At 70.6% G+C, this 55807-nt stretch carries 50 protein-coding genes and 4 pseudogenes (1 of these 54 running past the window's edge); 19 read left to right on the top strand and 35 right to left on the bottom strand.

The window, feature by feature from the left end:
• The 9 genes from ACZ5VD_RS35475 to ACZ5VD_RS35435 form a co-directional block, all read right to left on the bottom strand.
• Positions 1-2280, bottom strand: partial view of a beta-galactosidase gene (locus ACZ5VD_RS35475; protein WP_468684638.1) — the 5' portion only. The gene continues 300 nt to the left of window position 1, outside the view; only the first 2280 of its 2580 coding nucleotides appear in the window; its start codon is at positions 2278-2280; its stop codon lies off the left edge, out of view.
• Positions 2277-3212 carry a carbohydrate ABC transporter permease gene (locus ACZ5VD_RS35470; RefSeq protein WP_468684636.1) on the bottom strand — a complete coding sequence of 312 codons (936 nt, stop codon included), beginning with the start codon at positions 3210-3212 and terminating at the stop codon, positions 2277-2279. Before ACZ5VD_RS35470 ends, ACZ5VD_RS35475 begins: the two co-directional genes overlap by 4 nt.
• Positions 3212-4117, bottom strand: coding sequence for a carbohydrate ABC transporter permease (locus ACZ5VD_RS35465; RefSeq protein ID WP_468554643.1), 906 nt, complete (start codon positions 4115-4117; stop codon positions 3212-3214). Before ACZ5VD_RS35465 ends, ACZ5VD_RS35470 begins: the two co-directional genes overlap by 1 nt.
• Positions 4118-4123: 6 nt before the next feature.
• Positions 4124-5410 (bottom strand): ABC transporter substrate-binding protein, encoded by a 1287-nt coding sequence (locus ACZ5VD_RS35460; RefSeq protein ID WP_468684635.1) that lies wholly within the window; start codon positions 5408-5410, stop codon positions 4124-4126.
• A gap of 393 nt (positions 5411-5803) precedes the next feature.
• Positions 5804-6451, bottom strand: a complete 648-nt coding sequence (locus tag ACZ5VD_RS35455; protein ID WP_468684658.1) for a hypothetical protein — start codon at positions 6449-6451, stop codon at positions 5804-5806.
• Between the two features lie 297 nt (positions 6452-6748).
• Positions 6749-7324, bottom strand: coding sequence for a transcriptional regulator (locus ACZ5VD_RS35450; protein ID WP_468684633.1), 576 nt, complete (start codon positions 7322-7324; stop codon positions 6749-6751).
• A gap of 116 nt (positions 7325-7440) precedes the next feature.
• Positions 7441-9078 (bottom strand): helix-turn-helix domain-containing protein, encoded by a 1638-nt coding sequence (locus ACZ5VD_RS35445; protein WP_468684632.1) that lies wholly within the window; start codon positions 9076-9078, stop codon positions 7441-7443.
• On the bottom strand, positions 9075-9389 hold the full coding sequence (locus ACZ5VD_RS35440; protein ID WP_468684629.1) for a helix-turn-helix domain-containing protein: 315 nt from the start codon (positions 9387-9389) through the stop codon (positions 9075-9077). The genes ACZ5VD_RS35445 and ACZ5VD_RS35440 overlap by 4 nt, the downstream gene beginning before the upstream one ends.
• 200 nt (positions 9390-9589) lie before the next feature.
• A complete protein-coding gene (locus tag ACZ5VD_RS35435; RefSeq protein WP_468684627.1) occupies positions 9590-10825 on the bottom strand; it encodes an epoxide hydrolase family protein in 1236 nt (411 codons plus the stop codon).
• A 1188-nt stretch (positions 10826-12013) separates the two neighbouring features.
• Here ACZ5VD_RS35435 and ACZ5VD_RS35430 point away from each other — a divergent pair.
• The 5 genes from ACZ5VD_RS35430 (at position 12014) to ACZ5VD_RS35410 (ending at position 18481) form a co-directional block, all read left to right on the top strand.
• Positions 12014-15145: an AfsR/SARP family transcriptional regulator gene (locus tag ACZ5VD_RS35430; RefSeq protein WP_468554650.1), complete on the top strand. Its 3132-nt coding sequence runs from the start codon at positions 12014-12016 to the stop codon at positions 15143-15145.
• Positions 15146-15313: 168 nt separating this feature from the next.
• Positions 15314-15979 carry a M15 family metallopeptidase gene (locus tag ACZ5VD_RS35425; protein WP_468684625.1) on the top strand — a complete coding sequence of 222 codons (666 nt, stop codon included), beginning with the start codon at positions 15314-15316 and terminating at the stop codon, positions 15977-15979.
• Between the two features lie 169 nt (positions 15980-16148).
• Positions 16149-16631, top strand: a complete 483-nt coding sequence (locus ACZ5VD_RS35420; protein WP_468684656.1) for an RNA polymerase sigma factor — start codon at positions 16149-16151, stop codon at positions 16629-16631.
• A 99-nt stretch (positions 16632-16730) separates the two neighbouring features.
• Positions 16731-17900: a C40 family peptidase gene (locus tag ACZ5VD_RS35415; protein ID WP_468684621.1), complete on the top strand. Its 1170-nt coding sequence runs from the start codon at positions 16731-16733 to the stop codon at positions 17898-17900.
• Positions 17901-18031: 131 nt separating this feature from the next.
• On the top strand, positions 18032-18481 hold the full coding sequence (locus ACZ5VD_RS35410; RefSeq protein WP_468554653.1) for a hypothetical protein: 450 nt from the start codon (positions 18032-18034) through the stop codon (positions 18479-18481).
• A gap of 88 nt (positions 18482-18569) precedes the next feature.
• On the opposite strand, the gene ACZ5VD_RS35405 is transcribed toward ACZ5VD_RS35410, so the two are convergent.
• The 5 genes from ACZ5VD_RS35405 to ACZ5VD_RS35385 all read right to left on the bottom strand — a co-directional run bounded on the left by ACZ5VD_RS35405 (position 18570) and on the right by ACZ5VD_RS35385 (position 26147).
• On the bottom strand, positions 18570-20597 hold the full coding sequence (locus ACZ5VD_RS35405; RefSeq protein WP_468554654.1) for an RICIN domain-containing protein: 2028 nt from the start codon (positions 20595-20597) through the stop codon (positions 18570-18572).
• Positions 20598-20727: 130 nt separating this feature from the next.
• The gene (locus ACZ5VD_RS35400; protein ID WP_468684620.1) at positions 20728-22773 is read right to left on the bottom strand and encodes a beta-galactosidase; all 2046 of its coding nucleotides are present in this window, start codon (positions 22771-22773) and stop codon (positions 20728-20730) included.
• A gap of 80 nt (positions 22774-22853) precedes the next feature.
• Positions 22854-24191: an ABC transporter substrate-binding protein gene (locus ACZ5VD_RS35395; protein ID WP_468684618.1), complete on the bottom strand. Its 1338-nt coding sequence runs from the start codon at positions 24189-24191 to the stop codon at positions 22854-22856.
• A 101-nt stretch (positions 24192-24292) separates the two neighbouring features.
• Positions 24293-25216 carry a carbohydrate ABC transporter permease gene (locus tag ACZ5VD_RS35390; protein ID WP_468554657.1) on the bottom strand — a complete coding sequence of 308 codons (924 nt, stop codon included), beginning with the start codon at positions 25214-25216 and terminating at the stop codon, positions 24293-24295.
• A gap of 4 nt (positions 25217-25220) precedes the next feature.
• A complete protein-coding gene (locus ACZ5VD_RS35385; RefSeq protein ID WP_468554658.1) occupies positions 25221-26147 on the bottom strand; it encodes a carbohydrate ABC transporter permease in 927 nt (308 codons plus the stop codon).
• Positions 26148-26510: 363 nt separating this feature from the next.
• On the opposite strand from ACZ5VD_RS35385, the gene ACZ5VD_RS35380 reads away from it, so the two are divergent.
• Positions 26511-27512, top strand: a complete 1002-nt coding sequence (locus ACZ5VD_RS35380) for a LacI family DNA-binding transcriptional regulator (protein WP_468554659.1) — start codon at positions 26511-26513, stop codon at positions 27510-27512.
• Between the two features lie 131 nt (positions 27513-27643).
• Positions 27644-27940 carry a hypothetical protein gene (locus ACZ5VD_RS35375; protein WP_468554660.1) on the top strand — a complete coding sequence of 99 codons (297 nt, stop codon included), beginning with the start codon at positions 27644-27646 and terminating at the stop codon, positions 27938-27940.
• A gap of 69 nt (positions 27941-28009) precedes the next feature.
• Here the strand turns inward: ACZ5VD_RS35375 and ACZ5VD_RS35370 are convergent, their stop codons facing one another.
• Complete coding sequence (locus tag ACZ5VD_RS35370) at positions 28010-28231, bottom strand: hypothetical protein (RefSeq protein WP_468554661.1); 222 nt, start codon at positions 28229-28231, stop codon at positions 28010-28012.
• Between the two features lie 139 nt (positions 28232-28370).
• Here ACZ5VD_RS35370 and ACZ5VD_RS35365 point away from each other — a divergent pair, with 139 nt between their 5' ends.
• The 4 genes from ACZ5VD_RS35365 to ACZ5VD_RS35350 are packed head-to-tail and all read left to right on the top strand — an operon-like array spanning position 28371 to position 30631.
• On the top strand, positions 28371-29069 hold the full coding sequence (locus tag ACZ5VD_RS35365) for an alpha/beta fold hydrolase (RefSeq protein WP_468554662.1): 699 nt from the start codon (positions 28371-28373) through the stop codon (positions 29067-29069).
• Positions 29056-29304, top strand: a complete 249-nt coding sequence (locus ACZ5VD_RS35360) for a hypothetical protein (RefSeq protein ID WP_468684617.1) — start codon at positions 29056-29058, stop codon at positions 29302-29304. Before ACZ5VD_RS35365 ends, ACZ5VD_RS35360 begins: the two co-directional genes overlap by 14 nt.
• A 54-nt stretch (positions 29305-29358) precedes the next feature.
• Positions 29359-29904 carry an RNA polymerase sigma factor gene (locus ACZ5VD_RS35355; protein ID WP_468684616.1) on the top strand — a complete coding sequence of 182 codons (546 nt, stop codon included), beginning with the start codon at positions 29359-29361 and terminating at the stop codon, positions 29902-29904.
• Positions 29891-30631: a hypothetical protein gene (locus ACZ5VD_RS35350; RefSeq protein ID WP_468554664.1), complete on the top strand. Its 741-nt coding sequence runs from the start codon at positions 29891-29893 to the stop codon at positions 30629-30631. Before ACZ5VD_RS35355 ends, ACZ5VD_RS35350 begins: the two co-directional genes overlap by 14 nt.
• 84 nt (positions 30632-30715) lie before the next feature.
• Here the strand turns inward: ACZ5VD_RS35350 and ACZ5VD_RS35345 are convergent, their stop codons facing one another.
• The gene (locus tag ACZ5VD_RS35345) at positions 30716-31099 is read right to left on the bottom strand and encodes a DoxX family protein (protein WP_468554665.1); all 384 of its coding nucleotides are present in this window, start codon (positions 31097-31099) and stop codon (positions 30716-30718) included.
• A 261-nt stretch (positions 31100-31360) separates the two neighbouring features.
• Here ACZ5VD_RS35345 and ACZ5VD_RS35340 point away from each other — a divergent pair, with 261 nt between their 5' ends.
• Positions 31361-32272, top strand: coding sequence for an RNA polymerase sigma-70 factor (locus ACZ5VD_RS35340; RefSeq protein WP_468684614.1), 912 nt, complete (start codon positions 31361-31363; stop codon positions 32270-32272).
• 120 nt (positions 32273-32392) lie between these two features.
• Here the strand turns inward: ACZ5VD_RS35340 and ACZ5VD_RS35335 are convergent, their stop codons facing one another.
• Complete coding sequence (locus tag ACZ5VD_RS35335) at positions 32393-33589, bottom strand: glycoside hydrolase family 64 protein (protein ID WP_468684613.1); 1197 nt, start codon at positions 33587-33589, stop codon at positions 32393-32395.
• A 286-nt stretch (positions 33590-33875) separates the two neighbouring features.
• On the opposite strand from ACZ5VD_RS35335, the gene ACZ5VD_RS35330 reads away from it, so the two are divergent.
• Positions 33876-34241 carry a nuclear transport factor 2 family protein gene (locus ACZ5VD_RS35330; protein WP_468554668.1) on the top strand — a complete coding sequence of 122 codons (366 nt, stop codon included), beginning with the start codon at positions 33876-33878 and terminating at the stop codon, positions 34239-34241.
• Between the two features lie 45 nt (positions 34242-34286).
• On the opposite strand, the gene ACZ5VD_RS35325 is transcribed toward ACZ5VD_RS35330, so the two are convergent.
• Together ACZ5VD_RS35325 and ACZ5VD_RS35320 are read right to left on the bottom strand one after the other, a co-directional pair.
• Positions 34287-34922: a TetR/AcrR family transcriptional regulator gene (locus ACZ5VD_RS35325; protein WP_468554669.1), complete on the bottom strand. Its 636-nt coding sequence runs from the start codon at positions 34920-34922 to the stop codon at positions 34287-34289.
• A gap of 5 nt (positions 34923-34927) precedes the next feature.
• Entirely contained in the window at positions 34928-36427 is a 1500-nt protein-coding gene (locus tag ACZ5VD_RS35320) for an MFS transporter (RefSeq protein WP_468684612.1), read from the bottom strand.
• A gap of 243 nt (positions 36428-36670) precedes the next feature.
• Between ACZ5VD_RS35320 and ACZ5VD_RS35315 the strand changes: the two genes are divergently transcribed.
• Positions 36671-37498, top strand: coding sequence for a DUF1963 domain-containing protein (locus ACZ5VD_RS35315; RefSeq protein WP_468684610.1), 828 nt, complete (start codon positions 36671-36673; stop codon positions 37496-37498).
• Positions 37499-37525: 27 nt separating this feature from the next.
• Here ACZ5VD_RS35315 and ACZ5VD_RS35310 read toward each other — a convergent pair whose 3' ends face one another.
• The gene (locus tag ACZ5VD_RS35310; protein WP_468684608.1) at positions 37526-38011 is read right to left on the bottom strand and encodes a nucleotide disphospho-sugar-binding domain-containing protein; all 486 of its coding nucleotides are present in this window, start codon (positions 38009-38011) and stop codon (positions 37526-37528) included.
• 232 nt (positions 38012-38243) lie between these two features.
• Between ACZ5VD_RS35310 and ACZ5VD_RS35305 the strand changes: the two genes are divergently transcribed.
• A complete protein-coding gene (locus tag ACZ5VD_RS35305; protein WP_468684607.1) occupies positions 38244-39269 on the top strand; it encodes a hypothetical protein in 1026 nt (341 codons plus the stop codon).
• 55 nt (positions 39270-39324) lie between these two features.
• Here ACZ5VD_RS35305 and ACZ5VD_RS35300 read toward each other — a convergent pair whose 3' ends face one another.
• The 3 genes and pseudogenes from ACZ5VD_RS35300 to ACZ5VD_RS35290 all read right to left on the bottom strand — a co-directional run bounded on the left by ACZ5VD_RS35300 (position 39325) and on the right by ACZ5VD_RS35290 (position 41458).
• Positions 39325-39774, bottom strand: a complete 450-nt coding sequence (locus ACZ5VD_RS35300) for a DoxX family protein (RefSeq protein ID WP_468684606.1) — start codon at positions 39772-39774, stop codon at positions 39325-39327.
• A 210-nt stretch (positions 39775-39984) separates the two neighbouring features.
• Positions 39985-40266: pseudogene (locus ACZ5VD_RS35295) on the bottom strand (glucoamylase family protein); the annotation flags it as partial.
• Positions 40235-41458 (bottom strand): RNA-guided endonuclease InsQ/TnpB family protein, encoded by a 1224-nt coding sequence (locus ACZ5VD_RS35290; protein WP_468684604.1) that lies wholly within the window; start codon positions 41456-41458, stop codon positions 40235-40237. The gene ACZ5VD_RS35290 and the pseudogene ACZ5VD_RS35295, both read right to left, overlap by 32 nt.
• A 25-nt stretch (positions 41459-41483) precedes the next feature.
• Here ACZ5VD_RS35290 and ACZ5VD_RS35285 point away from each other — a divergent pair.
• Positions 41484-41770 (top strand): annotated as a pseudogene (locus tag ACZ5VD_RS35285) (transposase).
• A gap of 165 nt (positions 41771-41935) precedes the next feature.
• Here ACZ5VD_RS35285 and ACZ5VD_RS35280 read toward each other — a convergent pair.
• The 3 genes and pseudogenes from ACZ5VD_RS35280 to ACZ5VD_RS35270 all read right to left on the bottom strand — a co-directional run.
• Positions 41936-42645: pseudogene (locus ACZ5VD_RS35280) on the bottom strand (glucoamylase family protein); the annotation flags it as partial.
• A gap of 1 nt (position 42646) precedes the next feature.
• Positions 42647-42796: pseudogene (locus ACZ5VD_RS35275) on the bottom strand (LacI family DNA-binding transcriptional regulator); the annotation flags it as partial.
• 197 nt (positions 42797-42993) lie between these two features.
• Positions 42994-43359 (bottom strand): hypothetical protein, encoded by a 366-nt coding sequence (locus ACZ5VD_RS35270; protein WP_468555026.1) that lies wholly within the window; start codon positions 43357-43359, stop codon positions 42994-42996.
• A gap of 165 nt (positions 43360-43524) precedes the next feature.
• On the opposite strand from ACZ5VD_RS35270, the gene ACZ5VD_RS35265 reads away from it, so the two are divergent.
• The 3 genes from ACZ5VD_RS35265 to ACZ5VD_RS35255 all read left to right on the top strand — a co-directional run bounded on the left by ACZ5VD_RS35265 (position 43525) and on the right by ACZ5VD_RS35255 (position 45215).
• On the top strand, positions 43525-43875 hold the full coding sequence (locus ACZ5VD_RS35265; RefSeq protein WP_468555027.1) for a hypothetical protein: 351 nt from the start codon (positions 43525-43527) through the stop codon (positions 43873-43875).
• The gene (locus tag ACZ5VD_RS35260; protein WP_468555028.1) at positions 43872-44720 is read left to right on the top strand and encodes a hypothetical protein; all 849 of its coding nucleotides are present in this window, start codon (positions 43872-43874) and stop codon (positions 44718-44720) included. Before ACZ5VD_RS35265 ends, ACZ5VD_RS35260 begins: the two co-directional genes overlap by 4 nt.
• Before the next feature lie 120 nt (positions 44721-44840).
• Positions 44841-45215, top strand: a complete 375-nt coding sequence (locus ACZ5VD_RS35255; RefSeq protein ID WP_468555029.1) for a roadblock/LC7 domain-containing protein — start codon at positions 44841-44843, stop codon at positions 45213-45215.
• A 51-nt stretch (positions 45216-45266) separates the two neighbouring features.
• Here ACZ5VD_RS35255 and ACZ5VD_RS35250 read toward each other — a convergent pair whose 3' ends face one another.
• From ACZ5VD_RS35250 to ACZ5VD_RS35210, 9 genes are all read right to left on the bottom strand, one after another.
• Positions 45267-46205 carry an endo alpha-1,4 polygalactosaminidase gene (locus ACZ5VD_RS35250; RefSeq protein WP_468555030.1) on the bottom strand — a complete coding sequence of 313 codons (939 nt, stop codon included), beginning with the start codon at positions 46203-46205 and terminating at the stop codon, positions 45267-45269.
• Positions 46202-46864, bottom strand: a complete 663-nt coding sequence (locus tag ACZ5VD_RS35245) for a spherulation-specific family 4 protein (protein WP_468555031.1) — start codon at positions 46862-46864, stop codon at positions 46202-46204. The genes ACZ5VD_RS35250 and ACZ5VD_RS35245 overlap by 4 nt, the downstream gene beginning before the upstream one ends.
• Positions 46861-47763, bottom strand: a complete 903-nt coding sequence (locus tag ACZ5VD_RS35240) for an NAD-dependent epimerase/dehydratase family protein (protein WP_468555032.1) — start codon at positions 47761-47763, stop codon at positions 46861-46863. Before ACZ5VD_RS35240 ends, ACZ5VD_RS35245 begins: the two co-directional genes overlap by 4 nt.
• A gap of 7 nt (positions 47764-47770) precedes the next feature.
• Positions 47771-48484 (bottom strand): nucleotidyltransferase family protein, encoded by a 714-nt coding sequence (locus ACZ5VD_RS35235; protein WP_468555033.1) that lies wholly within the window; start codon positions 48482-48484, stop codon positions 47771-47773.
• Positions 48485-48527: 43 nt separating this feature from the next.
• On the bottom strand, positions 48528-49529 hold the full coding sequence (locus ACZ5VD_RS35230) for a GDP-mannose 4,6-dehydratase (RefSeq protein WP_468555034.1): 1002 nt from the start codon (positions 49527-49529) through the stop codon (positions 48528-48530).
• A gap of 53 nt (positions 49530-49582) precedes the next feature.
• The gene (locus ACZ5VD_RS35225) at positions 49583-51019 is read right to left on the bottom strand and encodes a hypothetical protein (protein ID WP_468684602.1); all 1437 of its coding nucleotides are present in this window, start codon (positions 51017-51019) and stop codon (positions 49583-49585) included.
• A complete protein-coding gene (gene pelF / locus ACZ5VD_RS35220; protein ID WP_468555036.1) occupies positions 51016-52530 on the bottom strand; it encodes a GT4 family glycosyltransferase PelF in 1515 nt (504 codons plus the stop codon). The genes ACZ5VD_RS35225 and pelF overlap by 4 nt, the downstream gene beginning before the upstream one ends.
• 152 nt (positions 52531-52682) lie before the next feature.
• Positions 52683-54809 (bottom strand): hypothetical protein, encoded by a 2127-nt coding sequence (locus ACZ5VD_RS35215; protein WP_468555037.1) that lies wholly within the window; start codon positions 54807-54809, stop codon positions 52683-52685.
• A 404-nt stretch (positions 54810-55213) separates the two neighbouring features.
• Positions 55214-55741 carry a hypothetical protein gene (locus ACZ5VD_RS35210; RefSeq protein ID WP_468555038.1) on the bottom strand — a complete coding sequence of 176 codons (528 nt, stop codon included), beginning with the start codon at positions 55739-55741 and terminating at the stop codon, positions 55214-55216.
• Positions 55742-55807 lie beyond the last annotated feature (66 nt).

Here is a 55807-nt window from a genome sequence, read left to right as displayed (position 1 = left end):
GCCGTGGACGGGGCCTGAGCCTGCGGCGAACCCGGTCAGCAGGTCGTCGTCCTGTACGGCGCAGGACCAGTCCGTCACCGGGTCGAGGCCGAGCAGTTCGGCGCGGAGGCCGGTGCCGCTGGGGTGGTGCGGCATCGTGACCGAGATCTGATGGGTTCCGGCCGGCAGCAGGACCCAGGGGTCCTCGGCGTGGACGGTGCGCGGTTCGCCGTTGTCGACGCTCACGCGCAGCGGCTCGACCACACCCGGCAGATGCAGCGCCGACGCGGTGGTCGACCCGATCTCACGCGTGTAGGTGACGGGGAGGCCGACGCGGGTGCTGCTCCAGCCGCCGAGCCCGCGGAGCGGCGTCGGCAGGCCGGCCCACTGACCGTGCACCGTCCACAGGGCGGACACGTCTGTCACGTCCCGAACCGTCCACAGCGAGCCGAGTCCGCGCAGCGCGCCGAGCCGGAGGGCCGGCAGGCGCGCGTCGTCGAAGTTCGCGTGCCCCCAGATCTCCACGACGGCCTCGACGGCGACGCGGCCGGTCGCTTCCTGGACGTCGATCCGCTGGGCCGCGCCGAATCCGGCGATCGTGGGATGGACCCGGTTCCCGATCGACAGGTCGACGATGTCGGCCGCGCCCACGAGCAGCAACTCGTCGACACCTGTCAGATCCGCCGTGGTCCGGTAGGTTCCGCGCCCCCGGTACACACCGAGCGACTCCAGAGTCGGCGGCAGTTCGTGGGTGCCCGCCGGCTCCTCGGGCGCGGCGGCCGACCGCCGCCCTACGGTTCCTACGGCGGTGGGCGACGGCGCGTCCTGCCGGGGCGGCGCGTCGCTCAGGTGCACCGTGCCGTCGCGGTCCGTCGCCCGCAGGCGAGCGGCGTCCGCCGGCACCAGGGCGACGAGCGTCGCTCCCCCGGTCGTCGTCCACTCGGGCACCCCCGGCTTCGGGGCCGGGATCTCGACCCGGGTTCCGTCCAGGACGACGGTGACCGGCACGTCGGAGGAGAACGTCAGCACGCCGTCCGACGCCGCGACGAGATCCGCGGACGCCAGGGTGAGCGTCGCCTCGACACCCCAGGACCGCAGCGGTACGTCGACCAGCATCAGGGGGCAGGAGTCCGTGGCGACGGCGACCGGGACGCCGTTCACCACCGCCGTGCCCGGTGCCGTGCCGAGGTGGGGTACGGCGATGAGCCGGCCGCCTTCGTCGAGGTCCAGGGCCGAGGGTGACGAGCTGGTCGGGAAGTCGGCGGTCACCGGTGTGCGGGGCACGGTCGTGGTGGCTTGCGCCAGCCTCGGCCCCAGGGTGTCGATGACGCGTGCGAGGACCTGGGCCTCGGTGAACTCGGGGCGTTCGGCGCCGGTGGAGGAGACGTATCCGCCGAAGTCGTAGCCGTGGCTCATGAAGTTGCCGGGGCTGCCCCAGTTCCCTGTGGACGGCGTGTACCCGAAGTTCCATCCGGAGGACTGGAGATAGGGCGCGATCAGTGAGGCGCCGCTCGCCAGCATCCGCCGCAGCGTCCGGTGACGGCGGTTGGTCTCGGTGATCAGCAGCGGCAGGTCGCGCCGCGCCAACAGCTCGGCGTAGCGCCGCACTTCGGGCTCGATGTCCGGGGAGTCGTCGTCCGGGTAGAAGTTGCACGCCGGTACGACGCCGGGGACGTCGCCGGTGGCTCCTTCGATGTCGCCCTGTCCGGCGCAGGCGATCAGCGGTACGGAGATGCCGTGGCGCAGCGCCTGGTCGCGCAGGGCGGTCAGGTAGCCGGTGCGGTCCTCGCAGTCGAAGAAGTCCAGCTCGTTCTCCAACTGCACCATGATGACGGGGCCGCCGTCCGGGTACTGCCGCTCGGCGAGGAGGGGCAGCACCTGGTCGAACCAGGCGGTGACCCGGTCGAGGAAGCGCGGCTCGTGCTGACGAACCCTCAACTGCGGGTCCAGGCCCAGCCAGGCGGGCAGCGCGCCGCCGTCCCACTCGGAGCAGATGTACGGGCCCGGCCGCGCGATGACGTACAGACCGGTCTCCTGCGCGAGGTCCAGGAAGGCGGCGACATCGTGTCTGCCCTCGAAGGACCAGCGGCCGGGTGCGCGCTCGTGGAAGTTCCACGGCAGGTAGACGTCCACGCAGGTGTATCCGGAGGCCCGCACCTGTTCGAGCCTGGCGCGCCACTGCTCCCGCGGGAGCCGGAAGTAGAACAGGGACGCGCAGAGCACGACGCGGGGGCCGCCCTCGGTCCGGATGCCCCGGGCGTCGAGCGCGATGCTGTTGTTCAGGACTGTCGGACGACTCACTTGACCCCCGCGCTTCCGCCGCTGATGTCCATTTCGTACAGGTACCGCTGGCCGAGGTAGTAGACGGCGATCATCGGCAGGGTGAGCAGGATCGAGCCGACCATCACCAGGTTCCACGGTGGCGGCTGACCCGCCACCGCCGTCGTGGTGATGTACTGCACGCCCAGCGCGAGCGGCATCTGCGACTCGTCGTTGAGGTAGATCAGCGGCCCCATGAAGTCGCCCCAGCTGAACGTCAGCGTGAAGATGCCGATCGCGATCAGCACGGGCCACAGCATCGGGAGCATGATGCGCCGGTAGATGCCGAAGAACCCCAGACCGTCCACCATGGCCGCCTCGTCGAGCTGGTTGGGCAGCCGGGACACGAACTGTCGTACCAGGAAGACGTTGAAGGCGTTCGAGAAGAAGTTCGGCACGATCAGCGGCAGATAGGTGTTCACCCAGCCCAGGTCCTTGAACAGGATGAACTGCGGAATCATCGTGATCTGCGCCGGGATCATCATCGTCATGATGACGACGAGGAACAGGGCGTTCTTGCCGGGCGCCCGCAGACGGGCGAAGGCGTAGCCGACCAGGCCGCTCGACACCATCTGGCCGATGACCGAACCGACCGAGATGATCAGCGAGTTGATCAGGAACCGGCCCATCGGCAGGTCCGAGCCGAACACCTTGGTGAAGTTCTGCCACTCGAACTCGTGCGGGAAGATGCTGAACGAGTTGGTGGTCACCGTGTGATCGCTCGCCAGCGCGATCGATATGGCGAACACCAGCGGTGTCGAGAGAATCGCCGAGACGATGATCAGGGTCGCGTAGGTGAACGGTGTCGCCCGGAACACTCCCAGGACGCGGGGCGCACGCCCGTCCCGCCGCTGGTCCTTCCGGTCCCTCTGGCCTTCCTGCTGCGGCGCGGCGGTGCATACCACGGTCGCCATCACTTCACCTCGGTCTCGTAGAACACCCAGCGGCGGGTGGTGCGGAAGGCCACCAGGGTGAACACCAGGATCACGGCGAACAGCAGCCAGGAGATCGCCGACGCGTAGCCCATGTGGTAGTAGGAGAAGGCCTGGTCGAACAGGTAGGGCACCGTCGTCTGGCTCGCGTTGTAGGTGCCGGGCTGGGTCGCCTTCGGGGTGAGGATGTACACCTGGGAGAAGATCTGGAACGCCGCGATCAGCCCCATCACCAGGTTGAAGAAGATCACCGGGGTCAGCTGTGGAACCGTGATGCTCCAGAACTGCCGTACCGGTCCGGCGCCGTCGATCTCGGCGGCCTCGTACAGCTCCCGCGGGATGCCCTTCATGGCCGCGAGCAGCAGGACGGTGGCGCTGCCTGCGCTCCACACCGACAGCAGGACCAGCGCGTACTTCACCCAGCTCGGGTCAAGCAGCCACTGCGGCCCGGAGATGCCGACCCACCCGAGCATGTCGTTGAGCGGCCCGGAGGGGGCGAGCACCACCCGGAACGCCATCGACGCGGCGACCAGGGGAACCAGCGTCGGCAGGTAGATCAGGGTGCGGAACAACTTGCGGGCCCTGACCTGCTTGTTGAGCAGGTTGGCCAGCCACAGCCCGACCAGCAGGCCGAGCGGGACGGATATCGCCGCGTAGTGGAAGGTGTTCCCGAGTGCCTTCCAGAACACGGGGTCCTCGGTCAACAGCGTGACGTAGTTGTCCAGTCCGACCCACTTGGCGGGGGTGAAGGAGTCCCAGTCCGTCATCGAGAGGTAGATCGACGAGATCATCGGCCCGAGCAGGAACACGAGGAAGCCGATCACCCACGGCGAGACGAACACGTAGAACCAGAGCGCCTCACGGCGCCGTCGTTTCGACAGGGCCATGGCCGGTCATCCCGCGGACTTGATGATGGACTCAAGGTTCTTCTGGAGCGCGGTGAGCGCGGTCTTGGCGCTCTTCTCCTTGCCGAGCCAGAAGTCGGCGGTCGCGGTGTCGATCGCGGCGAGCATCTCGTTCCACTCGGGGATGAACGGCGCCTTGAAGAGGAACTCGCTGGACTCGGCGAACACGCCCATGTTCACGTCCGACTTCATCCACGCCGGCTTGAGGAACGCCTCGCTCTTCTGCACTTCGAGGTTGGCCGGTACGTCCTCGGCGGCGGCGATGATCTGCTGCTGGGCCGCGGGCGAGGTGAGGAAGTCGATCGCCTTGAAGGCGTTCTCCCGATTCTTCGCGGTGCGCGAGATGGCGAGGCCGCTGCCGAAGGAGGCCACGGCCTGCTTCTCGCCGCGCCACATCGGCGCGATGTCCCACTCGAACTTGGACTGCGCCTGGCCGGCGATGGCCCAGAACCCGGTGGCGTTGACCGCGACCGTGCCGGCCGCGAAGGCCTGGTCACCGCCGACGTCCGTGCCCATGTCGGCGTACTGCGCCTTCGTCGGCACCACACCGTGCTTGAAGGTCAGGTCACCGACCCACTGCAGCGCCTCGACGACCTCGTCGCTGTCCGCCGTCGGCCTCCCGTTGGCGTCGATGATCGCGCCACCGTTCTGGTACGCCATGCTCCACCACTGGGGCCACCAGCCGGCGCCGCCATAGCCCCAGGTCTTGCCCTTCTCCGTCAGCTCCTTGAACGCGTCGAGGGCGTCGTCCCAAGTCCACTCGGCCGTGGGCGCCTTGATGCCCTTCGCGTCGAACAGTGTCTTGTTGTAGTACACGATCATCGCGCCGGAACGGTCCGGGATCGCGTAGACCTTGTCCTCGTACGAGTAGAGCGACCCGATCGTCCCGAACCGCTGCGTCAGGTCCAGCCCGGCGCTCTTGGCGAGGTCGTCGAGCGGCAGCAGCTGGTTCTTGCTCGAGTAGACGTTGACGCTCTCCGCGACCTGCATGATGTCCGGGCCCTTGCCGCCCGCGATCATCGTCTGCACCTTCTGCGGGTACGAGTCCGACGGGATCAGCTGGAGCTTCACCTTCAGCTCCGGGTACTTCTTCACCAGCAGGTCGATGCGCTTCTGGTAGGTGGCCCGGTCGGTCTCGCCACCCCACACCGTCATCACCAGCGGGTCGTCACCCGAACCCGAACCGGAGCCGCACGCCGTGAGCGTGATGACGCCCGCCGCGACTCCCAGCCCGAGAAAACCCCGACGAGAAAACTGCGCTCTGTCCAGCGTCATGGCAGTGCCCTTCCTTGAAGCATGCACACGGAAGCAGCACATGCCCTGGAGTCGCCCGACGATCGGTCCGGGCTTCGAATGGCGGTTAAACTAACCCTCGTTTTAAGTCAGGGACAAGACCTTGTTTCCCACGGGTTTCAGCCGCCGCCCTCGTTGCACGCGCCGCAGAGCGGACATCTCCGTTGTCCCCGCAGGTGGGGGCACGGGCTCGGGAATCGCGAGAAGCCCACCGCCGACGACGTTCTCGGCCGGAACGCCGGGGTGATGCCCTGAGCCACCGTCGCCGTGCGGCGCCACCGACCGGTTCGTGTACGGCCCTTCACCGGGGCGTAACTGGCACGGATACCTGCCTGTCGCCGGAATGGCAGGGCGCCGACGGGCGGTGCGGACGGGTTACCGGTCGTGCAGCCAGATCCGTAGCGGGCCGACCGGCTCGAAGCCGTGGCGGATCGCTGTCGCCAGGTTGTCGCCCTGCTCGTAGCCGACCACGGGCAAGGTGGGGAACAGCCGGTTCAGCGCGTCCAGTACGGCCGACCAGACCCCGTCAAGGCCGTCGTCCAGCGCGAAGACATTGGAGACTCCGACCACCTGGTCGCTGCGGCTCGCCACCGCGCCGGCGACCACTCGTCCGTCGGCCGACTGTCCGGCGAGGACGAACGTGGCTGGGTCGTCGAGCAGTTCGGGCCGGAAGAGATGCGCGTTGCCGCCCCCGTCATCCCAGGCCGTCGCCCAGACACGCAGGTGGTCCGCGTCGCCCGCCGCGTCCAGGACGAGGGGCGACGCGGGCACGGGCGCGCTCGCCGGGCGATGGATCCACTGTGCCTCGAACAACACGCGGAAGCCGGCCTCCGCCAGGTCGAGGTCGGCGAAGCTGTCCTTGACGGAGGCGCCGGGTGCGGCGGTGTCGATCCGGGCTTCCAGCGCGGCCGGGTCGGCACCCGGCACCAGCGTCACCGCGTCGGGGTAGTAGGGCGGCGTACGCGACGCCGCGGCCCAGGCTTCCGCCCCGAACTCCCCCACCAAGCCGTGCGACCGGCTCATCGCCGCGCACCACTCGGCGTTGTTGCGGGCGGCGGCCCGGACCAGATGCTGCACAGGAGGCGTCACGACTGTGGATCATGACGCCTTCGGGCCGGTCCGTCGAATTCACCCGTACCGGATCGTTCCCGCACTCGCCCGAGCGGTTCGTCAACCAGCCCGCACAGACGACTTCGGCTGCGGTCAGGCACTGGTGTCCAGGGCCGGATCTCCGGTCCTGGTACGAACAGTGGCTGAGCCGCAGCCGTTGACAGTGCCGACCAGCATGTTCAGCCGAACACGGCCGAACGCGTTCATTCGTCAGGCGGCGAAGCCGATGTTGGTGACGTATTCGTACTGACCCCATTGAGAGCCGAGGTCCGCCACCACCTCGCTGACCCAGGTGTCGTCCAGGGCCTCGTTGTCGTCATTCGCCCACGACTCGACGATACGGTCCCAGCGACGGACGTTCAGCGTGCGGTATTCGACCGCGCGTTGACGGGGCCGGTCGACCTGGGACTGGTTGAGGGGATGGAACTCCACGCGGGTACCGCGGCCTTCACGGTTGAGGCGGGAGAGCAGGTGGCGGGCGACATTGCGTCGGCGCAGGGTGCGGTAGGCCTGCTCGATGTTCTGCAGGTTCTTCTTCGAGGGACTGCGCCTGCCGTCCAGCCACGCCTTCAGCGTCCGGTCGGTGACCGTGAGGCCGGCCCCGCGGGCCGCCTGGCGGGCGTGGTCGGTGCGGGTGAGGTAGTGGAGCCGCGCCTGCAGGCCACGCCGTGCCGTGATCGGCGTGGCGACAAAGCCGGCGAGCGCATCGAGCTGGCGGGCCACGGCCTCATGCCCCTTGATGCCACGAGCCCCGTGCATACCGAATTCGATATTCCTCTCCGGCACCTCATCTCCTCATGTAGTCGGTAACTGACTGACCTTCAACAGCCTCTATCGCAAGGCAAGTCAAGAATACAGGATGCGGCAGGCCGAATGTGTTCCGGTACCCATTCCATTTCCGGTTATGAGGGTGAATCGGTTTCCTTTTCCCGAGGTCCGGTATCCGGTTCGGCACCGATCGGATAGACGTCCTTGACCTTCACTTCGGCTACGCCTCGCCCCTCCGGGAACACCGCATGCCAGTCGCCGATGACGTGCAGTTCGTCGGTGCCCATCGCGCGGACGACCATCAGTCCCTCGTCATAGGCGCGGTGAGCCTTCCACCACAGGTTCGCGAAGGCCTGGGAGCGGATCAGGTGCATCCAGTCGGTGCGGTACAACTCCCGGTTGTAGTTCGACTCCCCCAGCGTCGAGACGAACTTCGCGTACATGGCCTTCACGTACTCCAGCGTCACCTCGTCGTCGGTGGCGATCGCCTGGTCCCGGGCGTCCTTCAGAGCTACGCGGAACTTCTCCAACAGCCCCTCCGTGGCTCCGGAGGTCCAGGACTCGTGAATCTCCGGCGGGTCGCACAGGCCGTACTTCGGACCGGCCACACGCAGCAGCAACCGCAGGGTCGGTTCGGTCACCCACAGCGGGCCCGGCTCGTCCCGGCTGCCGATCGGGTTCGGCAAGTAGTCGTCGTGTTCCCAAGCGGACGGGGTGATCAGGTGCACGCCGGCGCGGCGCCGGTCATGGTGATCCCCGGTGGAGTGCTCCAACTGGCCCAGCGGGAGGTGGGTCTTGAGGGCGGACAGGTAGGCGCCGTTGATGTCGAGGGCGGTCACCTCGTGCCGGCCGGACGGCAGTTCGGGGCGGGTCCACTTGGGGCGGGCCTCCCAGACCTGGTCGGCGCCGCGGGAGGTCTGCTTGCGCAGGATGTCGGGAAGCCACGGGTGGGCGACGATGTCGTACCGGCCGCCCTTGCGGGTGGCGTCCAGCAGCGCCATCGCGTCCGGGATCGCCCGCTTGACCAACGCGGCGGTCGCCGTCTCCACATCGCCGGCGTGCTGGGCGAGTGCGGCGGCGACGGCGGAGCCGATCAGGTCCGGGGTGGCGTCCGCGGTCTGCAGTCGACGACCCGCGGGCACGACCTTGACCCCGCCCGCTCCACGGCCCTGTCCGCCCGAGAATGCCGGACGCCTTGACTGCTGCCGAGACGGAGGCTCCTGCCCACGCCCGGGCGACTGCGACTGCGGGTCCGGGTCCGGGTCCGGCACAGCCGACCGCACGGGCACAGCCGACCGCACGGGCTCGGTCGATTGCACGGGTTCGGGCATGCCGCAGTCGGCGGGGTCCAGGTGCTGCGGGAATCCAGCGACCTGGTGACCTGCGGGCCGCCCGCACAGTACGCAGGGCTGGGGCTTGGCGAGGGCTTCGACGTCGTCCTGGTACCCGGCCGGTCCGGCAGTCGTCGGGGAGTCGTCCGGGAGCTCCTGGGCCGACAGCTCTTCGGCCGGTTCCTCATCGGCCTCGGGGGCGGTCAGCTTGGTGCGTGCTCCTTCGAGGAAGTAGGCGTACTTCTCGCGGACTTCGCCGCTCGGGTCCCGTCCTGACTCCCAGCCCCCGACCGTCGACGGGCCGACGCCCAGGGCCCTCGCGAGCTGGGCCCGGGAGAGGTTCAGCCCTTCCCGAAGGGCGCGCCGCTCTTCGACGGGCGGGAGCGGGGCCTCCTGTTTGGCGCCGGCGAGCAGGGCGTCGATCGCGTCGAAGTCCGTCATCGCACACCCCCGTCCCGCACGGCCGCAGGAAGCGCGCCCTGGGCATGGCGGCCGGGAACGCGTCGGCGTTGCGTCGGCAGCGACTCCGTCGCCCGGGTGGGGCCCGCCAGGAGGTCGAGCGCATCGATGCCGTAGTGCGCGGCCACCGCGTCGCAGGCGGCCAGGCTCCATGCGGCTTCACCGGTCTGACGGCGGCTCACCTGGGTCTGGCTCACTCCCAGGACGGCGGCGAGCTCGGCCTGTGACTCGCCGGTCGCGTGCAGGAGCGCGGCCACGGCAGACCGCGCTCGCTCATCGAGGCTCATACCCATGGTGGCGAAGTTACCACCTCATTCACATCTTTCATGCGCATACCGCATGGCCCGCGCGGCTCACCCACGTACCCGAGACTCCGGAACCCGAGCACCCCCACCACCCCGCCGTCGAACGGTCACCTGCGGCCTTTGCCGAAGGAGCTTCGAGCTGGAAGACCGGCTCCCCGGCCCGTTGCCGGACGAGCCCGCAGGGTCGTTCAGGGCCTGCGGCCGTGGAAGGTGCGGCGCAGGTCGCTCACCCAGGCGTCGGGGTTCTCCCAGGGGATGAAGTGGCCGCCGTGGTCATGGGCGTTGACGTTGACGTGGTGGAACCAATCGGCCTGCGGGCCGGTCCGGAACGCCCGGACGCGCTCGTCGGCGCTGTGGATGCCGGGCGGGTTCTCGTACGTGACGAAGGTGAGGCCGACCGGGGCCTGCACGACCGGGGTGCGGTCGTGGGCGGGGGCCCAGGGGTAGCGGTTGGCGTTGGCGTAGTAACGCATCGACGTGGCGATGGAGTTGTTCACCCAGTAGATCGTGGCGTGGGTGAGCAGGTCGTCCTTGGTGAAGACGGACTCGACGTCCCCGCCGTTGTCACTCCAGGCGTTCCAGCGCTCCAGCAGCCAGGCGAGCAGTCCGGCGGGTGAGTCGCTCAGCCCGTGGGCCAGGGTGGCACCGTCGAGCATGTGCACGGAGAGGTGGGACGCCAAACGGTGGTCCAGCTCGATGATGCGGGCGCGGACGTCGGCGGGCTGGTCGTCGGTGAGGGGCCGATTCCGGGCGAAGTCCCAGGCGCGGGGGCCGTTGAAGAAGTCGAGCGGCAGCCCGGAGCCGATGTGGATGCCGTACAGCTCGTCGGCGTACTTGTGGCCGAGCTGGCTGGTGACGATCCCACCGATGTCGCAGCCCCCGGCGGCGTACTTCTCGTACCCCAGGGTCTCGGTCATCAGGGTGTGCCAGAGGTCGGAGACCTTCCAGAAGTTGACGTCCGGGAAGCCGGTGAGGGGGCCGGGGAATCCGAATCCCGGCAGGGACGGCACGATGACGTCGAACGCGTCGGCGGGGTCACCGCCGAACGCGGCCGGGTCGGCGAGCGGGTCGATCACCTTCGACCAGTGCCAGAACGTCCACGGCCAGCCGTGGGTGAGGATCAACGGGATCGCGCGAGGGCCACGGCCGGGCCTGCGCATGAAGTGCACCGGGACACCGGAGACGCTCGCCTGGTAGTGCTCGTGGACGTTGATGGCGGCCTCGGCCTTGCGCCAGTCGTAGCCGTCCCTCCAGTAGGCGACGAGCTCACGGAGATAGCTGTCCGGGACCCCGTAGGACCAGTCCTCATTCCCTTCGTCCAGCGGCGGACGGGTCGAGGCGAGACGGGCGCGCAGGTCGTCGAGGACCTCGTCGGGCACGTGGATCGGGGTGGGCTCCAGGGGGAAGGTGTGCAGGGTGGCCATGACATGGCTCCTTACTGGGCGGAGGAGGCGGTGCAGGCGGCCTGTCGGGGGGGGGTCGGGCGCTGAGGGCCGGGCCGGGCCGTGTCGCGGAGTGCGGCCAGCGACGCGGCGAGTGGCTGCCGGTGGTGCGGGGCGAGGCGGCAGGGCGACCGATGCGCTCCCTTCGCCGCGACTCGACCACCTCGGCACCGGCGCGGACACTCCACGGTTCTGACGATAGGACGTTTCCGTGTCCCCCCTGGTGGCGTTTCACAGCCGGTCGATCGTGACCCACTCGCCGCGCTACGGCCCACCTGCGGCGAACACGTCGTGCGGCCGAGCTACCCCGGCCTGCGAGCCTCGGCGCCGAGGTAGGTCGGCGGGCACGTCCGCTCGGGTACGCGCGCCTCAACCGCACAGCCGTCCCCTGGACGCGCAGCTCGATTCCCGCACCCAAGCTTGCGTGGTATCTCCGCCCCTGGCAGGCCGACCGTCAGGAACAACCTGGTCACGCACGGGGCGCGGCTGATGCCGTTGCCGTGCGGGTCGGTGTGGGCCACGCCATGGACGTCCGACGCGAACGAACGCATCGCGCCGTGGCACGGCCCGCCGGGGTTACCTGTGGTGGATGGGCGGAGCCCTCCGTCCGACGAGGACGCGAACGCGAACACGGTCAGATCGCTGCGGTCGCGCATCGGTGCGGGCGAACCCGCCGTACCGCCTGTGCCGATACGGCGGCAGGGGGACGGCCGACGTGTGCGTGGCCGGCCGGTGTGCAGCGTCGGTGCGCTTCGTCGGCCCGCTTCCGAGGCGTGGATCAAACGGAGGGGCACTTTCGAGCCGTTGACGCTCTGAGCGGCGCGTTCGTATGAGGTCCGATGCACGCGAGATTTTTTCCGGCCGGGGAAGTCATACGAACGTCTCGCGTCCGCCGTCACTCAGATGAGCCAGACGTCTCTCGCCGTGGATTCCGGCCAAGTGCCCCTCGTGAGAGGGCTGGAGCGGTGAGTCGCCCATCCGCAGGGGTCGCTCTCCCGTCCGGAGAGACCGCTCCCCTGTCCGGGCTGCCCGGCCCTCGGGAGGACGCGGCCCGTTCGGGGCACCGGTCGGATCCGGCCAGGTGGCCCGGCGTCCGGCCTGCGCGGACGGCGTCCGCCGATATCGTTGTCGCGCCCTGTGGGGCGGCAATGGTACGGCGATCGGGGAGTGATGCTCGAGGTACGTCTACTCGGTCCGGTCGAGGTGTGGGAGGGGGACCGCCGGGCCCCGCTCGGCGGGGTCAGGCCCCTGGCCGTGCTGTCCGCACTCGTCGTCCACCTCGGTCAGGTGCTCTCCACGGAGCGCCTCGTGGACTGTGTCTGGGACGAGCAGGCTCCCGCGACGGCCGGCGCGCTCGTCGCCACCCATGTCTCCGCCGTACGCCGCGCCTTGGCCCGCGTCGACGGGGCCGAGGCGATCCGGACCCGGCCGCCCGGCTATCTCGCCGAGCTCGACCCGTCCCAGATCGACGCCCGCCGCTTCGAGCAGCTGCTCGCGGCGGGCCGGACCTCGGCCGCGCAGGGCCGCCCCGACGAGGCGTCCGAGCTGCTGGCCACGGCGTTGGGGCTGTGGCGGGGCCAGGAGGCTCTCGAAGGGCTCGGCCAGTCGTTCGCCCGGATCGAGGCGTCGCGGCTGGCGGAGTTGCGCCTCGTCGCCCAGGAGGAGTCCTTCGGTCTGCAGCTGGCGCTCGGCCGCGCGGACCGGACGATCGCGCCCCTGCTCGCCCACGTGGCCGCGCACCCGCTCCGGGAACAGCCGCGCGGCCAGCTGATGACCGCGCTGTTCCGCACAGGCAGGGTCTCCGACGCCCTGCGCACCTACCAGGAGGGGCGCGAGGCCCTGCGCGACGAGCTGGGCATCGACGCCGGCCCCGAACTGCGGGCGCTGCACAAGGCCGTGCTCACCAACGACGCCGCCCTGCTGGGCTCGGGCTCCCGGCCTGCGGGACGGGACGCGGCCGGGTTCCCGAAGGCCCCCGAAGCACCGGAGACCACGGCCTCTGCGGCTCCGGCTCCCGCCCCCTCCCATCTTCCGCCCGACATCGCCGACTTCGTGGGCCGCAGGCGGCAGATCGACTGGGCCACCGCACTGTTGGGCGGGGTCGACGACGCCGACCGCACCGCGTCGCCGATCGGCGTGATCTCCGGGCGCTCGGGAACCGGCAAGACCGCGCTCGCCGTGCACGTCGGTCACCGCACCGCCGAACTCTTCCCGGACGGCCGCCTGTTCGTGGACCTGCGGGCCGCCGACACCGCTCCGCTGCAACCCGCCGACGCGCTCGCCCGGCTGCTGCGGGCCATGGGCGCCGACCCCAAGTCGCTGCCCGGCTCGGTCGAGGAGCTGACCGGGCTGTACCGCACCCACATCGGGCACCGGCGCATCCTGCTGGTCCTCGACAACGCAGCCGGGGAGGCACACGTACGCCCGCTCCTGCCGCCCGGTCCCGGTTCGGCGGTGCTCGTGACCAGCCGCCGCAGGCTGGTGGCCCTGGAAGGCGCCGCCCACCTGGACCTGGCCGTGCCGGACCAGAAGGAGGCGCTCGAACTGTTCCGGCGGGTGGCCGGCGAGGACCGTACGAGCGCCGAGCCGGAGCGGGCAGCCGAGATCGTCTCGCTGTGCGGACGGCTGCCGCTGGCCGTGCGCATCGCCGGAGCGCGGCTCGCCGCCCGCCCGCACTGGGTGCCGGGACAACTCGCGGGACGGCTGCGGGACGGACGCCGTCGGCTCAACGAACTGCGCGCCGGGGACCTGGAGTTGCGCACCAGTCTCGAACTCGGGTACGCCGACCTCCATCCGCAGGAGCGCCGGGCGCTGCGCCGACTGGCCCTGCTCGACCTTCCCGACTTCGCGGGCTGGATCGCCGCGCCCCTGCTGGACATCGACACCGACGAGGCCGAGGAGGCGGTGGAGCGGCTGGTGGACTGCCACTTCATCGACGTGATCGGCGTGGACGACACCGGGCGCAGCCGCTACCGCATCCACGACCTGGCCCGCGAACACGCCCGAGAGCGCTGCCTGTCCGAGGAGAGCGCCGAACAGCGCGAGGCTGCCGTGGTGCGCCTGGTGGCCTGCTGGCTGGGGCTCGCCAAGAAGGCCGCCGCCCGCGGCCCGGGAGGCGCGGCCAGGTACTTCCCGGAGCCGGCGACCGTGCGCCACCTCGACACGGAGACCGAGGAGGCGCTGCTGGCGCGCCCCGCGGCCTGGTTCGCCGCCGAACAGGCCTGTCTGCTGGCAGCCGTGGAGTACTGCGCCGGTCACGGGATGGACCGGCCCGCGCGCGATCTCGCGGGGGCGCTGATCGCGAGTTCGGGCGCGCTGTACAACCAGTTCGACGCCTGGTCCCGCTCGCACGCCGCGGCCATCGCGGCGGTACGCCGCAGCAAGGACGGCGAGGGCGAGGCGTGGCTCCTCACCGGTCTCGGTCAACTGCGATACGAGCAGGACGAGTTCGAGGCGTCGTACGCCTACTTCGGCGACGCCCTGCAGCTGTTCGAGGAGCGCGGGGGTCCGGCGCAGGGAGCGGCGGTGGCGCTCGCGGGGATGGGCACGGCCCGGCGCGAACAGGCCCGCTACACCGAGGCGTTGGAATTGCTCGACGCGGCGCTCGAACGGTACGGGCCGGACGAACGGGAGGGGCCGGGTGAACGGAAGAGGCCGGGGGACGACCGCGGTGCCCGGGCCCGTGTGCTGTACGGCATCGGGTACGTCCACCGGGAACAGGGGCGCGGACCGCAGGCCCGGGACGCCCTGACGCGGGCGTTGGAGTTGTACCGGGCGGAGGCCGACCGGCACGGCGAGGCGCTCACCCTGCGGTCGCTGGCCCTGTGCCACCGCGCGGAGGGGGCGCCGACGGAGGCCGCGCGGCTGCTGCACGACGCGTTGCGGATCTTCACCGACCTCCAGGACACGTTCGGGGTGATGTACACCGAGCAGTCGCTGGCCAAGGTGGAGCTGCGGCAGGGCCGGCTGGAGGAGGCTGCCGGGCGTCTGGGCCGGTGTCTGGAGGTGGCCCGCGAGCGCCAGGACCGGTTCGGCGAGGCACTGGTCCTGCGCACCCTGGGCGAATGGCATCTGGCGTCCGGTGACCCCGATCGCGCCCGGGAACCGCTGGAGCGGGCGCTGGCGGGCTGGGAGTCGCTGCGGCTGCCGCTGTGGCGGGCCCGCACGGCCTGGGACCTGGCGCAGGTGTGGGCGGCGGACGGTGACCGGGTCCGGGCGCGGGCGGCTCGGGCCGAAGCGCTCGTGGTCTTCGGGGAGTTGGGCTCCCGCGAGGCACAGGAACGGGCCGACATCGCCGAATAGCCCCGACCGACCGGCAGGCAGACAGGCACGTCACCGGATGGTCGGGGCCGACCGGCCCAGACCGGTTCTGGGCCGGTTCGCTCCGGTTCGGGACGGCTGCAGACGCCCTGGCGACTGCTTGCAGGCAACCTGCAGAGCATTTGCAGCGGCCCCGGCGACTCTGTTCTCGTGACAGACATCATCACGCTCTCGGACCCTCGGGTCGCCGCGGTCGCGGAGGACGACTGCGGTGAGCCCCTGGTCGATCTGCGCGGGACCGGCCCTCTGCGGCTCGATCACCGGCAGGCCGACGACGACGGCAGTTACGCCCATCTGCGGTCGGGCGCACTGCGACGTCTGGTCCAGGCGCAGCGCCTGCTGCCGGCCGGTGTCCGGTTCCTGGTGGTGGAGGGGTACCGGCCGCCGGACCTGCAGCGGCGCTATTTCGAGGAGTACGCGGCGACGATGCGCCGGGCGCACCCGGACGCCGGGACGGAGCGGATCCGGGAGCTGGCGAGCGCCTACATCTCCCCGCCGGAGGTCGCCCCGCACGTGAGCGGCGGGGCGGTCGACCTGACACTGTGCGACCAGGACGGCAGGGAGCTGCCCCTGGGTACGGAGGTCAACGCGACCCCGGAGGAGAGCGCCGGCGCCTGCCGCACCGGGGCCCCCGGCATCGACGCCGCGGCGCGCGAGAACCGGACTCTCATGGCCTGGGCTCTCACCGCGACCGGCTTCGTCAACTACCCGACCGAGTGGTGGCACTGGTCCTACGGTGACCGGTACTGGGCCCTGCTGCGTGGGGTCCCGGCCGCCCGCTACGGCCCCGCCGCCCGGCCCCGCTCGACGGCCTGACCACCGGGAGCGAAGCAGGGCACGGCAGCGGCGGGGCACCGTCCGACACCGCACGTTGGGCACCGCACGCACAGCACGGCCGGCACGCAGCACATCCGACCGAGGGGGAAAAGAAGTGGAGACCAGCAAGGCGCCCTGTCCGCCGCCGACCCGAGAGGGCGACGACGGGATGAGTCCGGGCGAGTTCGACGCGTCCTTCACGGCCGACATGCCGCGGCTGCGGAGACGGCTCCTGGCGCTGACGGGCAATCCGCACGACGCCGACGACCTGCTCCAGGAGACGTATCTGCGCCTCTCACGGCGGGCCCGGTCCCAGAACCTGACACGGCAGCAGCATCCGTACGCGTACACCTGTGCCGTCGCCGCCAACCTGCTCCGCGATCTCCGGGTGCGTCCCTGGCGCCGCGAGCGGACCACGGACCGCCTGCCGGAGGCCGACTGGGACGGCGGGCTCGGCACGTACGAGGCGTCCGCCTCGGCGCTCGCGCTGCTGAGCGTGCTCTCCGCCAAGGAGGCTGCCGCGGTGATCCTCGTGGATCTGGAGGGCCTCAGCCACGACACGGCCGGCGAGCGGCTCGGCGCTCATCGCGGCACCGTCCAGCGCAACCGCATGCGGGCCCTGGCCAAGATGCGCACCGCGCTCGGCAACTAGACCCGTGTCGCACCTCCACGGGGGTGGGGTGCGACACGTCTGTTCCTCTCCGCCGTCGCCGGAGTGCCGGTGACGACATGTCGACGAAGGAAGAGTTCCTTGAAGATCACCAGCACGCGCCGCCGGACCGGCGGCGCGCTCCTGGGTGCCTTGGTCCTGGCCCTCTCCGCGTTCTTCTCCGCCCCGGCCCAGGCCACACCGGCCCAGGCCGCACCGGGCGCCGCCGCGTCGGAGGCCGCCTCGTGCGGGGTCCTCGCGCCGGGCGCCTCGGCCACCGCGAAGGCCGCCGTGTCCGCGGCCTGCGCCCAGATCGGCGTCTGGTACAGCTGGGGCGGCGGCCACGGCGCCACACCGGGCGCCACCTACGGCTACTACGACGGCTCGGACCCGGACAGCCTGCACGACAACGAGCGCATGGGCTTCGACTGCTCGGGCCTGGTGCGCTACGCCTACTACCGGGCGACCGGCAAGGACCTGATCAACGGCACGGCCGACGACCAGTTCCACAGCTCGCAGGCCTCGGCCCGCTTCTCCGCCGCCCAGGGCACCGCACCACTGCTGCCGGGCGACCTGATGTTCTGGGGCAGCGGAAACGTCCATCACGTCGCCATGTACCTGGGCGACGGTCAGATGGTCGAGGCGTTCGAGTCGGGCACCCGCATCCGGGTCACGCCGGTCCGTACCGGCGGTGACTACGCGGGAGCGATCCGGATCAACGGGTCCGGCACCCCGATTCCGCCGCCCGCGAACGGCGGTACGACGTTCGAGACCTGGGGCACCGACGTCGACACCCACTCCTCGCCGAGCGTGCGTGCCTCCGTCGTGGACACCTTCGCCGGTCCGACCCAGGTGTCGGTCCAGTGCCAGGAACACGCGGAGACCGTCACCGCCGAGGGCTACACCAACGACATCTGGTCGAAGCTGGCCGACGGCTCCTGGCTGACCAACATCTACATCAAGGGCCCGGCCGAGCTGCCCGGCATCCCGGACTGCGGCGGCAGCAATGTCCCGCCGCCGACCGGCGACAGCAAGGCGTTCCAGACCTGGGGCACCGGCGTGCGCACGCACAGCGAGCCGAACGTCGACGCCGACGTGGTCGCCTACTTCGCCCAGCCGACCACGGTCAACGTGGTGTGCCAGGCCCACGCCCAGGAGGTCACGGCGGAGGGCTACACCAACGACGCCTGGTCCAAGCTCACCGACGGCTCCTGGCTGACCAACATCTACATCAAGGGCCCGGCCTGGCTGGCCGGCGTCCCCACCTGCTGAGCGGCCACGTCTTCGGCGGTACGGCATCTGTCACCCGGATGCCGTACAACCTCTGAGCCGTGACACGCGTCTTCCACACCGACCGAACCAATCAGCACCTTCTGTCCCAACTCGTTCCAACGGGGGAACACATGAGTCTGGCCCGCACGCGCACCCGCTACGCCACCGCCGCAGCCGCCACCGTCCTGATGGCGGCCACGCTCGGAGCCGTCGGCACCGGTGCCTCGAATGCCACCACGTCCGCGCAGCAGACGCGGCAGATCGCCTCGTCCGTCCTCGGCACCGACTACAAGATCACCCTGACCGCGCTGCGTTCCGCGGAGGACGACTACGCCGCCACCGTGGAGCTGCAGGTCTACACGCAGGTCAAGGGCGCCTGGAAGGAGTCGGACCTCGTCACCGTGGGCGACGTGGACGGCTGGTTCTGGTATCCGCTCACCGGCAAGGGCGCCGTCTGCGAGCTGTCGACGGCCAGCACCGAGCCCGCCCCGCTCACCGTGAGCCTGCTGCGCACCCCGTCTCTCGGCTGCTCCGAGCCGACGAAGTTCGTCATCAAGGAGGGCCGGGTCTTCGCCGGCTGAGCCCACACACGACGAGAGCTCTGCCGCACCGCCTGCTGGGCGGTGCGGCAGAGCTCCGTTCGTGGGGCCTCTGTTGGTCCCGCGCCGCCTAGTCGGTCACGTCCGTGACCGTCCAGCGCTGGTTGGAGCCGGAGTTGGCCTGCCATGTGGTGACGGCCGCGCCCTCGTTCGTGGCCTGGCCGCCGACCTCCAGGAGGCGGCCGGTGGCCTTGTTCACCAGCGTCCACGTGCCGTCACCGGTGGTCGACATGTACCACTCGGTGGCCGCGTCACGCCTGCCGGTGTCGGGCTCGACCACCGGCACGTTGTCCCGGACGGCCAGGCGCTTGCCCTTGGCCGGGTTACTGAAGACGTACTGCTGGCGGGCGCCGGTCTTGCCGTGCCGGGCGTCCAGCTGCCACTGCTGGGCGGTGCTGCCGTTGCCCGAGCCGATGACCAGGCTGGTGCCGTTGGCGGCGACGGTGACGGCCTTGCCGCTCTGCACACCGGTCAGCGTGTAGGTGTGACCCTTGCGGATCAGCGGGGCGTCCTTCGCGACGCCCGACACGCCCTTGACGGCGAAGGTGGTCACCGACTGGGCGGGCACGGTGAACGTGGCCTCGCGGTCCCTGACCTTGATCGGCGCCTGCTTCTTCAGCTTGCCGGCGGCGTCGGTGACGACCGGCGTCACGGTCGCACTGCGGCTGACACTGCCGAACTTGGACAGGTCGAGGGTGACCGTGCGGGCCTCGGTGGTGCTGTTGACGTGGACGAGCGAGGCGCCCTTGCCGTTCGCGGTCACGGCGGCGGCACTGGAGGTGTCGTCCGTCTTGATCAGCTTGTCGCCGGGCTTGATGAAGTGCGTGAAGTTGCGCGCGGTGTCGAACTTGGTGTTCGTGTAGATCGGGCAGGACTTGAGGGTGTCCGCCGAGGTGCAGCTGAACGGGAGCTGGATGCTGCCCCAGTTGCCGCCCTTCGCGGACTCACCACCCGGCTTCATGTTGTCGTAGTCCTCGACCGGCTGCCAGAACACCCAGGCCTGGGGCTCCAGTTCACGCAGGTCGTTGACGATCTGCTGGGCCAGCCCGAGGCCGGGCCGCATGTCGGTGAAGCTCTGCCCGTCGCCCCAGTCGCCCTCGACCTCGCTCATCCACAGCGGCTTGTCCGCGGCCTTGGCGAGGTCCCGGACCGTGGTGCGCTGCCCGGTGCCGTAGGTGTGGACGTTCATCTGGTCGACGAGGTCCTTGGACGCCTGCGAGTAGGAGTTCCAGTTGTTCGCGAAGATGGACGGGTTGGTCTCGTCCATCGCCGAGATCTCCGCCTTGACCTTCGCCTTCTTCAGCTCGGGAGCGAGCGCGGCGAGGACCTTCTGCTGGAGTTCGGGGCCGATGTGGGCGCCCTCCTGACGGCCGCCGACCGGCTCGCCGTCCGCGCCGAGGCGGGTGCTCCAGTAGCCGGTGTTGGGCTCGTTGAACGGGTCGACGGTGTCGACCTTGATGCCCTCGGCCTTCTCCAGCCGCTTCGTCGCGCCCGCCACGTAGGCCGCGAAGTCGTCGACCGAATCCGCCTTCAGCTGGTCCGTGTTGGCGTTGAACCCGCCGGAGACGTAGCCGCTCTCGGTCATGAACCAGGGCGGGGAGTTGCTGAACGTCTCCCAGTGGGTGATGTCCTTCTTGATGCGGTCCACCCACCAGCGCTGGGTCGCGTCGGCGTTCTTCTTCCAGTCGGCCGCGTCGTCGGCGCTCCACCAGTCGGTGTCCTCGCGGGTGGTGCCCGCGGGCGCCTTCCACCAGCCCTCGACGGCGCCGCCGGCGCGCAGGTAGTCCTTGACGTCGGGGGCGTTGCCGCCGCCGATGTTGTACCTGGCTATGTTCAGTGCCAGGCCGTCGTCGCCGAAGAGGAGCTTGGCGAGCTTCTCGCGGACCGCCGGCGGGTAGTCCCCGGTGGCGTTGGCGAACCAGACCAGGCTGGTGCCCCAGCCCTCGAACTTCTCCTGCTTGTACGACGGGTCCGGCGTCACGGTGACGGCGGCGGCGGCCTCGGCCTGTGCGGGGACGCTGAGCAGGGCGGCCCCGGTGGCCAGGGCGGTCAGCGCGGCTCCCCCGAGGGACCGTCTGGTGCGGGTACGGCGTGCCATCGTGTGCTCCCAACTGCGGTGGTGGTAGCTGTACGGACCCCTCCCGCCACGGGGCGGGAGGGGGACGGCCCTCGAACGGGTACGTGCCGTCCGAGGAGTCGTGCGTGCGGGTGCGTCGCGGGCCTGCGGGTCAGTGGGCCGGCTGCCGGAGTACGGCGACCTCTCGGGGGCCGAGGGTGAGCACGCCGTCGGCGAGGGCGGTGCCGTGCAGCACCTCTCCCCCGAGACCGGGCACCGGCACCGTGTCGTCGGTGCGGTTGACGAGGAACAGGAACCGGTTGTCGGTGCCTCGGCGGACGGTCAGTTCGACCAGGCCGTGCACCTCGGCGGGCAGTTCGCTCTCCACACCGGCCGGCCCGAGCAGGCGCGGCAGCAGCGCGGTGAGCCCCCCGACGCCGAGGCGGGTGGAGACGTAGGCGGCCGAGCCGCTGCCCGTCGGCCGCCGGGTGACCGCGGGCCGGCCGGCCTGGGGGCCGGTGCGGTAGTGGGCCAGGACCTGTGTCTCGGGGTCGGTGACGGTGATCCGGTCGGTCCACAGGGTGCCGGTCGTCGCGTCGTCCAGGGTGACGGACTCCCCCTCGAGCAGCGGGCCGAACTCCTCGACGCGCAGGCCGAGCAGGTCCCGCAGGGCGCCGGGGTAGCCGCCGAGCCAGACGTGGTCGTTCTCGTCGACGACCGCCGAGAAGTACGTGGTGATCAGGTGGCCGCCCTGCTCGGCGTACCGCGTGAGGTCCTTGGCGAGGTGGGCGGGCATCACATGCAGCACGGGGGCGATCAGCACCTGGTGCCGGCTCAGGTCGGCGCGGGTGGTGACGAGGTCGGCGCGGACACCGAGGGCGAGGAGCGCCGAGTACCAGTCGAGCGCCTCCTGTCGGTAGTCGAGGAGCGAGGTGGGATGCGAGTCCTGCTCGCCGGCCCACCACGAGTCCCAGTCGTAGACGATGCCCACGCGGGCCGGCTCACGCTCGGATCCGGCGACCGGGGCGAGGGTCTTCAGGGCGGCGCCGAGACCGGCCACCGCGCGGAAGAGCTCACTGTCCTCGCCGGCGTGCGGGACCATCGCCGAGTGGTACTTCTCGGCGCCGGCCGCCGACTGGCGCCACTGGAAGAAGCAGACCGCGTCGGCGCCGTGGGCGACGTGGAGCAGCGAGTCGCGGGCCAGGTCGCCGGGCCGCTTGGCCACGTTGACCGGCTGCCAGTTGACGGCGCTGGTGGAGTGCTCCATCAGGAACCACGGCCGGCCGCCCGCGATGCCGCTGGTGAGGTTCGCGGAGAAGGACAGTTCGTCGCGGTCCTGAGAGCCTGGATGGAGGTAGTGGTCGTTCGAGACGAAGTCGATCTCCTCCGCCCACTCCGGGTAGTTCATGCCCTTGGCGCCCTTCATCACCATGAAGTTGGTGGTGACGGGCACGTCGGGGGTGATCTCGCGCAGGATGTCCCGCTCGGCCCGCAGGTGGTCCTTCAGCGCGTCCGAGGAGAAACGCTTGAAGTCCAGCTGCTGGGTGGGGTTGGGGTGCGAGGCGGCGAGCCGGGGCGGCAGGATCTGCTCCCAGGCGCTGTAGCGCTGCGACCAGAACGCCGTCCCCCAGGCGTGGTTGAGAGCCTCCAGCGTGCCGTAGCGGGTACGCAGCCAGTTACGGAAGGCGCGGGCCGCGTCGTCGGAGAAGTCGTAGACGTTGTGGCAGCCCAGCTCGTTGGAGACGTGCCAGGCGACCAGTGCGGGGTGGTCCTTGTACCGGTTCGCCATCTTCCGGACCAGGCGCAGGGCGTGCTCACGGAACACGGGCGAGGTGGGCCGCCAGTGCTGGCGGGCGCCCGGCCACACCGTCTCCCCGTTCGCCGTGACCGGCAGGATCTCCGGGTGGGCCGTGCTGAGCCACGGCGGCGGGGAGGCGGTGGCGGTGGCCAGGTCGACGCCTATGCCGCCGGCGCCGAGCAGGTCCATGATCTCGTCGAGCCAGGCGAAGTCCCACTGGTCCTCGGCGGGCTGGATGCGGGCCCACGAGAAGATCCCCACGGAGACGACGTTGACGCCTGCCTCGCGCATCAGCCGGACGTCCTCCTCCCACACGTCCCGGGGCCACTGCTCCGGGTTGTAGTCGGCTCCGTAGCCGAGGCGGGGGGCGGGGTCACCGTCCGCCCCGCTCCGCAGCCGGGACAGGAGGGTGGAGATCATGGCGGTCCTTCCGAAGGTGGTGCACGGGGGCGGCGCGGCCCGGGTGCCGCGCCGCCCGGCGTTGTGCTGCTTGCCGACTGCTACTTCTCGACGGTGAAGCCCTGCTCCTCGCCGTACTTGATCGAGGCGGTCTGCCATGCCTTCAGGCCGTCAGCCAGCGTGGTGCCGGAGACGTAGGCCTGGCCGACCGTGTCGTTGAAGATCGAGTTGGCGTACGGCTGGTAGGGCAGGTAGGACCAGTCGTCGGCGACGTTCGCGGCGGACTGGGCGAAGATCTCGTTGGCCTTCTGGCCGTCGAAGTACTCGAACTCCTTGCCGAGGAACGTGGAGTCCTGCAGTTCCGCGTTGGTCGCCGGGAAGGCGCCCTCCTTCACGCGGGTCGCCACGCCGTCACCGGCGTTGGCGTACTCGACGAAGGCGTAGGCGAGTTCCTTGTTCTTGCCGAGCTCGGGCAGCGCCAGCGAGCTGCCGCCGTTCTCCGCGCTCGCCTTGTCGCCCTTGGTCCAGGCCGGCAGCGCGGCCGCGCGCCACTGACCGGAGGCGTTCGGCACACCGGTGGTGAAGTTGGCGGGCATCCAGGCGCCGGTGGCCAGGGTGGCGATGGTGCCGTCGCCCAGGCCCTTGTACCAGTCGTCGGTCCAGCCGGTGACCGGGGCGAGGAGCTTCTCGTCGATCAGCTTCTGCCAGACGGCCTCGAACTTCTTGGCGCCCGCGTCGGCGAAGTCGATCTTCACGTTGGTGCCGTCGACCTTGTAGGGACGCGAACCGGCCTGCCACAGCAGGGAGGTGGTGAGACCCGCGTCACCGGTGTCGTTGGCGATGTAGGCCTTGGGGTCGGCCTTGTGCAGCTTGCGGGCCGCGACGAGGTACTCGTCCCAGGTGGTCGGGACGGCGATCTTGTACTTGTCGAAGACCTTCTTGTTGTAGAACAGCGCCATCGGGCCGGAGTCCATCGGCAGGCCGTAGACCTTGTCGCCGTCGCTGACGGCGTTCCACGGGCCCGGGGTGTACTTGGAGGCGAGCTTGTCGGCGCCGTAGGGGGCCAGGTCGGTCAGGCCCTTGGTGAGGGAGTACTGACCCAGCGCGAAGTACTCGACCTGGGCGACGTCGGGGACGCCCTTGCCGGCCGAGATGGCGTTCGACAGGGCGGTGTAGTGCTTGTCGCCCGACCGCTCGCTGACCAGGTTGATCTTGACCTTGGGGTACTTCTTCTGGAAGTCGGCGGCGACCGTCTTCAGCGTGGGCTCCCAGGCCCAGACATTGACCGTGCCGCCCTTCTTCAGGGCTGCCTGGATGTCCCCGGCGGAGACCGCCTTGGTGTCGGAGCCGTCGTCCGAGCCACCGCAGGCGGTGGCTCCCAGGGCGAGGGTGGAGAGGAGGGCGATGCCGCGCAGGAGGCGGCTGGTCTTTCTGCGCATCGAGGTGCTTCCACTTCTTCGTGGGTGGGACAGGTGAGGGTGGGGGTGGTGCGGGTGGTGCGGGTGGTGCTCAAATGTGGGGCTTGGGGGCGCGGCCCGTGTCACTCCTTGACACTTCCGGCGGCGAGGCCGGACTGCCAGTACTTCTGGAGGAACAGGAAGGCGGCGATCAGGGGAATGATCGTGAGCAGGGACCCCGTGATCACCAGGTTGAAGATCACGTCGCCACCGATGGTCTGTGCCTGGGAGCTCCAGGCGCTCAGACCCAGTGTCAACGGGTACCAGTTCGGGTCCTTGAGCATGATCAGCGGGAGGAAGTAGTTGTTCCAGGTGGCGACCGTGGTGAACAGCAGCACGGTCACGATCCCGGGGGCCAGCAGCGGCAGCGCGACCTGGAAGAAGGTCCGCACCTCGCTCGCCCCGTCCATCCGGGCCGCCTCCAGCAGCTCGGTCGGGATCGCCTCCGCGGCGAACACCCACATCAGATAGAGGCCGAACGGCGACACGAGCGAGGGGATGATCACCGCCCAGGGGGTGTCGGTCAGCCCCATCTTGCTGAACATCAGGAAGGTCGGCACGGCCAGCGCCGTGGCCGGCACGGCGACCGCACCGATCACCACGGCGAAGATCGCGCGCTTGCCGGGGAACTGGAACTTCGCCAGCGCGTACCCGCCCAGCACGGCCAGCAGTGTCGCGCCGCCCGCACCGAGCACCACGTACAGCAGGGTGTTCAGCAGCCAGCGGCCGAAGATGCCGTCGTGGTAGGTGAAGGTGGTCCGGATGTTGTCCCACAGGGCGAAGTCGTGGGCGAACCACAGGCCGTTGGAGTCGGCCAGGCCCGACTGGGTCTTCGTGGCGTTGATGACCAGCCAGATCAGCGGCACCACGGTGTAGACGACCATCAGGGCCATCAGCACCGTCAGCAGCACATTGCGCTTGGGCTTGCCCGGGCTGTGCTTCTTGCGGGGGGTTCGTAGCCTCGGGGCGGTGTTCTTCGCGGGGGAGGCGGTGACAGAGGTGCTCATCGGGTCACGCTCCCTTGCGCATGCCGCGCAGCTGGACGGCGTAGGCGACGATCATCGTGATGACGCCCATGATGATGGCCACCGTCGCGGAGTAGTTGTGCTGCTGGCCGTTGAAGGACAGCGAGTACGTGTAGAAGTTCGGCGTGTAGTCCGTGGTGATGGCGTTCAGCGCCAGCGGCCGCAGGATGCTCGGCTCGTTGAAGAGCTGGAAGCTGCCGATGATCGAGAAGATCGTCGCGATGACGAGCGCGCCCCGGATCGCGGGCAGCTTGATCGAGCTGATGATCCGCCACTGGCCGGCGCCGTCGATCTCCGCCGCCTCGTACAGCGAGGTCGGGATGACCCGCAGCGCCGAGTAGAAGATCAGCATGTTGTAGCCGACGAACTCCCAGGTCACGATGTTGCCGATGGAGGCGAGCACCCAGTCGGGGGAGAGCAGGTCGGGCAGGGTGACACCGAACGCGGAGTTGATGTCGCCCACCAGGCCGTACTTGGTGCCGTACATGAAGCCCCACATCAGGGTGGCGACCACGGCGGGCACGGCGTACGGCAGGAAGATCGCGATCCGGAAGAAGCTCTTGCCGTAGAGCCGGCCGCTGTCCAGTGCCAGCGCCACCAGCAGGGCGATGCCCAGCATGATCGGTACCTGGATCACCAGGAAGAGTCCGACCCGGCCGACGGCCGACCAGAACGCGTCGTCCTGGAAGGCCCGCGTGTAGTTGTCCAGCCCGACGAACTGGTTGCCGCCGATCAGCTGGTCCCGGAAGAGGCTCAGGTAGATCGAGTACACGATCGGAGCCAGGAAGACCAGAGCGAACACCGCCACGAAGGGACCGATGAAACCCCATCCCGTCCAGGATCGGCGGTCCCTGTTCGTCGGAGGCGGTGCCGGCCGCGGCTCGGCGGCGGCCGGCGGTTGCAGCGTCGTCATGTCGTTCCTCGCTCGTCCACGTTCCGGAACCGGTGGTGCATGGCCTGACGTCCGACGCACGGTCCGCACCACCTCGTCGATGTTTGCGCAACCATCAGCCATTCCGCAAAAACACGGAGCTGTTATGTTTACGTAAACATCCGATGGCGGCATGTCTACACTGCCCCGTTGACGGGGGTCAAGGGCCCTCCGCGTAAACCCTGGCGTGAGCAGCAGTGGAAAGGTGGCGGACGACGCGTGGACGCGGCTGGGAGAACACCGACGAACAATCCCACTCCGGCCCCGGAACCGGTGGCCGGTGCGGTGGGCGTGTCGGATCACGGTCCGAAAAGCACCCGTCGCCGCGGTCGGGCCAGCGCCTCCATGGCGGACGTGGCCCAGCTGGCCGGCGTGTCGTCACAGACGGTGTCCCGGGTGTCCAACGGCTACGCCGGGGTGAACGAGGAAACCCGCCGCCAGGTCCTCGCCGCCATGAAGGAACTCGGCTACCGGCCCAACAGCGCGGCCCGCGCACTCAAGAGCGGCGAGTTCCGCACCATCGGCGTCATCACCTTCACCCTGTCCACCACGGGAAACATGCGCACCCTGGAGGCGATCGCGACCTCCGCGGCGGCCGAGGGCTACGCGGTGACACTGCTGCCGGTCGCCATGCCGACCCAGGACGAGGTACGGGGCGCCTTCTCACGGCTGGAGGAACTCGCGGTCGACGCGGTGATCGTCATCATGGAGGTCCACCTGCTGGACGCGGTGACCGTCACGCTCCCGCCGTACGTCCAGGTCGTGGTCGTCGACTCCGACGCCGGCGACCGGTATACGGTCGTCGACACCGACCAGAGCAGCGGCACGCGGACCGCCGTGCACCACCTTCTCGACCTCGGACACCGGACCGTATGGCATCTGGGCGGCCCGGAGGGCTCGTTCGCCGCCCAGCGCCGCACGGACGCCTGGCGCGCGGCCCTCGCCGAGGCCGGCCGCCCCGCGCCGCCCCTCGTACGCGGCGACTGGTCGGCGGAGTCCGGCTACCACGTCGGCCTCGAACTCGCCGCCCAGGACGAGTGCACCGCCGTCTTCGCGGCCAATGACCAGATGGCCCTGGGGCTGCTGCGCGCCCTGCACGAGCGCGGGCGCCGGGTGCCCGAGGACGTGAGCGTCATAGGCTTCGACGACATCCCCGAAGCGAGCTCCTTCCTCCCCCCGCTCACCACCCTCCACCAGGACTTCGCCGAGGTGGGACGCCTCTGTGTGGAAGCGGTCCTGCGCAAGATGCGCCAGGGCGGACCCCAACGGGGCACCACGCTCGTGCCGACCCGCCTGGTGGAACGGTCGAGCACGGCGCCGCCGCCCGAGGGCGGGGCGGGGCTCTGAGATCGTGGGCCCAGATGCGGCGACCCTGCTCCCGGACGAACTCGCCACTCCTGCCCGCACTTGAGCCCGCTCCGAACGCGGCCGGAGCGCTGACCGCGAGGAGCACCGGGCCCCAAGGAGCCCCGAGCCGGATGGACACGTCCGATCCGCTCACCGACGAGGAACTCGCCGGGATCGAGGAAGTCGCCGGTGCCGCCACCGCTGGGCTCTGGCACGTGCGCCGGCTCGACGACGACTTCGCGATGAGTCGCGTCGCCGTCAGCACGGTCCCCGACACCGGGGCCGGTGAACGCCTGCCGGACTTCGACCACCGGGACTCGTGGCCACCGCCCTCGTCCAACAGCCACGCCACGTCGATGTCGCGGACTAACGCCGGGACGAGAACGCCCACTTCATCGCCTCCGCCCGCCGCGACGTTCCCCGGCTGATCGCGGAGATCAGGCGTCTGGGGCGCCTCCTCGACACCGAGTGGTGACGAACGGCAGCGGTGTCGGCCCTCAGACCTCGTGCGGGGCGAAGAGTTCCAGGTGGCCGCAGGCCGGGCACCGAAAGGCGTCGATCTGGTACCGGGGACGCCCCCGGCGCTTGGCTCCCCCGAAGATCCCCCGTTCCAGAGGCCCGGCTATCCAGCGGGAGTAGCCGTTCGAATTCTCACCACTGTCCTCGACGAAACCGGGCTCAAGACCGGCACTCTGGCACTGCGTGCACTTGATCTCCATGGCGGCACTGTAATAGCGCCTCTCGCACCGGCTTGCCGGGGCCCGTCCGCTCACCCGCACCGGCCAGCGCCGCTCCGCATCACGTCCGAGCGGGCATTTTTCCGGAGAGGTGGCCGGGGCGCTCCGCTACGGTGCGGGGATGGCGAACTTCGTACTGGTCGCGGGTGCGCGGCTCGGCTCATGGGCTTGGGACGACGTCGTGCCCCATCTGGCCACGTCCGGCCATCGCGTCCACACCCCCACACTGTCCGGTCTCGCTGAGAAGCAGGGCGTGCCGGCCGGACAGCAGACCCACGTCCAGGACATCGTCGACGTGGTCGAGCGGCAAGGTCTGCGTGACGTCGTCCTGGTGGGTCACAGCTATGCGGGCATCCCGTGCGGGCAGGCCGCCGGGCGGATCGGCGACCGGCTGGCCCGTGTGGTCTTCCTCGACGCCGACGTTCCCGCCGACGGTGAACCATTCGTCTCCGCCTGGCCGGACGGCGGGGCGATGATGCGGGAATCGATCGCCGAGAACAGAGGATTCTGGCCGGTCGCGCCTGCGGCCCACTTCGAGGGCCACGGTCTCACCGATGAGCAGATCGCACGGATCGTGGACGGTTCGACACCGCACCCGGGCGCCACGCTGACCGAACCCGCCGTCCTGGGAAGGCCGCTCGGCGATCTCCCGGCGACGTACGTCAAGTGCACGCTCGGCGACCCCGAACCCGGCGACGACGTTGCCGAGCTGCTGACCAGTGAGCGCTGGCAGCTGATCGAGATGGACACCGGCCACTGGCCGATGTTCTCCCAGCCGCGCGAACTGGCGCGGATCCTCCTCGGCCTTGCCGCGGCGTGAGCACGGTTCCGTCTCCGCGGACATAGGCCGGCGGTGCGCCGACAGCGCCGCCGGCAGCCTCGTCGCCGCCACGGCCGTGGTCCCCTTCCGCGTCCTCCGCCGCGGGATCCGGCCGGCGAGCCATCCCGCCACCGCCCGTGCCGCCGTCCACGCGACCGTCCTGAAGGAGCGGCTGCCGAGGCGGGTGCGTCCCCGCCTGTTCCCCCGCGACGAGATGGCCCCGCTCCACCTTTGAACATACGCACGCAGTCCGGTGTAAGGCATCGCGGGGTGGTGGACATTGCTGGGCATGAACGCGGACGACCGCAGTGACGAGTTGGAACAGCTGTTCCGGCAGACGTATCGCCGAGTGATGGCGTACTGCCTGCGCCGGACCAGCGAGTCGGCAGCGCCCGACGTGGTGGCCGAGGTGTACGGGGTCGCCTGGCGTCGACGGCGGCACCTGCCCGCGGCCGAGGAGGAGGCGGTGCTGTGGCTGCTGGGCATCGCCCGCCGGGTGCTGGCCAACCAGGCGCGCAGTCAACGCCGTTGGGCCCGACTGCTGCTCCGGGTGGCCGAACGCGGCGACCCACCGCGCGTGGACCCCCACGAGCCCCCCGGGGGTGGCGACGACGTGACGGCGGCTCTGGCACAGGCGTCGGCCACCGACCGGGAACTGCTGCGCCTGGCCTACTGGGACGACCTGTCCCGGCAGGACATCGCGACGGTGCTGGGCATCTCCGTCGGCGCCGTCGACACCCGGCTGCACCGGGCCAGACAACGCCTGCGGGAACACCTCGCCCCGGCAACCGGCCACCAGGACCCCACCAGGGAGAAGAACCATGCTGAGCGATGACGAGATGGACCGGATGCTGCGGAACAGCGATCCGGCACACGACGACCCGACCACGGACCCGCACTCGGCGGTCGCCGTGCGGATCCTGGCGCGGGTGCGCCGACGTACCCGCCAGCGGCGCAGGCGGCTCCTCGTCCTGACGCCGGTGGTGGCGGTGACGGTGGCCGGCGCGACCGCGGGGACCTATGCGTGGGTGGCCGGTGACGGCAAGGGCCACACCCTCGATTCGACGGGGCTGGCCTGCGTCGCGTCCGACGGGTCCGATGCCGTCGTCGGCTTCGACCCCACGTCCGAGGAGCCGGTGCGCAAGTGCCGGCAGCGGTGGCAGGAGCTGTTCGGCGCGAAGGCGCCCGACACGCTCACCGCCTGTGTCGACAGCTCGCGGCAGGGCTCGGTCGCCGTCTACCCCGGTGGCCGGGGAGAGTGCGGACGCCACCGCGCGGACCCCTACACCGGACCGACCCGTGAGCAACTGCACCTCGCGCTGTTCCGCACCGACCTCAAGGCACACTTCGCCGACCGTACGTGCGTCCCCTATCCCGAGTTCAGGCAGGTGATCGGCACGCTCCTCGCCAAACACCGCCTCACCGGCTGGTCCAGCGGCCATTTCCAGACCGCCGACAGGGAACCGGAGGGCCGCTGCGCCGAGATCAGCTACTACGACGAACCGGAACGGACCATCTGGCTCACGGACCACAAGGCCGGCACACCCATCCACTGGCCGTAGAGAGGGCGGCCCCGTCGTCCGGAAGCCGGTGTGTCCGGCCCGGCGGTGGTGCCGGTGGCCGGCCGGTCGATCGGCTACCGGTCGTCAGCCGGTGAAGGACTCGGGGCCGAGACGGCCCCACGCCACGAAGGCGAGCAGGGCGAGGTAGGTCAGGTTCAGCAGTGCGTGCAGGACCTCTCGACGGCGGAAGGTCACGGTCGCGGCGCCCGCCATGACCAACGCCAGGCCGAGGGCGGCCAGCGGCACCAGGACCGGCACGATGCCGAGCAGGGCGGGCAGGACCAGGCCGACGGCTCCCAGGACCTCTACCGTTCCCAGGGCCTTGAGGAAGCCGGCGCCGAAGTCGGACACCCATCCCCCACCGGGTGCCTTGGCCAACTTCTCCCGGGAGATGAGCAGCTTGTTGGCGCCGGCGACCAGGAAGACGGTGGCCATGAGTCCGGCGATGATCCACAGGGCGGTGTTCATTAGTTGCTCCTCGTAGCGTCGTGGAACGGCTTCTGTTCCTGTCGACCTCTGTCGCGACAGGTCGTCGCACACAAGGCGCCGACGGCCCGCTCCGCGTGACAGTGCACGTGCGTGACGTGCGCCACAGGTCGGTGGCGGCCGTCTGCGCCGGTGGTGCGATCCTGTGCGGATGCTTCTCGGCGCCGCCCGGGTAACCACCCCGTGATGGCCCGGCGTCCGGTGGGGCCACGCAGTTCAGGGCGACGGGACAGGAGCTGCTCCATGGGGGACCACGCACACGGACGGGACGGCCGCGGGGACCCCGCGACGGACGCGTTCCTCGACCACCGCAACCTGCTCTTCACCGTTGCCTACGAGATGCTCGGCTCGGCGCCCGACGCGGAGGACGTCGTCCAGGAGACCTGGCTGCGGTGGCGGGTCGTCGATCTCGACACGGTGCGGGACCGGCGCGCCTACCTGGTGCGGATCACCACCCGCCAGGCGCTCACCCGGATGCGTACGCTCCGCCGGCGCAGGGAGTCCTACGTCGGCCCCTGGCTGCCCGAGCCGCTGCTCACCGCGCCCGACGTGGCCGAGGACGTCGAGTTCGCCGACAGCGTCTCGATGGCGCTGCTACTGGTCCTGGAGACCCTTGCCCCGACCGAGCGGGCGGTGTTCGTGCTGCGCGAGGTCTTCGCCTTCGGCTACGAGGAGATCGCGGAGGCCGTCGACAGGAATCCCGCCGCCGTCCGCCAGATCGCCCACCGGGCACGGGACCACGTCGCCGCGCGCCGACCTCGCGGGGCCACTTCACCGGCCGAGACCCGTGCCGCGCTCGCCGCCTTCCAACAGGCCGTCGAGACGGGTGACTTGCGGGGCCTGGTCGATGTCCTCGCGCCGGACGTCGTCGTCCTGAGCGACGGCGGTGGCATCAGAGCGGCCGTGCCGCGGCCCGTCGTGGGGGCCGACAAGGTGGCCCGCCTGCTGCGTGCCGGTGCGGCAGCGGTCGGCGCCAAGGCGTCGTTCGAGGCGGTACAGGTCAACGGCGCCCCGGCGCTGGTCATGCGGGTCAGCGGGGAGCTCCACAGCGTCGTGGCGCTGCGGATGGACGACGGTCTCGTCACCGGGCTCTATGTCGTGAGCAATCCCGAGAAGCTGGCGCGGGTGGGGCGGGAGACCGCGGTGAGCCGCTGAGGAACGTGCGTTCCGTCCGCCTCCGTGGGGCGGTCGGGTCGGCCCGGGCCGGCGGCTCGGTCTCCCGATCGCCGCCCGCCCGGGCCGACTTGGCTGGCCTCTCGTCCTGTTCCGTGTCGCTCAGCTGAACGGGTCGAGCGTGATGTACGCCGTCTGCGGGTTGCCGTCGTTGACGAGCGACTCGTGGTTGCCGACGTCGTCGAAGGCGAAGCCGTAGGCCTTGCCGTCGGCCATCTGGGCGTGGATCTTCCGGGCGTAGTGGTTGGTCACCGCGTCCTGGTAGAAGCCCGCGGAACTCGTGTCGGGCTGGCTGGAGTTGGTCAGGAGGGTGGAGCGGTTGTAGCCGGCGCACAGGGTGCGGGAGATCGGGCCGCGTACCAGGTCGTTCGGGGCGTCCAGGAGTTTGTAGCAGCCGAAGATGCTGTCGGAGTCGGGCTTCTGGAAGGTGGTGACGACGGCGCCGGAGCTGTTGGTGAAGTTCATGACGTTGCCGGAGACCCTGCCGTAGTACTTGGTGGCCGGCTGGTCCGCGAACGGTGTCACCGTCAGCGTGGAGGTGGCGTACTTGGTCCATACGCGGTTGACGTAGTCGTTCATGACCGTGCTCGGCAGGGCGCCGGACTCGATGCCGTGGCCGGGTGCGAGGGCACGCAGGATCGTGCCGTCGGACCGGGTCCTGATGAGGTTGGCCCAGCCGCCGGGCTGGCCCTTCAGGGCGTTGAAGAAGCCGGTGTAGCCGCCGGGCTTGAGGTGACCGGTGGTCTTGACGGTGCCGGCGGTGTTCTTGACGCCGACGGCGTACGGGGCCGAGAACATGTCCACCTGGGTGCTGTTGATCCACAGTCCGGCGTCGCCCAGGGTGTACTCGGTCCAGTTGAAGAGGATGTTCACGTTCGGGTCGGACGGGTTCTGCACCGCGGGCTGGACGAGGCCGCCGGTGGTCACCTTGAAGACGAGTTTCTGGCCGTAGGAGAAGTAGACCCGGCCGGAGAACTTCGGCATCCGGATCGTCTTGGTCTGGCCGTTGGCCGGTCCGGCGATCGACGCGTCGGGGGCGGGGGTCGGCGGGTTGCCGCCGGCGGGCCAGGCGTGGAATGTGCCGTTCGCGTCGGCCCAGCCCTGCTGGCCGGTCGAGAGCAGGGTTCCGATGTTGTAGAGGTAGATCTGGTCGCTGCGCCCGGAGTTGTTCTTGAATTCGAGCGGGATGGTCGTGGGCACCGCCGCTTCTGCGTCGGATGCGGGGCCCGCGGCCGTGAGTCCCGCGGCGACGGCCGCTGCGGCGGCCAGGGCCACCAGCGCCTTCCGTAGGGCAAGCATGCTCGTCCTCCTGCCGGGTGGGCTTCTCCACCGGAGTTGAATGGCGACGGACGGGGGTGGGTCCCTCGCCCGCCTGAGAGCGCTCTCAGAGTCCTCCCGATGAGCAGGACACGTCAAGGTCTAGACCAACATGGGTCGTTGCCGGATGTCGGCACGAAGGCGACGGCGGCGTTGCGGTGCCGCCCGAACCGGCCGTGCCGGTGCGCCGGAAGAGGGACGCCGGCGCGGTGTCCGACAGGATCGTCCCGACACCGTGACCGACATCGCCCGGAGGAGAGCAGGAACCATGTCCCGAAACAGGGAGACCGTCGAGACCTACCTGGACGGCTTTCGCAAGAACGACCACGCGCAGATCCTCGGCTGTCTGACCGACGACATCGAGTGGACCGTCTTCGGCGGGTTCCACCTCACCGGGAAGGAGGCGTACGGCGCCGCCATCGAGGGCCCGGGCTTCGTCCCGCCCCCGCGGCTGGAGGTCGTGCGCATGGTCGAGGAGGGGGATGTGATCATGGCGGAACTCACCGGATCGGTGCGGCGCGACACGGGCGAGGTGATGCGCATGTCGATGGCCGAGGTCTTCCGCATGCGTGCGGGGAAGATCTGCGAGCGCCGCGCCTGGGTGACCGAACTCAAGGAGAACGACTACCGCTGAAGTCGCCCGCGGCAGCGCGGGGTTCACCGGTCCGCGAGGCGGTCCTCACGGCATGAGGGCCGCCTGCACCGCGGGTGCGTACCGCTCGACGACGACGTCGAGCGGCGCGGCACGCAGTTCGCCGCCCCGCGCGATGCCGTACATGACGCCGAGGCCGAGCAGCATGCTCACCGCGAGTTCGGCGCGCAGGCCGGCGTCGGGGCCGTCGAGGCGCAGGGCCAGCCGGTCGCTCACCTGGGTACGGAAGTTGGTGCGGAGGGTGTCTCCCTGGTTGCCGTGCAGCGGGGCGAAGACGATCCGCAGCAGGGGGTCGGCGCCCTTCTCGGTCTGGCTGACCAGGACGTGGCGGACCATGTGGCGCCCGAGGTCTTCCAGCGGTGCGTCCAGCAGTGCGGCGGCGTCCTCCTCGAAGGACATCACCTGCGCGAAGAGGGTGTCCTTGTTGCCGAAGTACTTCATGATCAGGGGCGGGCTGACACCGGCGCGTTCGGCCACGGCCTTGAGCGTGATGTCCGCGTGGGCGTGCCGGGCGAGGAGGTAGCGGGCCGCGCGGAGGATCGCCGTCCTGGTGGCCTCGGCGTCCCGACGGCTCGGGCCGGTGTCCGTGGCCGTCGCGGTCACCGGACCCGGGGGCGTGAGCGCGGAGTCCGGCCCGGTGGCGGAGGGCTTGGGTGGCCTCATGGCTCTCATGTTCCCTCCAGTACCTGGTCCGCGGTCCGTCCGCCGCGCCGCCGGGACGGTCGCCCGGTCTGCTTCCGCTCGCCGTCCCCAGGGATGGCCAGGGCCATCGCGCATCCGGCCAGGGCGACCGTGCCGGCCATGGTGAAGGCCAGCAGATAGCCGTGCAGGGTGGGGAGGTCCACTCCCCCGGCCGGGCTGATGTGGTGGACCAGGATGGCGGCCACGGCGGCACTGCACACGGCCTGGCCGATGGTCCGCATCAGAACGTTGACACCGCTCGCGGAACCGGTCTGCCCGGCGGGCACGGCGTTCAGGATCAGTGTGGGCAGGGCCGAGTAGGCGAGGGTGGTGCCGGCCGACACGATGGCTCCGCCCAGGACGATCACCCACAGGTCGCGGCTGTCCAGGATCCGCAGGGCGTACCCGAAGGCGATGACGACCGCTCCGAGGGCCAGCGTGATGCGGGGACCGCGGGCCGTCGAGATGCGGGCGGAGACCGGGGAGAGGCACAGCATGATCACGCCGCTGGGCAGCAGGCACAGTCCCGCGCCGACGATCGACAGGCCCAGGCCGTAGCCGGTGGACGTGGGGGCCTGCACGAGCTGGGCGGTGACCAGGGAGTTGGCGTAGAAGGAGAATCCGACCAGCAGCGCGGTCAGATGCGCGAGCGCGACGCGGGGCCGGGCGGCCAGCCGGAGGTCGACCAGGGGCCGTTCGGCTCGCAGCTGCTGCCACCACCACAGGGCCAGGCCGATCGCGAAGCCCGCGAAGAGCGCGATGATCGGCGCGCTGGTCCAGCCCCACTGCCCGCCCTGGGAGACCGCCAGGAGCAGACAGACCAGCACGGTGGCCAGACCGAACGCACCGGGTGTGTCGAACCGGCCCGGGTGCCGTACCGGCGACTCGCGGACCGCCCACCAGGCGAGCGCCAGTCCCGTCGCCCCCAGCGCACCCGTCACCCAGAACATGGTGTGCCAGTCGGCGTACTGGACGATGAGCGCCGCGAGCGGCAGGCCCAGGGCCGCGCCGATGCCGACCGTGGAACTCATCAGGGCCACGGCGGAGGTGGTGCGCTCGGGCGGCAGTTCGTCGCGGAGGATGCTGATGGACAGGGGCACCACGGCCGCGGCGGCGCCCTGGAGCGCGCGGGCCGCGATGAGCACCCGGATGTCCGAGGTCAGCGCACACAGCACCGAGCCGGACGTCATCAGCGCGAGGGCGAGGAGCAGGACCCGCTTCTTGCCGTACATGTCCCCCGCGCGTCCCAGCACCGGGGTGAGCACCGCGCCCGCGAGGAGAGTCGCCGTGACCGTCCACGACACGGCGCCCGCGGAGGAACCGGTCAGGCGCGGCAGGTCGGGAAGCAGCGGTACGACGGCGGTCTGCATCACCGCCATCAGAATGCCGCCGAACGCGAGGACCGGGACCGTGAGGCGGGCCCGCAGTCCCTCCCGGGACACGGTCTCGACGGCCGCGGCAGGCACCCCCGGCAGCGGATCCGGCATGGGCACTCTCCCGAGGCGGCGGACGACGTGGGGAACGACGAGGTGAATAGTCATTCATCGTAACCGAGGAATCGCATTTAATCGACCTTCCCCACTCTCGGGTGAATGGTTATTCACCTCCCCTTCGCGAAGGTCGCCGGTGGTGAAGGGGGCAGCGGCTTCCGGCGGCCTCGGAAGCCGGGTGTCAGAGCCGGGCACTACGGTTCCCGCATGACTCCTGAGATGCGTCACAGGTTAAGTCCCTTGCGGGACAAGGCAATTGGGCAGGGCGTTCCCGCCGACGACGTCGAGCGGTGGCTGGACCTGGCCCGTCCCTGCGCGACGCTGGCGCCTGAGGGCGACGGGCCGCTCGTGGGCCGGTTCGGCGGTCCCCTGATGCTGCCCGCCGACGCCCCGGACCCGGCCTTCCCCCACATCGCCTCCCTCGACCTCGCGGCCCTGCCCGAGGACGCCACCGGCCTCCCCCTGCCGCCCGACGGCCACCTGCTGCTGTTCGCCTACCCGGACAACGACGGCGAGCCCTGCAACGTCGGGCACGTGGTGTACGTCCCCGCCGGTGAGGCCGTCGAGGAACGGGACACGAGTTCCGGGTTCTGGTGCGAGATCGACGAGTGCCAGGAGATCGTCGACGCCTATCCCCGAGGGCAGCTGCGGGCGACGGCCAACTTCTCACTCCCCTACCACCACGCGGTCGAGGCCCCCGGCCCCCTCCACAGCGCGCCGCTCCCCGGACATCCCCACGCCAGGGAACTGTCCGGGCTGTGGGAACGCACCCGCCTCGACATCGCCACCGGGGGGCCTCTCCAGATCGGCGGATACGCCTCGGAGGAGGCCGTCCATCTCGACCCGGTCGCAGTCGCCGTGCGGGACGCGGTGAACGCGGCGGAAGCAGGCGACTGGGGCGGGGGCGCCGCGGTGTCGCAAGACGTCGAGGCCTGGGTGCTCCTCGCCGACTGGGATCCCCACATCGAGGGACTGGAGGGCTCCACCGTCCACTGGGTGATCCAGCGCGAGGACCTGGCCGCACGACGCTTCGACCGTACGTTCGCCACAGCCTTCTGGAACCCCTGACGGCACACCCGTCTCCGCCGGCGTGGTTCACGCGCACGCTGACGGCCGCTCTCCGGCGGCCATGCCGAGCAGCAGCTTCGCGTCCACCGTCGCGCCGTCGGTGCGGATCATGCCGGCCACGGTCCTGGCCCGGGCGCGAGTCTCCGGGGTCGGGGCCGTCCTGAGTGCGGCCGACAGGGACGCGAAGGTCGGAGTCGGACCGCCGAATGCCGCACCGGCGCCCAGGTCGGCCACCCGGCCGAGACCAGTACGGCTGGTCCACCCCCTGGGGCACCACCCCACCTGAGGGGCGCCGGCCCGGGTGGCCGTCGTCGTGGTGCACGCGCCACCGTGGTGCACGACGGCGGCCACCCGGGCGAACAGCGCCTGCTGGTCGACCTCGCCGACCACGAAGCAGCCGTCCCGGTCGTCGACCAGCGCCAGGTCGGCCCAGCCGCGGGCCACGACCACGCGGCGGCCCCGCGCTCGGACCGCGGCGATGGCCACCTGGGCGACATCCGTCGACCCGGGCATGGGCACGCTGCCGAAGCCCGCGTACACCGGCGGGGCGACGCGGCCACGGCCTCGCGTGCCCGAACGGGCAGCGGGGGCGGGTCTCCGGCCTCGGGTCTCTGCCCCGGAGCACCTCGTGGGGACGCCGGACCGGCGTGTACATAAGGAGAATCGCAGGTCCAGGCCAGGAAGTGGGAACGTGTACGCCCGAGACAGAGCCCGCCCGCAGGATGCCGCAACGCGGCCTGCCCCGGTGAGCACCCCCGCGCCCAACGCCAAGTCCCCGCACGAACTGCTCTCCCTCCAGGCGAAGGCGGGCAACGCCGGAGTCGTGCAGATGCTCAGCGAGGCAGGCCGCCCGGGGGCCACACGGTCGGCCTCAGCCGCTCCGCCCGTGCAGCGGACGGCGGTTCAGCGCAACAAGCTGTCGCACGGGAACATCACGTTCACCAATGTGGCCCTCAAGTTCCCGGAATCGCAGGGGAAGGCCACCCGGATCCTGGAACTGCTGACCGCCAACACCGCGATCGAGTCCTTCCTCAGCGGCCGGACCTGTCAGATCACGCTTGAGAAGCGGACGACGGAGACGCCCGCGGACGTGATCGACAAGGGGGACGCGGGCGTCTTCGTCACCCTGGCGTCCTACTACCTGGAGAACTACGACATCGGCTACATCGTGGGCATGCTGTGCCATGAGTTCGGTATCCATCCGATGGCCAACGCCAAACCCCACATGGCAGAGGAGGAGGAGTCCTTCCGCGGCATGCCCTTCCCGGTGCCGGGCCTCGAAGGGAAGGCCAGTGCCGACGGGTTCGCATCGATGAACTCCGACTCCGCCAAGCAGGCCGACCATGTGCTCGGCGTCATCCCGGGAAGCCCGCGGTACAACGTCTACCGTGACGTCACCCTGGAGATGGCGGACCTGCTGCTGCGGGACGTGCACAACAAGAGGGACGACGCCCGGGAACAGGACGTCACGGACCTCATCGACTGCTTCCTCATGGACGTGGCGTCGATCGCCGCGACGAACGACAACCGCATGCGCGGTATGCCGATCCTGGGCAACAAAGAGGGCGAGACCATCCGTCAGGACATCGCGTCCGTGTACAACGCCTACAAGGCGCGTCTCGCCCAGGACATGCCGCTCGCGCGGCAGCCCATGGTGCCCCTGTTCCCGCCGGAGAAGACCCCGCAGGCCGTCAAGGCCGACTTCAACACGCTCCTCGCCCGCATCGCCAAGGGCAAACTCTGGGCCTGGAGCATCAACAACAGCGACTAGCCGCTCGGTGCGGGCGCCTTCCCCGACGACGGACGTGCGTGGTCGGCGCCCACGATCAGCGGGACTGTTCGGTCATCCGGCCGGCGGCTCGGCGCGTTCCCCTCTCGCGGCCGACCAGGCCCGCCAGGGAGAGGGCGCCCGGGCCGGAGAACACCAGGAGCAGGAAGCCCCAGCAGAAGAGCACCGGGGCCAGACCGCCGTTCTGCAACGGGAAGAGGCCGTCCTGCTGGTGTTCGGTGAAGTACGCGAACGCCATGATGCCCGAGCAGACGAACGCCGCACCGCGGGTCGCGATCCCGAGAAGCACCAGGGCGCCGCACACCAGCTCGATCACCCCGGCGTACCAGAAGGGCCAGTCACCTGCCGGAGTGGCCTTCCGCTCCAGCACCCCGAAGACCGTGGCAGCACCCTCGGTGGTGAACAACAGGCCCAGGACCATACGGAACAGGCCCAGCACGAGGGGCTGGCGCGTCGTCAGCCAGTCGCCGAGGCGCGGAGTGGTCATCGGTACTCCTCGAAAGGTGTCAGCGGGAATCGGGGAATCCCGGTCACAAGGTGCGGATCGCGGGTCCCAGTTGTCCCTACGTGCGCGCGGCACGCCGGGTTCAAAGAAACCCCGAGGTGTCCGTGAACTGCCGGTCTGCCTCCCGCCGGACGTGGCACCCTTCGCGCTGCCCGGTGCGGTGCCGGCGCCGGACTACCCCTACTACCCCGACTACAGGGAGAACCGCTCCCGCGCCAGCAGTGGGCGTACCCGGCCGCGGAAGCCCGCCGTACGGAACGGTGCCTGGAGCAGGCCGGGGCGCAGATGCTGGGCCAGGGCCGCGGTGATCATGCCCTGGTCCAGGGCGAGGACGTGGTCGCTGACGCGGCCGGTGGTGACGTCGACGGAGTCGCGGAAGCCTTGACTTGCTCCTCGCCCTGAAGGGGCGAGGATTCTGGCCTTCTCGATCGTTGCTGTGCCGCTACGCGGCGCGGGGTTCGGTCGGGAATCCGTGGCTTCCTGTTTCTGCGCGCTGTGCCAGAACGAGTTCTGGTCTTACCGGCGCTCCGCAGGCCGATTCCGCCAGTCCGGCGGCCGTCTTCACGTTGATCGCGGCATTGATGTCCCGGTCGTGGACTGCGCCGCAGGCGGCACACGTCCACTCCCGGACATCAAGGGGTTTGGGCCCGTCCTTGACGCCGCAGGTGGAGCAGACCTGACTCGTCGGCTCGAACCGGCCGGTCTTGATCAGAGTCCGTCCGTACCGTTGTGCTTTGTACTCCAGCATGTTCACGAATGAGGCCCAGCCGGCGTCGTGCACGGACTTGGCCAGCCTGGTGCGTGCCAGTCCCGTCACCGACAGGTCCTCCACGGCGATCCCTTGGTTCTCGGAGATCAGCTTGGTGGAGAGCTGGTGGTGGAACTCGTGGCGGGCATCGGTGACCTTGACGTGGGCGCGAGCAACCTTGAGTCGGGCCTTTTCGCGGTTCTTCGAACCTTTCTGCTTGCGGGACAGTTCCCGCTGGGCCTTCTTCAGCTTCTTCTCCGCGCGGCGCAGAAACCGCGGGGAGTCGATCTTCTGGCCGGTGGACAGAACAGCGAAGTGCGTCAGGCCGAGGTCGATGCCGATGCTCTCGTCGGACTCGGGCATCCGGGCCGTATCGGTGGCGGGGTCGGTGTCGATGACGAACGAGGCGAAGAATCTGCCCGCGCTGTCCTTGATGACGGTGACCGAGGTGGGGGTGGCGGGCAACGTGCGGGACCATTTCACCTTCACCGCCCCGATCTTCGGCAGGCTCAGCCGTCCACTGTCGGTGATCTTCCAGCGGGCGTTCGCGGTGAACCGGATCGACTGCCGGGTGTCCTTGCGGGACTTGAACCGCGGCGCACCGGTCCTTGGCCCCTTGCGGGTGCCCTTGAGGGAGGCGAAGAAGTTGCGGTACGCGGTCTCGGCGTCGCGCAGGGACTGCTGGAGAACGACCGCGGAGACCTCGCCCAGCCAGGACCGCTCCGCAGTCTGCTTCGCCTGGGTGATCAGGCGGGTGGACAGCTCGCCGGTCTTCGGGAACGGCTGCTGGGCCTTGCGGGCGTCCTCACGGGCACGCACCGCGTCGTTGAACACGACGCGGGCACACCCGAACGCGCTCGCCAACGCCCTCTGCTGGCCGGAGTCCGGGTACAGGCGGAAGGCGTACCTGAGCTGCATGACCGTCACGCTACGTACTTGGGTGATGAGTGAGATGCAGAAGATCAGAACTGGTCGGCACTGTGCTTTCGTGATGCATGTGCACTTGGTCTTCGTGACCAAGTTGGTCAACTCCCTCAAGGGCGTCTCCTCACGCCGACTGCGCCTGGGGGCACCTCCCGGCCGAAGGCTGGGGGAGAATTCCCCGACCTGGTACGGCACTACTGGCGGGCCAATAAGCTGTGGTCGGGCTCCTGCTTCGCCGGCACCGTCGGCGGCGCCCCGCTCACCGTGGTCAGGCAGTACATCGAGCAGCAGAACCGGCCGCTGTGAGCACAGCCCGGCTCCGCCGGGACCAGCGATCACGACGCTCCGCGCCGCGGGGAGTGAACATGCGTGTCCGGCTCCGCCGGACCAGACGCGGCGACGCTCCGCGTCGCAACCATCAGATTCGCTTCACCACCGGGCTGAAGCCCGATGCACTGCGAATGAATCCCGGTAGCACCGGTGGGTGGTGACCCAGGAGTGTGGGGACACTCGGGTTCGGGGACGAACAGGGGGACCATCAGGGCTTCGAACATGGAGCCGCCCCAGGTGGGCACGAGAGGGCGGCCTCGGTAGGTGTAGTGGCCCTGCCAGACGCGCACGCCGTCGATCGTGACGTACTCGCCCCGTGGTTCCTGTTCCTGGCCCATGCCGGGCAGCAGGGTGCGCATCAGGTGCCAGTAGTACTCGGCGGGCAGTGAACCGTCCGCGATGCCGAGGTAACTGGCCATGCGGGGATCGGTGTTGAGGGCGGCGTAGTGGTGGGCGGTGGGTTCGCCCCTGCCGGGCTTGTCCGGCTAGAAGCCGCCGCTCAGCTGTCCGGGCCCGGCGACGGGGTCCGCCGGGTCGTAGGGGGTGCAGTAGTACGACCAGTCGGCGTCGGCGAGGAGCGCGCCGACGCGGGGGCGCAGCAAGGGGTCTGCGTGCGCGGCGATGCGCAGAACGGTCACCAGCCAGGCGTTGTCGACGGTGGACAGGAACGGACGTACGGGGTCGCCCGTCTCCGGCCAGCTCGTCAGCACTGAACCGTCGTGCGCGTCGTACCAGTTGAACCAGACGCCGTGGGCGCGTTCCAGCCGTTCCATGGCGGCGACCGCGCGGGTGAGCCGGTGGCGCATGGTGTCGGCTGTGATGACACCGAGGCCCGCGGCGGCCACGGTGGACTGGCAGGTATCCCAGTTCGTTCGCCGCCTCGAGTACCCGCTCCCGGGTGGCCTCGCGCACGGAGTCGGGGCTGCGGTACGCCCGGGACACCGTGGCGATGGACACTCCCGAACGCTCCGCCACGTCGTACACCGTGGGGATCGTGTTCACGATGTGGCGCCGTTCATGGGTCGGGCCCCCGTCTCTACTGGTCCACCGTCTCCGATGGTCCGTCGTCTCCACTGATCCATGCGCGTAGATGAAAGCGCATTCACACTAGAGGCGGGCAGGTCGATGGGCCGACCGAGGGCAGGGGGGCCGACCCCGGGCCGACGGTCACGGCCGCCGGCCCGGGGCGGGCCCGTGCCTCACACGTCCAGGGCGGCCTCGATACGCCGGAGGTTGTGCCGCGCCAGGGCGAGGTTGGCGCGCTCCCGGTCCAGCGCGAGGTAGAGGAAGAGCGAGCCGCGCGAGCTGGCCAGGGGCCTGATCAGGTGGTACTGCTTGCCGAGCGTGATCAGGATGTCCTCGATCTCGTCGTCCACGTTGATGGACTTCAGCGTCCGCTGCTTGGCGCGCACGACCTCGGTGTTGCCCGCCGCCGCGACTTCCAGGTCCAGATGGGCGCCGCCGCCCAGCATGCCCAGCGACATGCCGCTCTCGTAGTCGACCAGGACGACCCCGACAGCCCCGTCGATCGTCATCGCTTCCTTGAGCGCTGTCTCAATATTCACGCTGGTGTCCTCGTTTCCTTGCCGACCCACCAAGATGGATGATCGCGCCGTGAAAAACGGTCTCAATGCGAACCGCGCGAGTTCAAGCAACGCCATCTTTGGTCAGTGTTGCGATAGTTGGCAAATAAAGTACTGTGACCAGCAGAGCGACTGGAGGGGGAAAAGTTGTTCTCGCTCGACGCCGCACTCGGTGAGGCCCTCACGACACCCGGCATCAGCGGAGTCTCTCTGCTGGACGCGGTCACGGGCCTCTCCTACGCCGAGGTGGGCGATGTGAGTGCCGGTCAGGACTCCTGCGCAGTAGCCGACATCGCCCGCACCCGGCTCAACCAGGCAGGTTGCGAGGGCGAGTTGGAGAGCGTCATCGTCACGACCTCCACCAGACACCTCGTGACGCTGCAAGTGGACCGGCCGGGCGACCCCCTGCTGCTGTACGCGACCGTGGAACGCGACCGGACCAACATCTCCTGGGCACTGCACGATCTGACCCGGCACGCGGGCGAGTTGCTGCGATGACCGGCGAGAGCCCCGAGGCGAGAGCCGGCTCCCGCAACATCCCCTCGCTGCTGTCCGGCCTGCGGTCCGAGAAGCGATCCTGCACGGTACTGGTGTCCGGAACGCCGGGTGGCGTCATCCATGTGCGGGACGGACTCGTCGTCGCCATGGAGACTCCCGGCGCGCCGAACACCGAAGCCCTGCTGCTCGGTTCCGGTCGGCTCACCGAGGAGGCGTGGACCTCCGTCTGCGCCGCCGACACCACCCACGAGCGCATCGCGGCGGAACTGGTCGCCCGCGGGCTCGTCGGCGGTGGGGAGTTGGAGGTCATCAGTCTGGGCGCACTGTTCGACGCCGCGTTCGCGCTCTCCCTCGCCAGGCCGGAAGGCTGGGAACTGACCGATCCCGTGCCGGTCCTCCACCACAACGGTGGCGTCACACCCGAGCGACTGGTCGGGGAGACCTCCCGGCGCTTCGCACTGCTGGCCGGGGAACCCGGGTCGGCCGCCGAACTCACCCGCACCCGCCTGGAGTCGACGGCCGCCGCCCGGCTGCCCGGGGCCGCCGCCACCCTGTCGGCCCGGCACCAGGACGTCCTGGCCGGCACGGACGGCCGCAGAACCCCGAGGGACCTCGCGTTCGCCCTCGGGCGCGGCCTCTTCGCCGTTCTGGTCGACCTACGGCAGCTGCTCGGGCTCGGACTCGTACAACCCCTCACACCCTCGGCACAGCAGCGACCGAGCACAGCCCAACGTGCCTCGGTGTCCCCTCCCACGGCCCCGATGAACACCACGTCCCCGCTCCCCCGCCGCCTGCCGGGCCGCAACACCCTCGGAGGAACGCGCCCTGCCCGTGAAACGCCCTGACGTGAACACCGCACCCACCGCCTGACTACGTGGCTCGACGCGGACGTTCCCACGCCGCAACCGGTGACGTACCGCCCCTTCTCGCCGCCCACCGCCAGCGCGCAACAGAAAGAAGACGTCATGAGCGACCCCGTGAACGACCTCCTCGTCTCCCTGCGGGACAAGGTCATGGGTGTGACCGAAAGCCTTCTGGCCACCGTCGACGGCCTGGTCGTCACCAGTGACGTCAGCAAGACGCACCCCGAATCCATGGCCGCGGTGGCCGCCGCCACCCTCTCCCTCGGCCACCGGCTCGCCGATCAGGGGTCCACCGGCACACTCCGTGAGATCAGCGCGCAGTGCAGCACGGGGCACGTGATCGTGACGGCCGTCGGGGACCGGGCCCTGCTGGCCGTCGTCACCGACGACGGGCTGGACCAGGCGGCGTTCCGGCGGGAGATCCCCGCCGTGGTGACGGAACTCCGCCACCACCTCGACAAGGACGCCTCGTCCTGACCGGATCCGTGCGGGCCGGCTGGTCCCCTCCCAGGTGCCCGAGGGCGGGGTTCAGCAGGGCTTGCGCCAGACGCCGAGTTCCGGCTCCTTCAGCATCGACGACAGCTTCAGCCGGCGGGACTCGGCGCAGAACTCGCCGCGCGGTTCGGTGTACTCCACGTGGAACACCGCCTTGCCGGCCTCGATGAACGGACTGAGGTCCGCGCACTCGTCGTACTGGGCGCACTCCTCGTTGACCGCGAAGTCGAAGTGGGCCAGCAGTTCGGGGATCTGGGGGAGGTCGTTCTTCAGGCCGACGGAGAGTCCTCGCTCGTGGGCGATGTCCGCGATCATGCGGTTGTAGCGGAGTTGGTGGGCCGCGGTGAGCGGGAAGCCGGTGTCGTTGCCGTAGCCCTCCACCAGGTCGGGTTCCACCGCGTCGAAGCCCTTGTCCCGGCACATGTCGAAGCGGCGTTCCATGATCGGCCGCAGGTCGGAGAGGCGGCGGATGTCCAACCAGCGTTCGCCCGCCCAGCCGTTGGGCTCGCCGAGCAGCGAGCGGGGAAAGGCCTTCTGGTCCGGCCGGAAGTCCTCCCACGCGCCCACGTTGACGTAGCAGATGACCTTCCGGCCGGCGCGGTGCAGCCGGGCCACGTCCGCCGCGGAGTTCTCGAAGCCGTCGATGTCGTAGACGGGCACGTCCGCCGACGGCTCGACCCGTCCGTCCAGTTGCCACTGCCAGGCCAGACCGGGGCGGGGTTTCCACCGGGCCCCGGCGGGGCCCGCCGAAGGGGTGGCCGAGCGCGAAGACGGAGGGCGAGACGGGGTGTTGCCCGGAGAGGCGGGTTTCGCCGGGTCCGGCGCCGGAAGGCCGGAAGCCGTCGTGCGCGGCGCGGCGGGTGTCGTGCCGCGCGCCCCGTCGGGCTGTCCGGTGTGCCCGGAGCAGCCCGTCAGGACCATGGCCGCCAGAGCGGCGATGAGCGCCGGCGGCGTCCGTGCCGTGCGGTTCATCGCTCCGCTCCCGTGAGCGCGGGGGTCAACTCGGCCCAGGGGTTGGGCGGTTCGCCCGTCACCGGTCCGCAGACCGCCGCGCCGCGCTGGTGTGCGGTGCGCACGGCCAGCGGGACCAGCGCCTCGGGCACGCCGTAGACGAGGTGGCACAGTCGCTCGGGTGGATGCCGGGAGGTCCACGTGGGTCGGCTGAACGCGGAGACGTACGTCGACCAGTGGCCCTCGAAGGTGACGGTCAGATCGGCGAGGCGGGCGTACCCCGGTGCCGGATGCACGCCGTGGTTGAGGACGACCGTCCCGGCGCCCAGCCGGCGCACGGTCCGCACCAGCCGTCGGCAGGCCGGAAGGCCTTCCGGTGTCGCCGTCACCCGGTCGAGGAAGCAGCCGTCCGCCGCGTACCACTCCCGGTGCCGACGCAGATCCTCGGCGACCTCCCCCAGGTCGCGCACCCCGTAGTCGGTGTCGACATAGCCCAACAGCAGTGCCCCCGCCGCCCGCAGTGCCTCGGCCGCCGCGGTGAACGCCGGGTCGGGTGCCTCGCCCGGACCGTTGGCGGGGTTGAGGACGACGCCGTAGGTGCGGGTCGCGCCGGTGATCAGGCGGTGCCAGGCCCCCGGATCCTCGGCCGGATGGACGTACAGCGGGATCAGCAGGCTCACGGCGTACCGCCGCCTTCCCACAGGGCGGCCAGCGCCTCGTCGAGGGTGTGGGCCGGGCGCCAGCCCAGCGCCTCCTCGGCGGCGGTGATGTCGGAACACTGCCATGACACCTGCGCCGAGCGGGCCGAGCCGGCCGTGCTCGCCGTGTTCTCCTCGATGCGACCCCGGAAGCCGGCCCGCTCGGCCAGGCCCCGCACCAGCTCGCGGACCGGGACGGCCCCGCCTCCGCCGATGTTGAGGACGGGCGGCAGCGGTCCGGCGGCCGTGGCCGCGAGCACCGCGGCGCGGGCCACATCGCGTACGTCGACGAAGTCGCGGTACGCGGAGAGGTCGCCGAGCCGCAGTACCGCCTCCGGGTCCGGGCCGGCCTCGCGCAGCAGCGTGGCGATCCGGCCGGGCAGGCCGGTCGAGGGTGCCCCGGGCCCCACCGGATTGCCGACCCTCAGCACCACCGCGTCCAGGCCGGAGGCGGTCACCGCGACCGTGCCGGCGAGTTTGGTCGCGCCGTAGGGGCCGACCGGGCTGGTGGCCGCCTGTTCCGGCACCGCGGTGTGCGGGGTGCCGGGGCCGTACTCGGCGGCCGAGCCCAGGTGCACCAGGCGGGCCGTTGGGACCGCCTCGCGCAGCGCCGCGCACAGCACCGCCGGGCCGCGGGCGTTGACCTCGGCCAGGGTGACGGCGTCGCCGCCGGTCGCACCCGCACAGTTGATCACTGTGTCGGGCGCGGCCGACGCGAGGGTCTTCGCCAGCTGCTCCGGACGGACGGAGGCGAGGTTGATGCCGTGGTCCGCGACGGCCGAGCGGCCGCCGCCGAGCACCCGCGCGCCCGGCAGGGCACGCAGCCGCTCGACGACGTGGCTGCCCAGATAGCCGGTGAAGCCCAGGACGAGAATGCGCATGACGTGCTCAGGCTCCCTTGAGCAGAAGCGACTTGCGGGTGGTGAACTCGGCGTTGGCCCGGTCGTAGTCGTCCGGGCGGCCGATGTCCAGCCAGTATCCGTCGAAGTCGTAGGCGTGCGGCTGGTTCCCGGAGTTCAGCAGGTCGAGGACCAACTCGTCGAAGCCCAGCGGCAGTCCGGGTGTGTAGCCCTCCAGTGTCGAGCGGGACAGACCGTAGACGCCCATGGAGACGCGGTAGTCCATGCTCGGCTTCTCGGTGAACGCGACGACCTTGCCGCCGTCGGTGGTCAGCACCCCGAAGTCGATGTGCACCTTGCGGGCGTAGGTGGCGATGGTCAGCGGGGCGCCGGAGGCGCGGTGCCGGTGCAGGACGTCGGCGTAGTCGAGGTCGGTGAGCACGTCTCCGTTCATCACCAGGAACGTCTCAGGCAGTTGGTGGCGCAGGTTGAGCACCGGGCCCATGGTGCCCAGCGGGCTCTCCTCGGTGGCGTAGTCGACGGCCAGGCCCCACTGGGAGCCGTCGCCGACATAGGCGCGGATGATCTCGCCGAGGTGGCCGATCGCGATGGTGCAGCTGGTGAAGCCGGCGCCGGAGAGCTGCCGCAGCACGATCTCCAGGATCGCGTGCTGGTCACCGATGGGGACGAGCGGCTTGGGCAGCGCGGTGGTGTACGGCCGTAGCCGGACGCCTTTGCCTCCGGCCAGGATCACTGCGTGCATGGGGGCTCCTCCTTCGTGAACGTGCGCAGACGTGCCGGACGGGTCAGATGTTGTAGATGCCGGTCTTGTAGCGGGCCAGGTTGGCCGGTTCGCGGAAGAACTCCACGGTGTGGGCGAGGCCCTCCTCCAGGGAGTGGGCGGGCTGCCAGCCGGTGGCGGCGGCGAGCCGGCTCGCGTCCGCGACCAGCCGCATCACCTCGGAGTTCGCGGGCCGGATCCGGGCCTCGTCCTCGCGTACGTCGAGTGCGGTGTCCATGACCTTGCCGATCAGCGCGACCAGGTCGCCGACCGAGATCTCGCCTCCGGTACCGGCGTTGAAGGTGCGGCCCACGACCTGTTCGGCCGGCGCGGTGCCCACCGTGAGGAACGCCTGCGCGGTGTCCTTGACGAAGGTGAAGTCCCGGGTGGGGCGCAGGTCCCCGAGGGTGATGGTGCGCTCCCCGGCCGCGACCTGGCCGATGACGGTGGGGATCACCGCGCGCATCGACTGACGCGGCCCGAAGGTGTTGAACGGCCGCAGCGTCACCACCGGGGTGTCGAAACTCGCGTGGTAGCTGTCGGCCAGCCGGTCCCCGCCCGCCTTCGAGGCGGCGTACGGCGACTGGGTGTTGATCGGGTGGTCCTCGGTGATCGGGACGGTCTGCGCGGTGCCGTACGTCTCGCTGGTGGAGGTGTGCACCAGACGGGGCGTGCCCAACGCGCGGACCGCCTCCAGCACGTTGAGGGTGCCGGTGACGTTGGTGTCCACATAGCTGTGCGGAGCCTGGTAGGAGTACGGGATCGCGATCAGGGCGGCCAGGTGGTAGGCGGTGTCGGCGCCTTCGAGCAGGCCGCGGACCGAGCCGGGGTCACGGACGTCGCCGAGGACGATCTCCACCTGGTCCAGGACGTCGGGGTGCAGGGTCTCCAGCCAGCCGTAGGAGGAGAAGGAGTTGTACTGGGCCATGGCCCTGACCCGGTGTCCGGAGGCGACCAGGGCCTCGGTGAGATGTGAGCCGATGAAGCCCTCGGCTCCGGTGACGGCGGCGAGCGGTGCGGAGGTCAACTGCGGTGTCCTTTCTGTCGGTCGGGCAGGAGGGGGCGCGCTACTGAGGTACGTCAGGCGTGCGGGGCGGGTCGTCCGAGCAGCCACAGCGCGCACGCCGTCAGGGCCAGCACGGCCGCGCCGCAGCACAGCGGCAGGGCGAGGGCGCCCGGGGGAAGGCGGAACACCGTGACCGCGCCGGCGGCGCCCGCGGCCGTGAGACAGATCGCGGCGGACGGCCAGGCCGCTCCGAACGCCTGGAGCAGCAGGGCGGTCCACAGGGCCGCGGCGAGGAGCAGCAGGGCGGATGGTTCGGCGCCGGTGAGCCAGGCCGCGGGCAGCAATGGCAGGAGGTAGACGAGCAGGCAGAGGCCGAGGATGCCGGCCGAGCGCAGCAGGAACGCGGCGGGGGTGGCGGTGGCGCGCAGGGCGGCGACCGACAGTCCGCGGTAGCGGTACAGCAGCCACTCGGCCGGCCCCATGCTCACCGTCAGCACGATCACCGCGTACGGCTCCTCCCGCCCTTCCAGGAGCACCAGCACCCCCGCGGCCAGCCCGAACAGCCCGTACGGCAGGGACCACAGCAGGCGTGGCCGGGTGGCACCGTCGGCGGGCGGGACGGCGAGGGTGGTCCACAGGACGCGGCCGGTGACGGCGAGCGTGGCGAGCAGGGCGAGGAGCGGCAGCCCGGCCCGGAGCACCGGTCCCGGCTCCCACCACGGGAGGACGGCCGCGCCCGCGACCAGCGGGCTGAGGGCGGCCAGCAGCAGGCGTTCGCGGGCCAGCACCAGCAGGACGCCCGCCGCCGCCAGGTATGCCGACTGGGCGGCGGCCACCAGGGTCACGGGACCGCCGTCGGCGGGCAGGGCGGCGATCGCGGTGGCCACCACCGCCCCCGTCGGGGCCCCGGCCAGGAGGGTGCGGCCCGCCTCGCGCCGTCCGGTCGCCAGCCGCAGGTGGGCGCGGTGGCCGAGCGCCTGTCCCCACGCCCAGGAGACGAGGCCCGCCACGATCAGGGCGGGGGCGTGCCCGCCGGCGTTCCACAGCGGTGCGGTGAGCAGGTAGGCGAGCCCCGGCAGCGCGAACAGCACGCCCCGCAGCAGGCAGCGCAGGGTGTCCGGGCGCCAGGGGTCGGCCGCGCGCCGGGGTTCGGGGAAGGTCCGCGGCACTCGTTCGTAGAGGGCGGCGGCGAGGGAGAACAGGTTCGGGTGGCCGTACCGTTCCTTGATCAGGGAGGCGGAGAGTCCCTCCGCCTCCAGCAGGGCGGCCACTTCGTAGGGGTGGACGGCGGGGCCGACGCGGTCGGCGAGTTCGGCGGCGAGTTCGCTGACCGCTTCCTCGTCGGGGCCGTGCCGGGGCAGCCGGATGGTGAGGGTGGCCTCGTCCGGGGTGTCGTCGAGGGCCCAGCTGGGACGACGGCGACGCCGGGGCCGGGGCCGGGGTTCGGCCAGCCGGATGGCGAGCGTGTCCTGTTCGGTGCCGCCGGGTTCGAGTGATATCGGGCCGCTCATAGGGCGAGGCTCCCGGTGACGGCGGGGGCGGTTGTCTCCGCCAGGCTGGACAGGTCCGCCAGGTCCCTGGCACGGGTCGGCAGTTCCAGATAGATGGCGCGGAACGTGTCGATGGTCTGCCGCAGGGTGAACTGTTCGATCACCCGCAGCCGGGCCGCCTCGCCCATGGCGCGGCGCCGCCCGGGATCGCCCAGCAACTCCAGCGCCGCCGCGGCCATCGCCGCCGGATCACGGGGCGGGACCACGAGTCCGGTGTCGCCGACGGCCTCCCGTACGCCGCCCACGTCGGTGGAGACGGTGGCCCGTCCGCACGACATGGCCTCGATGAGGGTGAACGGGAAGCCCTCGCTGATGCTGGAGAGCATGACGACGTTGCCGGCCGCGTAGGCGTCCTTGATGTCGTCGACGCGTCCCTCGAAGGTGACGGCGTCCGCGTGGCCGAGTTCGGCGGCCAGGGCCTCGCAGCGCTCCCGGTATGCCTCGCCGCCCCGGGGTGTCCCGCCGAACAACCGCAGCCGGGTGTGCGGGCGTTGGGCGCGGACCAGGGCGAAGGCCCGGATCAGGGTCTCCAGGTCCTTGATGGGGTCCACGCGGCCCGCCCAGCTGAGGGTGAGCGCGTCCGGTTCGGGTCCGGCCGCCGGGAAGGCGGCCGGGTCGACGCCGTTGTAGACGGTACGGATCGACTCCGGGTCGGCGCCGCCCTCTTCCTCCCACAGCCGGTTGTAGCGGTTGCCCGGGGTGATCAGGGCGGCCCGTCGGTAGGTCTCCTGAGCGAGCAGCCGGAAGAAGCCGAGGACGACGGCCTTCACCGGCCAGCGGTAGGGCGCGGTGCGGTAGCCGAGGTAGCGCTCGCGCAGGTAGACGCCGTGCTCGGTCAACAGCAGCGGGACACCGTGGCGTTCGAGGGCGGCGAGGCCCGGCAGCGCGGCGACGCCGCCGCTGACGGCGTGGGCGACCCCGCTCTCGGGCGGCGGTGTGGCCAGGGGGCGCAGGGCGTGTTCCAGCAGGGCGGTGGCGGTGAGCGCGTCGTGCAGGGTCGGCCGGGCCTCGCGCACGGCGAGGCCGGGCCGGTTCCACAGCGCGGTCAGGACGGTGATCGCCCGGTCCGTGCGCAGGAAGGGGCTCAGGGTGCCATCCGCGGCGGCCCGCGCCATCGCGTAGAGAGCGGGCGCGAACCCGTCCTCGGCGCGCGGATCGAGCAGGGCGGTGAGGAACTGCTCGTAGACGTCGGTGAGTTGGCGGCGGGCCCGGCCACGGGGCACGCGGCCCTCCGGCGGGGCGCCCCACATCGGGACGGACAGCACGCCGGAGACGTGCGCGGGCAGCTCCCAGACGACGGGCTCGCGCCCGGTCCCGGTGACGGCGACGACGTCGAAGTCGACGTCGGGCATGCCCTGGACGAGTTGGTCGCACCAGACACTGACGCCGCCGTGACTGTGCGGGTAGGTGCCTTCGGTGAGCAGGGTGACGCGCGTTGCTCCGGTGCGTCGCGCGCCGTGGGAAACGGGCATCGATGTGCTCCACGGCCGAGGTGTGGGGTGGTCGAGCCGGTCCCGGCCGCCGGGTGGGCGGCCGGGACCGCGGTTCGGTCCTTCGGGCGTCCCGGGACCGTGCTGGGCCGGTCCTGGGGTCGGGTCCTGTCGCGTCCCTCGCGGTGCGCGGTTCAGTTCTCCGCGGTGTAGGGGACCTGCTCGGTCACGCCCGCGGGGACACGGGTGTCCGGCGCGGGATCGGTGGCCGGGGCGGGCTCGGCTTCGGCGAGGGCCGGTGCCGCGGCGGACGCGGGGAGCGTGAGGGTGAGCGGGGTGCCCGCCGACGGGGTCCAGCCGGAGACCGCGCCCGCGTACGCCTCACCGAACGCGGTGCCGGCCAGCGTGGTGCCGGTGGGCAGGGTCGCGGTGACCGCCAGCCCGTCCGGCGCCTCGACGCTCACCGTGTCGCCGACGCGGTAGGCGGTGACCTGACCGGCCTGGAGGGCGCTCTGCCAGTCCGCTCTGCGCTGCAGTTCGGCGCCGATGTCCTGCATCCGCAGGTTCACCACGGGGGTGTTCTCGGCGAACAGCGCCTGATAGCCGTCGAGGACGCCGTCGAGCACCGGGTAGGCGATGCGGTCCTCGGCCAGGTTCGACTGGTGGATGAAGTGCGGCTTGGGGTCGTTGGACAGGACGTGCCCGAGCGCGATCCGGGTCTCCAGCGGCACGATGTGGTCGGCGTAGCCGGTGGTGGTGTCCAGCGGCGCGGCGAGACAGGTGCTGGTGGCGGGGTTGTCCTCGCAGATGCCGCTGCCGCCCTGGGCCCGGCCGGTGTAGATCCAGTTGTACTCGTCGACCTGCTCGGCGGCGCGGCCCGCGTTGTAGAAGACGTTCATCGGGTAGCGGGGCACGGTGGTGGCCGGGCCGACCTGACGCTGGCCGGGCTCGCGGGAGTTGTCGGAGCCGAGCCAGGCGATGTCGTTGTCGTCGAGGGCGAGCGCCAGGTTGGGGTTGTCCTCGGGCTGCTGCGGCAGCACCTTCATGCCGGAGTGCTCGCCGGTGACCAACTCACCGTTCTGCAGCGGGAGTCCGGCGGTCTGGCCCCAGGCCCGGTTGGCGGCGATCTCGTCCGAGATGTCGTTGCGGCTGACCCACCGGGTGCTGCCGTCGGCGTTGGTCGCGCACTTCCAGGGCACCACGCCGGTGTCCTGGACGCAGCCGAGGAAGGGGTGCGAGTAGGTGTGGTTGATCCAGCGGAACTCGTTCCGGTCCGCGATCAGCCGGTCGGCGAGTGCGTCGACGCCGTTGTTGTCCTGGCGCTGGTCGACGGTGCCGGCGGCGTTGTAGGCGAAGTCGAAGGTGAAGTTCTTCTCGTCCTGCCAGGCGGTGGCGTGGCCGACGTCGGCGGCCGTCATCCGGATCGGGTCGGGTGTCGCGTTCGGGTCCGTGCAGTCGACGTCGCCGGGCGTGCAGTTGAGGTCGCTGTTCCAGCGGTCGTCGGCGGCGAACACGTCGTCCACGTGCACGGCGAAGTAGTTGCGGGAGGCCCCCAGGTGCACTCCGCCGGTCATCCACTCGACGATGCCCCGGGCCAGCAGCCGGAACTGCTGCTGGTACTGGTTGTACACGAAGGTGACGACGAGTTCGCGCCGGCCGTCGTGCCGGTACTCGCCCACCAGCGAGCCCCGCGTGGACTGCCCGGGGATCGCCGCCTCGACGTAGGGAGTGAAGTCGGCGCCGGTCACGGGCTTCGAGAGGTAGGCGTAACTTTCGCCCACGGAGGGGTCGTTGTCCTCGAAGGGCACCGCCCCGTCGAGGTAGCCGAAGGGGCCGGACGTGCCGGCGGCGGTCACCTCGGCCTGGGCGCCGTCGAGGCTGCCGGAGTAGCCGCCGTAGATCGGGTACTGCAGACCGGCTTCGGGACGTGCGTAGGTGTAGGCGTCGACCTGCGGAACGTCGTACGTCTGCTCGTAGGCCGCCAGAGCCGTCATCTCGGTGGAGCCGGCCGGGAACGGGTTGTCGTTGGGCAGCACCACGGCCTGGAACCTGGCTCGTGGCCGTCCCTCGACGGTGTCGGCGAGGAAGCCGGCGTCGATGACGGGCCGGCCGGACTCCGTGAGGTCGATCTCGGTGTACGGCGTGCCGGCCGCGGCCAGTTCGGCGGCGATCGCGTCGGTCGACGGGCCGCCGTCGCTCACCACCAGCACCCGTAGGTCGATTCTGGGTGTGGTGTCGGCGTGGGCCGCGCCTGCCGGCAGGCCCAGCGCGGCTATGAGCGCGCCCACCGTGAGCACGGTGGTGCGTATGGTCCGCTTCATGCGGTGAAGTCCCCTCCCCGGGCAGGGGCGAGCACGGCTCCGCAGAGCGGACCCACCCCCTTGCGCGACGCCGACATCCCCCTCAGAAGCCAGTCGCCAACGCATCTGTTCGTGTCACATAGTGGTGCCTGTGTGTAGCTTTCGTGGTCATGTTGCGAAACCTGACGGAAAAGTGCAGGTGTCCAACTGACATTTCCGGGCCCGAATTGAGCGTTTTCCCCACCTGCGGGACAGTCTGATCCCCCGGTCGACAGGGCCCGGCCCGCTGGTCCGGGCCCTGTACGGCACACCGGCGGACCCACGGGGTCCGCCGGCCGGAGCGTCAGTGGTCCATACCACCGAAGGTGCCTGATCACAGATCGATTCAGGTCAACGGCATCACCGCCGACACGCTCCGTCGGGCCTCAGGCGCAGAGCACCCGCGTCTCGGGCGTGTAGACCGGGCCACCGCTGACGTTCGTGGTGTCGCTGAACTCGGCGTAGAAGTACGAGTAGAAGCCGATGTTGCCGTTGCAGCCGGAGTCGGCGGCGACGGCGAGCGTCAGCGTGACCGTGCGGCTCTGACCGGGCGGGATGGTGGCGCCGTAGTTGGTACCGAGGTTGGCGGGCCCGGTCCCGGAGCAGGGAGTGGGGCCGGCGGCCGTGGCCAGGCTGCAGCCGGAGAAGCCGTACTTGAGGTCGGGGCGCTGGGTGGTCAGCCAGGTCGGTTCGATCGTCTGGTAGACGAACCAGATGTCGTAGGTCTTGTTGTTGGTGATCGTCATCGACAGGTTCACGGTGCCGCCGGGCGTGGTGGTGGCGCTGTCAGTGGCGAACGTCAGCTCGGCCGGCGCCGGGTCGGCCGCGCTCGCGCTGGGGGCCAGACCGAACACGGCCAGGACGAGGGCGAGGACGGCACCGAGGCCGAGACGTCTCATCAGTGGTGATCGCATGGCCTGGGAGGCTAGGCACCGGGCGAGCGCAACGTCTGCCCCGCGGACGGCCCGCTCCGCCCACAC

This window comes from Streptomyces sp. NPDC032822 (genome assembly GCF_055578825.1).
Note: the sequence above shows the minus strand (reverse complement) of the source record. Positions and strands in the feature narration are given on the sequence as shown.

Excerpts from the sequence above, each read along its gene's own strand:
- ACZ5VD_RS35340 (WP_468684614.1), top strand. The coding sequence starts at position 31,361 with ATGGGGGACCACGCACACGGACGGGACGGCCGCGGGGACCCCGCGACG.
- ACZ5VD_RS35470 (WP_468684636.1), bottom strand. The coding sequence starts at position 3,212 with ATGGCGACCGTGGTATGCACCGCCGCGCCGCAGCAGGAAGGCCAGAGG.
- ACZ5VD_RS35405 (WP_468554654.1), bottom strand. The coding sequence starts at position 20,597 with ATGGCACGCCGTACCCGCACCAGACGGTCCCTCGGGGGAGCCGCGCTG.
- ACZ5VD_RS35465 (WP_468554643.1), bottom strand. The coding sequence starts at position 4,117 with ATGGCCCTGTCGAAACGACGGCGCCGTGAGGCGCTCTGGTTCTACGTG.
- ACZ5VD_RS35345 (WP_468554665.1), bottom strand. The coding sequence starts at position 31,099 with ATGAACACCGCCCTGTGGATCATCGCCGGACTCATGGCCACCGTCTTC.
- ACZ5VD_RS35355 (WP_468684616.1), top strand. The coding sequence starts at position 29,359 with ATGAACGCGGACGACCGCAGTGACGAGTTGGAACAGCTGTTCCGGCAG.
- pelF (WP_468555036.1), bottom strand. The coding sequence starts at position 52,530 with ATGCCCGTTTCCCACGGCGCGCGACGCACCGGAGCAACGCGCGTCACC.
- ACZ5VD_RS35240 (WP_468555032.1), bottom strand. The coding sequence starts at position 47,763 with ATGCGCATTCTCGTCCTGGGCTTCACCGGCTATCTGGGCAGCCACGTC.
- ACZ5VD_RS35370 (WP_468554661.1), bottom strand. The coding sequence starts at position 28,231 with ATGGAGATCAAGTGCACGCAGTGCCAGAGTGCCGGTCTTGAGCCCGGT.
- ACZ5VD_RS35255 (WP_468555029.1), top strand. The coding sequence starts at position 44,841 with ATGAGCGACCCCGTGAACGACCTCCTCGTCTCCCTGCGGGACAAGGTC.
- ACZ5VD_RS35445 (WP_468684632.1), bottom strand. The coding sequence starts at position 9,078 with ATGACGGACTTCGACGCGATCGACGCCCTGCTCGCCGGCGCCAAACAG.
- ACZ5VD_RS35300 (WP_468684606.1), bottom strand. The coding sequence starts at position 39,774 with ATGACCACTCCGCGCCTCGGCGACTGGCTGACGACGCGCCAGCCCCTC.
- ACZ5VD_RS35365 (WP_468554662.1), top strand. The coding sequence starts at position 28,371 with ATGGCGAACTTCGTACTGGTCGCGGGTGCGCGGCTCGGCTCATGGGCT.
- ACZ5VD_RS35375 (WP_468554660.1), top strand. The coding sequence starts at position 27,644 with ATGGACACGTCCGATCCGCTCACCGACGAGGAACTCGCCGGGATCGAG.
- ACZ5VD_RS35210 (WP_468555038.1), bottom strand. The coding sequence starts at position 55,741 with ATGCGATCACCACTGATGAGACGTCTCGGCCTCGGTGCCGTCCTCGCC.
- ACZ5VD_RS35395 (WP_468684618.1), bottom strand. The coding sequence starts at position 24,191 with ATGCGCAGAAAGACCAGCCGCCTCCTGCGCGGCATCGCCCTCCTCTCC.
- ACZ5VD_RS35225 (WP_468684602.1), bottom strand. The coding sequence starts at position 51,019 with ATGAGCGGCCCGATATCACTCGAACCCGGCGGCACCGAACAGGACACG.
- ACZ5VD_RS35260 (WP_468555028.1), top strand. The coding sequence starts at position 43,872 with ATGACCGGCGAGAGCCCCGAGGCGAGAGCCGGCTCCCGCAACATCCCC.
- ACZ5VD_RS35335 (WP_468684613.1), bottom strand. The coding sequence starts at position 33,589 with ATGCTTGCCCTACGGAAGGCGCTGGTGGCCCTGGCCGCCGCAGCGGCC.
- ACZ5VD_RS35330 (WP_468554668.1), top strand. The coding sequence starts at position 33,876 with ATGTCCCGAAACAGGGAGACCGTCGAGACCTACCTGGACGGCTTTCGC.
- ACZ5VD_RS35310 (WP_468684608.1), bottom strand. The coding sequence starts at position 38,011 with ATGCCCGGGTCGACGGATGTCGCCCAGGTGGCCATCGCCGCGGTCCGA.
- ACZ5VD_RS35325 (WP_468554669.1), bottom strand. The coding sequence starts at position 34,922 with ATGAGGCCACCCAAGCCCTCCGCCACCGGGCCGGACTCCGCGCTCACG.
- ACZ5VD_RS35430 (WP_468554650.1), top strand. The coding sequence starts at position 12,014 with ATGCTCGAGGTACGTCTACTCGGTCCGGTCGAGGTGTGGGAGGGGGAC.
- ACZ5VD_RS35380 (WP_468554659.1), top strand. The coding sequence starts at position 26,511 with ATGGCGGACGTGGCCCAGCTGGCCGGCGTGTCGTCACAGACGGTGTCC.
- ACZ5VD_RS35455 (WP_468684658.1), bottom strand. The coding sequence starts at position 6,451 with ATGAGCCGGTCGCACGGCTTGGTGGGGGAGTTCGGGGCGGAAGCCTGG.
- ACZ5VD_RS35350 (WP_468554664.1), top strand. The coding sequence starts at position 29,891 with ATGCTGAGCGATGACGAGATGGACCGGATGCTGCGGAACAGCGATCCG.
- ACZ5VD_RS35435 (WP_468684627.1), bottom strand. The coding sequence starts at position 10,825 with ATGGCCACCCTGCACACCTTCCCCCTGGAGCCCACCCCGATCCACGTG.
- ACZ5VD_RS35440 (WP_468684629.1), bottom strand. The coding sequence starts at position 9,389 with ATGGGTATGAGCCTCGATGAGCGAGCGCGGTCTGCCGTGGCCGCGCTC.
- ACZ5VD_RS35235 (WP_468555033.1), bottom strand. The coding sequence starts at position 48,484 with ATGCACGCAGTGATCCTGGCCGGAGGCAAAGGCGTCCGGCTACGGCCG.
- ACZ5VD_RS35400 (WP_468684620.1), bottom strand. The coding sequence starts at position 22,773 with ATGATCTCCACCCTCCTGTCCCGGCTGCGGAGCGGGGCGGACGGTGAC.
- ACZ5VD_RS35320 (WP_468684612.1), bottom strand. The coding sequence starts at position 36,427 with ATGCCGGATCCGCTGCCGGGGGTGCCTGCCGCGGCCGTCGAGACCGTG.
- ACZ5VD_RS35420 (WP_468684656.1), top strand. The coding sequence starts at position 16,149 with ATGAGTCCGGGCGAGTTCGACGCGTCCTTCACGGCCGACATGCCGCGG.
- ACZ5VD_RS35390 (WP_468554657.1), bottom strand. The coding sequence starts at position 25,216 with ATGAGCACCTCTGTCACCGCCTCCCCCGCGAAGAACACCGCCCCGAGG.
- ACZ5VD_RS35215 (WP_468555037.1), bottom strand. The coding sequence starts at position 54,809 with ATGAAGCGGACCATACGCACCACCGTGCTCACGGTGGGCGCGCTCATA.
- ACZ5VD_RS35290 (WP_468684604.1), bottom strand. The coding sequence starts at position 41,458 with ATGCAGCTCAGGTACGCCTTCCGCCTGTACCCGGACTCCGGCCAGCAG.
- ACZ5VD_RS35460 (WP_468684635.1), bottom strand. The coding sequence starts at position 5,410 with ATGACGCTGGACAGAGCGCAGTTTTCTCGTCGGGGTTTTCTCGGGCTG.
- ACZ5VD_RS35250 (WP_468555030.1), bottom strand. The coding sequence starts at position 46,205 with ATGAACCGCACGGCACGGACGCCGCCGGCGCTCATCGCCGCTCTGGCG.
- ACZ5VD_RS35385 (WP_468554658.1), bottom strand. The coding sequence starts at position 26,147 with ATGACGACGCTGCAACCGCCGGCCGCCGCCGAGCCGCGGCCGGCACCG.
- ACZ5VD_RS35410 (WP_468554653.1), top strand. The coding sequence starts at position 18,032 with ATGAGTCTGGCCCGCACGCGCACCCGCTACGCCACCGCCGCAGCCGCC.